This window comes from Rickettsia endosymbiont of Gonocerus acuteangulatus (genome assembly GCF_964026435.1).
In the GTDB taxonomy this organism is placed as follows: domain Bacteria; phylum Pseudomonadota; class Alphaproteobacteria; order Rickettsiales; family Rickettsiaceae; genus Rickettsia.
Genome location: NZ_OZ032147.1, coordinates 1,888,415 through 1,944,942, shown reverse-complemented (window position 1 = coordinate 1,944,942; position 56,528 = coordinate 1,888,415). Strand labels below are relative to the sequence as shown.

The window sequence follows — 56,528 nt, the reverse complement described above, 5'->3', positions numbered from 1 at the left end:
TATAATTTACATATTGCAAGAGCAGATAATAGTTATCACAAAAAGGTTAAATTACTCCTATCGTTTGATTTATTAATTCTTGATGAGCTCGGGTTTAAGCAATTGCCAAAACATTCAGTAGAAGACTTTTTTAATATTATTGCTAAACGATATGAAAATAAATCTACCATTATTACCACAAACAAGGATTTTGAAAAATGGAATGAAATATTTGCTGATGAAGTATTAACTCATGCAATTATTGATCGAGTGGTACATCATGCTCATATACTAAACATAAAAAGGTAAAAGTTATCGTATTAATAACTATAAATCTGGAGGTAATATGGCATAAAAATTTTTAAATATAGTGGTTCCTTTTTCGTGCAATTTACTGGTCCCTTTTTAATCTCTTTTGGGTATATTCCCCGCCGCTTGCGGCGTAATATGGCGGAATGAGCAAATATATACATAAAAGTCATAATGTTACGGTACTGCTGTATCACATGGTATTTCCAGCAAAATATCGCCGAGCAGTGTTTGACGTATCAGTTGATCAAGTATTACGAGAAATATGTTTAGAGATAGAAAAGAGATATCAAATAAAATTTTTAGAAATAGGGGTTGATGAAGATCATGTCCATTTTTTGGTACAATCTGTACCAACCTATAGCGTAACAAAAATAGTAACAACAATTAAAAGTGTTACAGCTCGTCAAATATTTAGACAGTGTCCACAGGTAAAGAAACAATTATGGGGTGGAGAATTTTGGACTGATGGATATTTTACGAGTACGGTAGGTAAGCATGGAAATGAGAATATGATAGGAAAATACGTAAAAAACCAAGGCAAGGAATATCAGAAACTGCATGAGGATCATCAGCTAGCTTTCTTCTAAAATACCCCGCTGCTTGCGGCGGGGATTACTTTTATTTGACAATGACAATAGTTAGCCAAAAGAATTATAGTTTAACCTACTACGCTGAATATGCAAAGAAATGTAGTCATGATGTTATTAATAGATTTTTAAGGAATGAAAAATATACACCTTCTTTGTTATGGGAACACATCAAGAATGATGTTATTTTTTCATCTAATGGATATACAATATTTGATGATACGGTTTTAAATAAAAGGAATACGAAGCAAATAGAAATTGCAAGATTGCAGTACAGTGGAGCTACAGGTAGAGTTACTAAAGGTATAGGAGTAGTGAGTCTGGTATATTATAACCCTGATATTAATAAGTTTTGGGTAATAGATTATCGAATTTTTGCACCTGATCATGATGGAGCAACAAAACTAGAACACCTATTAAACATGTTAAATAATGCTGTTTATAGCAAGAAGATTCCTTTTCAAACAGTACTTTTTGACACATGGTATTCTACACACAAAATTATGCAACATGTTGACTCTCTGGGGAAATATTATTATGCCCCTATTAAAGCCAATAGAAACGTTAGTAAAACGCACGATTCTAAACCTTATAAAGCTGTAAAAGAGTTGACATTTTCAGATGAAGAGATCAGGCATGGAGTAGAGATTCATATAAAAGGCTTTGCTAAAAATAAGCATGTTAATTTGTTTAAATTTACTGTTCCTACCAACAGAGTTGAGTATGTTGTTACCAATAACAAAACTCACAAATCTTCTAAAGCTGCACAAGATGAGTGTGGCTTTCGATGGGTAATTGAGAGCATGCACAGAGAAATTAAGCAACTTACTGGGATAGAACGTTGTCAATGCAGGAAACAGCGTATTCAACGTAATCATATTAGTTGTGCATTTTTAGTTTGGGCATTTCTCAAAAGGACTGCAAATACAATCGGTAAAACGGTTTACCAAATAAAGTTAGGGCTTTTAGATGACTATATGCAACAACAGCTGCGTTCTCCATCTTTACGATATTTAGAACCAAACATAGCGTAAGTTTTGTATTATTAATTGCCGCAGTTTGAAGTGCACTAAACAATTTTTCGGCGATGAAGGCCAACGTGCAACTTGCATCTTAGAAAGCTCAAGTAATTCCTTTAAAAATTCCGGTTTGCTTAAAACATCTTTAAAACTAGGCTTACCCTCAGCTCCAAGATATTTAGAAATTGGAGAATTCGGTGTAAATTTATCGACATTATTACGTACTAGATCAAGAAGCTTCAGGAAAAAGCTATTAAACATTTCCAAAGCCGGCGGAGGTGCCCAATCTAATTCTTGTTTAATTTGCTTTTCCGGAATATCGTTTACGTCTTTTTGATAAAAATTGCTTTTCTTATCACTTGCTTTAAGTTTGCGATAAGTTGTTTTTCTTACACATATTTCAGGGTTACTTAGCAAAAACTTTGGATCAATTCCAAGTTCGTTAATTATAAACTTAGCAATATAATTAACTCTGTCTAAATTAAACTTTTTTTGCTGGTTAGTTTTATCAAAAGAATCTTTTAATGCATTTACTATTAACTCAGTACTGTTATCTTTAAACTCAACTAAATCCTTAAAATTATCTTCAGAAAATCCTTCCCGCACAATTTTCCCGAGAACATATGCTCCTGTAGATATGACCATTGAATTATCTATAAGATTCATATCCTCATCAAGCGTTAGTGCAATGATCGGAGTTAGTGCCGGATTTTTACGATTTTTGTAACTATCCGAAAATTGAGGGCTCGCATTAAATAATTCATTAATTTTTTCTTCAATAGCAATTTCAGCTTCAGTCCAGTTTAAATAACCAAGATATAAATGCCAATGAACAAATATATCATAACCTGGTACGGCAGCTCGTAGTTCCTCTTTGTTAAACTTTTCAAACGGTGCATCCTGTAATAAAAAAAGAGCTTCTTTTTTACTTATTTCTTTATAAAATTCCTTTTGAGTTGCAGCATGTTTTTGTACATAAGTGAAATAACTATTTAAAGTTTCGTTTTTAGGAGGAGTTGAAAGCTCGATAATCTTCCATACGTCTAGAACATCTTTAACTTGCTTATCTGTCTGGTTATACATCAAAACTTACGCTATGTTTGGTTCTAAATATCGTAAAGATGGAGAACGCAGCTGTTGTTGCATATAGTCATCTAAAAGCCCTAACTTTATTTGGTAAACCGTTTTACCGATTGTATTTGCAGTCCTTTTGAGAAATGCCCAAACTAAAAATGCCCAACTAATATGATTACGTTGAATACGCTGTTTCCTGCATTGACAACGTTCTATCCCAGTAAGTTGCTTAATTTCTCTGTGCATGCTCTCAATTACCCATCGAAAGCCACACTCATCTTGTGCAGCTTTAGAAGATTTGTGAGTTTTGTTATTGGTAACAACATACTCAACTCTGTTGGTAGAAACAGTAAATTTAAACAAATTAACATGCTTATTTTTAGCAAAGCCTTTTATATGAATCTCTACTCCATGCCTGATCTCTTCATCTGAAAATGTCAACTCTTTTACAGCTTTATAAGGTTTAGAATCGTGCGTTTTACTAACGTTTCTATTGGCTTTAATAGGGGCATAATAATATTTCCCCAGAGAGTCAACATGTTGCATAATTTTGTGTGTAGAATACCATGTGTCAAAAAAAGTACTGTTTGAAAAGGAATCCTTGCTATAAACAGCATTATTTAACATGTTTAATAGGTGTTCTAGTTTTGTTGCTCCATCATGATCAGGTGCAAAAATTCGATAATCTATTACCCAAAACTTATTAATATCAGGGTTATAATATACCAGACTCACTACTCCTATACCTTTAGTAACTCTACCTGTAGCTCCACTGTACTGCGATCTTGCAATTTCTATTTGCTTCGTATTCCTTTTATTTAAAACCGTATCATCAAATATTGTATATCCATTAGATGAAAAAATAACATCATTCTTGATGTGTTCCCATAACAAAGAAGGTGTATATTTTTCATTCCTTAAAAATCTATTAATAACATCATGACTACATTTCTTTGCATGTTCAGCGTAGTAGGTTAAACTATAATTCTTTTGGCTAACTATTAAAAATTGACAATAATCTGTCCTATTAATTGGTATTGCTTGCAACTTTATCCTCTTTGACATGTTTAATTATTTTTACAATAATTTATCACTTTTTTACTCATAGCGTAAGTTTTGACATAAAGAAAATTTTGAATCTCTTTTGGGTATATTCCCCGCCGCTTGCGGCGTAATATGGCGGAATGAGCAAATATATACATAAAAGTCATAATGTTACGGTACTGCTGTATCACATGGTATTTCCAGCAAAATATCGCCGAGCAGTGTTTGACGTATCAGTTGATCAAGTATTACGAGAAATATGTTTAGAGATAGAAAAGAGATATCAAATAAAATTTTTAGAAATAGGGGTTGATGAAGATCATGTCCATTTTTTGGTACAATCTGTACCAACCTATAGCGTAACAAAAATAGTAACAACAATTAAAAGTGTTACAGCTCGTCAAATATTTAGACAGTGTCCACAGGTAAAGAAACAATTATGGGGTGGAGAATTTTGGACTGATGGATATTTTACGAGTACGGTAGGTAAGCATGGAAATGAGAATATGATAGGAAAATACGTAAAAAACCAAGGCAAGGAATATCAGAAACTGCATGAGGATCATCAGCTAGCTTTCTTCTAAAATACCCCGCTGCTTGCGGCGGGGATTACTTTTATTCGTTTCAACGCACATAGCCATACCCATACCGCCGCCGATACATAAGGTAACTAAGCCCTTTTTAGCCTTATTTCTTCTCAGGCTATGTATTAAAGTAACAAGAACACGTCCGCCGCTAGCACCGATTGGGTGACCGATTGCTATTGCTCCGCCATTCACATTAACCTTGTTCATATCCCATTTCATTTCACGATTAACGTAAATACTTTGGGCGGCAAAAGCTTCATTAACCTCGATAAGATCTAAATCATTAACACTCCAGCCGGCTTTGCTTAAAGCTTTTTGAGAGGCAGGAACGGGAGCAGCAGTCCCCATAATGCTTGGGTCAACACCGGCAGAAACATATGAGACAATACGAGCAAGCGGTGTTAGATTATGCTTTTTTAAAGCCTCTTCGGATACTACCATAAGACATGCAGCACCATCATTAATTGATGAAGCATTACCGGCAGTAACTGTACCGTTTTTATCGAAAGCAGGGCGTAATTTACCTAAAATCTCAAGGCTGGTATCAGGTCTTACTGTCTCATCATGATCAAACAAACTAGTAGTTTTCTTGATTGTTACTTCAATCGGTAAAATCTCATCTTTAAATATTCCCGCTTTCTGGGCTTTCGCTGCTTTTTGATGTGAACTTAAAGCAAATTCATCTTGCTGCTCTCTAGTAATATTAAACTGCTTTGAAATATTCTCGGCAGTAATACCCATAAACACACCTGAGAATACATCAGTTAATCCATCATATTGCATTAGATCAACCATTTTAATATCACCGAATTTAGCTCCTGCTCTTATATAGCTTCCATGCATACCGAGCGACATATTTTCCTGCCCACCTGCTATCACAATATCGTTATCACCAGTCATAATTGAGGCTGCTGCAAGTGCTACTGTTTTAAGACCTGAACCGCAAACCTTATTAATTGTATAGCCTGGTACTTCTTTAGGAATACCTGCATGAATTAGAGTTTGCCTCGCTGGATTTTGTCCGCTACCACCTGTGATCACCTGTCCAAGTATCACCTCATTTATTAAAGCCGGATCAATTTTACTATTCTGCAGAATAGCTTTTATTAAGTGTGTCGCAATCATTGGTGCAGGAGTAGTACTAAGACTACCCATAAACGAACCAAAAGCCGTTCTTTTTGCATGAGTGATGTAAACCGGTTTTATCATGATATATACTCCTTAAAAATAATATTTGTTACGTATGTGGTATATGTTTATAATCTACTATATAACCTTAAAATGTAAATTTTATAATTATGTCTACAGACATTTTAACTATTTTATCACGCGATCTTAGTGGTTCACTTTCAGATTATAGCAAAAATACTACTCTTTCTTTTCAAGAGGCTAGAGAACAGACGTGGAAAGAAAATGCAACACAGTCCTTTACAAAAAGTCTTTATCGCACAACTATAAAAACGCATTCTATGTCATTCCCGCGTAGGCGGGAATCCAGGAAAAAAGCCTAAATATAGCAATTTTTAAAATTAAAAGCTCGATTGCTCTCGCTTTGTACTGGATTCCCGCCTACGCGGGAATGACATCGATTTAAATAACTCTGTCAGCTTATCATTTATTAAATAGCTAATATGTCCACCTGGTACTTCTATAAGAGTAGAGTTTTTAAACAATTTTTGCAAAGATAAAATAGAAGATTCAGGCACTATTTGATCATTTTTTGCAGCTACGATATATACAGGACAGCTAATTACGTTTGGGTCAATGACTATACCGTCTATTTTCCATTTTAAATTCATAAACATATTTTCGCCTAATATATTCTGCATAATCTGATTATAAGTGTCGCTCGGTATATCGTGACCTGACATTAGCCAGTTCTCGATTCTGAAAGCTAGTTCTTGCTCTTTTTCGGAAGTTAAGGAAAAAAATTTATCCAGTTTAATCTGAAAATAATCAGGAAATAGCAGAAAGAATAAAATTTGTATATGGATTTTAGGAATTAAGGGCAAATTTTCTACATAAGCATCTAGCTTCAAATATTGATGCAACATTTTTACATAAAAGAAGTGAGAAAAATCCCAAGGGCAGGTTAGTAAAGTTAAAGTTTTTATAGATTTAGGCATGATTACGTTTGCAGCTATTGCAAGATTGCCACCAATACAATGTCCTATTAGATTAATGTTTTTAGCATTTAAATTATTTACTACTTCAACTATTTTATGTACATAATCATCTAATAAATAGTTTGGTTCTTTAACCTCTAACCAATCTATTAAGTAGACTTCACCTTGTTCTCTTAAATTCTCTATAAAGCTTTTATTGCGGCTTAAGAAAAATATTTCCGGTGAATTGAAAATAGAAGGGATGATCAGGAATGTTTTAATGTCATCCACATTTTCTCTTATGTCATTCCTGCGGAAGCAGGAATCCATATTATTTTTTCTGGATTCCCCCCTACGCGGGAATGACATACAGCAATAACACAATACCCTATAATACTTCGTTTCTGCTACTACTTCCCCCAGCTCTAAATATTTATTACCTAAATTATGATTTTTTGCGTAACTATTATATAGGTCAAAATATTTCTGATATTTATCGTTATTCTGCATCCTAACTTTCTTATATTATATTAATCTTTCTTGACATTGGACCAAAAATATTATATAAACTTTCGCATCTTCAGAATGTAACAAAACAGTATATAGCCTCTAAATTTTTTAGAGAAAATATCTTTTCATAAAATCTCGAAGTGCTTAAGTTTTTTTTTTGTCCCTAGGGCTTTATAATGCTAAGTACCTCATCATCGCGACCGTTTAAAAGCAAATTTAGAGCCGCTTTTTGGCCTATTCATAACTACGAACTCGGAAAATTTATTCCGATGAGTGCCTTAATGTTTTGCATTTTATTCAATCAAAATATTTTACGCATATTAAAAGATAGTATCTTAATTTCTGAAATTAGTGCAGAGATAGCTGGTTTTGCTAAAGTTTATTGTGTTACACCTGCAGCTGCTTTATTTGTAATTATTTATGCTAAAATGATTAATCATTTTACTTTTGAGAAGATTTTTTATTATTTAACTGCATTTTTTATCGGCTTTTTTGTTTTATTTGCTTTTGTTATTTATCCTAATATTCATATTTTTCATGTACATCCGGACCATCTAGCTGATTGGATGGAACGCTACCCGCATTTTAAATGGTATATATCATTAATAGGCAATTGGGGTTATATAGTATATTACAGCCTTGCCGAGCTTTGGCCTAATATTTTCTATGTATTATTATTCTGGCAATTCGCCAATGAGCTTACCACTACTGAAGAAGCTAAGAGATTCTATACGCTTTTTTCGTTATTCGGTAATTCATCTTTAATATTGGTCGGTTTCTTAATGATGAATTTATCATCTGAAGAAACTATTGTGAAGCATTTTATAAATATTTCTGACAGCAAAATCACTTTAGTACAAATATCAACTATTCTAGTTACAATCGTTGCTGTTATATGTTGTCTACTAATTCGTTTTATTAGCAGAAATGTTTTTACCAATCCATTATTTTACGCTAAGGCAAAAAGTGGGCGATCAACTTCGGAGCGTATGGGGATTATTAAGAGCTTTAAATATATTGCAAAATCTAAATATTTATGGCTACTTTTAATCTGCTCGGCAGCATTTGGTTTTGCTATTAATTTAGTTGAAGCCGTATGGAAAGCAAAAATTAAAGAACTATATCCGACCGTTAATACTTATGCTAAATTCAATAGTCTGTACATACTTTGGACTGGCGTTGCAATTATGGTTATGACTATTATCGGTAATAACGTAATGCGTATGCATAACTGGTTTGTTGCGGCTGTAATCTCGCCTGTGATAATAATGGTTACCGGCGTCTTATTTTTTGTCCTTATTGTATTTGATCAAAAAATCCTCTCATTATTTGATAGGACAATTTTAATGTCACCTCTTGCACTCGCAGTATCTATCGGCGGAATCCAGAATATTTTAGCCAAAGGAACAAAATATTCTATATGGGATACGTCAAGAGAAATGCTATATATTCCTCTTGATCAAGAGTTAAAAACAAAAGGTAAAGCTGCTGTTGACGTGATAAGTGCAAAAGTTGGTAAATCATCAAGCGGGCTTGTACAATCCATTATATTTACCATAATCCCAACCGCAACTTTTACCTCCATCTCACCTGTTCTAATGGTGGTGTTTACTTTCGTATGTCTTGCTTGGATTTATGCAGTGAGAAAGATATATTTCGAATATCAAAAAATTGCGTAGACTCGATGAACTTGAAAAATTGGCATCGTCGTTTTATAAGAGCTGCGGTACTCACATATTAAGTATATGCTCTGTTCCTTGCCTTATAAACTCCTTGCTCTTTTCCAAGTTGATCTTCATCTACTAACTCTTTATTACTTCTTGCTTTTGATCCTCACGCATTAAGTATACGCAGCTAGTCAAAAGCTTCAACAAAACTTACGCTATGTTTGGTTCTAAATATCGTAAAGATGGAGAACGCAGCTGTTGTTGCATATAGTCATCTAAAAGCCCTAACTTTATTTGGTAAACCGTTTTACCGATTGTATTTGCAGTCCTTTTGAGAAATGCCCAAACTAAAAATGCCCAACTAATATGATTACGTTGAATACGCTGTTTCCTGCATTGACAACGTTCTATCCCAGTAAGTTGCTTAATTTCTCTGTGCATGCTCTCAATTACCCATCGAAAGCCACACTCATCTTGTGCAGCTTTAGAAGATTTGTGAGTTTTGTTATTGGTAATAACATACTCAACTCTGTTGGTAGAAACAGTAAATTTAAACAAATTAACATGCTTATTTTTAGCAAAGCCTTTTATATGAATCTCTACTCCATGCCTGATCTCTTCATCTGAAAATGTCAACTCTTTTACAGCTTTATAAGGTTTAGAATCGTGTGTTTTACTAACGTTTCTATTGGCTTCTAATAGGGAAATAATAATATTTCCCCAGAGAGTCAACATGTTGCATAATTTTGTGTGTAGAATACCATGTGTCAAAAAGTACTGTTTGAAAAGGAATCTTCTTGCTATAAACAGCATTATTTAACATGTTTAATAGGTGTTCTAGTTTTGTTGCTCCATCATGATCAGGTGCAAAAATTCGATAATCTATTACCCAAAACTTATTAATATCAGGGTTATAATATACCAGACTCACTACTCCTATACCTTTAGTAACTCTACCTGTAGCTCCACTGTACTGCGATCTTGCAATTTCTATTTGCTTCGTATTCCTTTTATTTAAAACCGTATCATCAAATATTGTATATCCATTAGATGAAAAAATAACATCATTCTTGATGTGTTCCCATAACAAAGAAGGTGTATATTTTTCATTCCTTAAAAATCTATTAATAACATCATGACTACATTTCTTTGCATGTTCAGCGTAGTAGGTTAAACTATAATTCTTTTGGCTAACTATTAAAAATTGACAATAATCTGTCCTATTAATTGGTATTGCTTGCAACTTTATCCTCTTTGACATGTTTAATCTCTTTTGGGTATATTCCCCGCCGCTTGCGGCGTAATATGGCGGAATGAGCAAATATATACATAAAAGTCATAATGTTACGGTACTGCTGTATCACATGGTATTTCCAGCAAAATATCGCCGAGCAGTGTTTGACGTATCAGTTGATCAAGTATTACGAGAAATATGTTTAGAGATAGAAAAGAGATATCAAATAAAATTTTTAGAAATAGGGGTTGATGAAGATCATGTCCATTTTTTGGTACAATCTGTACCAACCTATAGCGTAACAAAAATAGTAACAACAATTAAAAGTGTTACAGCTCGTCAAATATTTAGACAGTGTCCACAGGTAAAGAAACAATTATGGGGTGGAGAATTTTGGACTGATGGATATTTTACGAGTACGGTAGGTAAGCATGGAAATGAGAATATGATAGGAAAATACGTAAAAAACCAAGGCAAGGAATATCAGAAACTGCATGAGGATCATCAGCTAGCTTTCTTCTAAAATACCCCGCTGCTTGCGGCGGGGATTACTTTTATTATAAAACCCCCAATGAAATTTGGGCAGAAAATTTATAGGTTTTGTTCTACTTAGTCCTTGAATTTTCATTATAACTGTCCGGTACTATAGTGCTATTGATGCGGTAGATAACAATTATAAAGTTTTATTCTTTTTCCGCATTCTTTCTAGCAGATGGGGACAGCATGACACTTAGTTCTTTTAACGCCTTATCTTCTACATAATTCGGAGCGTTCATTAATAGATCTTCAGCTTGCTGATTTAATGGGAAAGCGATTATTTCTCTTATATTAGTATCTTCCGCAAGTAACATAACGATTCGGTCTATACCTGGAGCTATGCCGCCATGCGGTGGTGCACCAAATTTAAACGCTCTAATCATACCACCAAATCGTTTATCCACTTCCTCTTCGTTATAGCCCGCTATAGCAAACGCCTTATACATTATCTCAGGCTTATGATTTCTAACAGCACCGCTAGAAAGCTCTATGCCATTACAAACAATATCATACTGATATGCGGTAAGCTCTAGCAACTCTTCGGTTGTTTTTGCGTTCTCAAGAGCTTCTAACCCACCCTGAGGCATAGAAAACGGATTATGGCTAAAATCAATTTTACCGGTTTCTTTGTTTAGCTCATAGAATGGAAAATCGGTAATCCAGCAGAATTTAAAGCAATCCTTTTTAAGTAAATCTAACTCATCGGCAAGCTTAATCCTTACCTTACCGGCAAGTTTTGCAGCTTTATCTTTTTTATCGCTGGCGAAAAATACCGCATCGCCATTACTAATATTAGCAGTAGCTTTTAAATCTTCTAATTGCTGAGTGCTTAAGAATTTTGCAACCGGTCCTTTTGCTTCACCGCTTTCGCTAAACTGAATATAACCAAGTCCTCCAGCCCCCTCTGATATGGTAAATTCTATCATTTTATCAAAGAAACTACGAGGTTGTGATGCTGCATAAGGTGCTGGAATTGCCCGCACAATGCTACCTTTTTTTATATTTTCTCTAAAAATAGTAAAGTCGGAATCTCTAAAAATTTCCGTTACATCGGCAATAATAATAGGGTTACGTAAGTCAGGCTTATCAGAGCCGTATTTTAACATAGACTCATTATATGGAATGCGGATAAAAGGTGCTTCTGATACTTTCTTATCTGTAAATTTTGTAAATAGTTCATACATTACAGGCTCGATTGTGGTGAATATATCTTCTTGCGTAACAAACGACATTTCGATATCTAGCTGATAAAACTCGCCTGGTGACCTATCTGCTCTTGCGTCTTCATCACGAAAACACGGAGCAATTTGGAAATAACGATCAAATCCTGATACCATCAATAGCTGCTTAAATTGTTGCGGTGCTTGCGGTAATGCATAGAATTTGCCCGGATGTAATCTACTTGGGACTAAGAAATCCCTAGCTCCTTCAGGCGAGCTAGCAGTTAGAATAGGTGTTTGAAATTCGGTAAAACCTCTTGCAGTCATTAAATGACGAATATAAGAAATAATTTGTGAACGAAGCATTATATTATTATGCAACTTCTCACGTCTAAGATCTAAAAAGCGATGTTTAAGCCTTGAGTCTTCAGGTGCGTCTTTTTCCGTATTAATCACAAATGGCAGAGTATCAGCAGCTGATTCAATAATAAACTCACCGGCTAAAACTTCTATATGACCAGTAGGAAGCGTATTATTAATAGTCTCTTCTGATCTTGCTACTACTTTCCCAACTACTGTAACAACTGACTCATAACGTAAACGGCTAGCATCGTCCATAAGCTGCGGATTTTGGTCGGTAAACACGATTTGTGTTATGCCATAATGATCACGTAAATCTACAAAAACTAGATTGCCATGATCTCTTCTTCTATGTACCCAACCAGATAATTTTACTTCAGTCCCAACATCGGAAATTTTTAATTCGTTACAATTATGAGTTCTATATTTATGCATTTTATTTTTGTTTTTTAAATCAACTCACTATAATCAAAATAGCTAAATCCTGCAATAAAATTATCTAGGATGCAAAAGTAATATTTAGGAATTTTAAGAAATTTTTTAGTTCCTGACGAGCAACTATATGTGAGCTATTAAATGCTCGGTCATAATTTGCGACTTTTAAATCAAGTAGAGTTAAGCCTTGCAGAAATAACTCTCTATATATCACACGTTCACTAAAACCATCAGCGAGTTTAAAATTAATTCTTTTAGCAAGCTTGTTCAATACGTTACTAACACGTCTTTTATTTAGAGCATCAAGGTTACTTAAGCGATTACGCAAAATTATCCAATCTATGCTTCCTCTATCACGACTAGCACGCTGCATTTTCTGTTCCCATATCATTTGGCTATAGATTGATGGGCTGATAATTTCATCTTTATTATCAACTTTTGCTATTACATCTAAATCTAAAAAGCTATCATTTATCGGCGTAATAATGGTATCAGCATAAGAATGAGCAAGCCTTGATAAGGCAGTATGGCTACCTGGCGTATCGATTACTATATAATCAGCATCCATATTATCCTTTAATATCTGCTCAAAACTATTTGCCTGCTCTTCTTCAGAACTTTCTTTGACATGGAAATGCTTTGGTACTAATATCGGTTTGTCAGGATTTTGCTCATTATATAAATCTCGATTTTTTAGGTAATTAGTTAAAGAGCTTTGGCGAGAATCAGTATCAATACTTACAACTGAATATTTTTGATAAAGTAGTGCCACTATTAAATGGATAGAGCAGGTTGTTTTACCTGCTCCACCTTTTTCATTACCTATAACAAATATATAAGGCTTATTCATTGTATTCATAATATATTTTTCTAAAAGACGAAGTTTTATTTGGAAAAGAGCAAGGCGTCTTGAAGCTGATAACCGGAGCGTATTTAACATACGTGAGGATTATCAGCAAAAGACAACGCAGCCAATTTTTCAAATAAAATAAGTATTTATAAATTTCTCAAGTAGCCTTACACCATAACCTACTGCCCCTTTCGGACCAAGTGATGAGGGTTTACTGCTATTTGCAACACCTGCTATATCTAAATGAGCCCATTCTACACCTTCTTGAATGAAGCGTTTGATAAAATGAGCAGCGGTAGAACTTCCAGCAGCTCCTGGCACATTACCGATATTTGCCATATCAGCTATGTCAGAGTTAATCATTGCGTCATAGTCTTCATGAAGCGGCATTCTCCATAATTTTTCATTTACTTCTTCACCGGCTTTTATTAGTTTATCAGCAAGCTCATCGTTATTAGAAAAACAACCAGCATATGTAGGACCTAAAGACACGACTATTGCACCGGTTAACGTCGCAACGTCAATCACGCATTTAGGTTTGAATTTCTCTTGTGCATACCAAACAGCATCAGCAAGAACTAAACGCCCCTCTGCATCGGTATTTAAAACTTCAGCAGTTTGCCCTGACATAGTAGTTACAACATCCCCAGGACGTTGTGCATTACCTGACGGCATATTTTCAACAAGCCCTACAACACCTACGATATTTACCGGCAATTCTTGACTAGCAACCGCAATCATAGTACCAACTACTGCGGCAGAACCACACATGTCATATCTCATTAAATGCATATTATTTGATGGCTTTAGAGATATACCGCCCGTATCAAAAATAACTCCTTTTCCGACTAGGGCAATATAAGGAGCATTTTTGCTTGCACCTTGATATTCCATTACAACTAGCTTTGATTCATTTTGTGAACCTTGACCAACTCCAAGAAGAGCTCCCATGCCGAGATTTTTCATTTCTCTTTCACCAAGAATAGAAACATCGACATTTAATTCTTCTAGTTTTTCTGCTATTCTTTCAGCATATATTTGTGGAGTTTTAATATTTGATGGTTCATTACTAATATCTCTTGTGAAAAAGACCCCTTCAGCAATTAATTTTTTAACTTCAAACAACTTTGCTGCTTCTGCATTATTATCTGTAGAAATTTCAAATGATTCTACAACAAACTTATCCGCTTCTTTTAAAGTAGTTCTATATTTATCAAATCTGTAGGAAGCAAGTAACGCACCACTAGCAATTAAAGATGCAACAAGTGATGATGTAAAATTGTTAATTCTATTTTTAATTTTTAATCCAATAGTAGTGATTTTAGCATTAGTAACATTTTGTAAGATTTTACCGCCTAATTCTTCAATCTTAACTTCGGTTAGTTTTTCTTCACTTCCAAGCCCTGCTAATACTAAATATTTTACTTCCCCTGATTTAACAACAGAAGGAATAATTTTGATTTGCCCATATTTACCGGTAAATTGTAATTTATTGGCAATAGTCTTAGAGATCAAACCATGATGTTGTTGGTCAAGACTTATTAGATCACTATCAAGCTTTAATTTATCATCAATAAACACTATTAATGCTTGAGTGTTTAATGATTCTTCCTCAGTAAAATTTACATGTAGCATATTTGTTTTTCCTTATTAACAGTTTCCTAGATAATTCTATTTATCTTATGAAACTTTGGCAAGTATTATAATTATCATTATTAAGTTTATAACAAAAACTAATTAACATAATTTAATGTTTTTTATATTTTTCGCCTCGTAATAATTAAAACTATGTAATTTAATGATTCAGAAGTACCTACCTCTAACTCATTGAAAATAGATATAAAGAAATAAAAGAATCTCATAATATTTATGATCTTACACCTCATCCAACAAGATATAATATTCTTAAATACATATTAAAATTCATTTCTTTACCATTTATAATAGCTATTCAAGCTATAAAATTTGTTACATTAGGTACTGTTTCACTCAAATATTTAAACATTGGTAATACTCTTTTAAAAAAATAAATAAAAGCATTGAAAAGAAAATAAAAGAAGGTTCATGTAAAGGAACTGATGACAATATCCTGAAAATTGTTGAATATGTATTAAAAAAATATGAAAAAAGCCTGAATTAATAGAGCAGCCTAAATTTTCATTATTCAGCAACTTTGTAGAAAAAGTTGAGCTAGTTAATACTGAAACAGTCAAAATAGAAGATAACAGCTCGGTATCTTTACCATGTAGTCAACCACCTATTACTGTAGAACCTGAAGAAGTTAAAGTTACTACTGGCTCTGATGATATCATAGAAATTTCAGAAGAACCGGCTGTTGCTATTCCAAATAACACTATAAACCCGCTAGTAAATCTAATGATGCTGAAAGCTGTGTATGATGGAATACATCGAGCACAGCAAGAAATGGCTGAATTTTATCAAGAGCAGTGGGCTATAGAAAAAAGCATGAAAATTGAAAATGCCCCTATTTCATATTACATAGAGCCACAACAATATTATGGCAAAACTTACGCTATGTTTGGTTCTAAATATCGTAAAGATGGAGAACGCAGCTGTTGTTGCATATAGTCATCTAAAAGCCCTAACTTTATTTGGTAAACCGTTTTACCGATTGTATTTGCAGTCCTTTTGAGAAATGCCCAAACTAAAAATGCCCAACTAATATGATTACGTTGAAGACGCTGTTTCCTGCATTGACAACGTTCTATCCCAGTAAGTTGCTTAATTTCTCTGTGCATGCTCTCAATTATAGCATAAATCATTAAGATACTGACAATTTAATAGTATTAAAAACAGCATCATAAAATGTTTCAAAATCTCCTACAACTTTCCTAATTTCATTTTTTATCTTAAACCAGTAATGCTCTATAGGATTTAAATCAGGAGAGTAAGTTGGTAAATACAATATGGTACAACCAACGGATTCAATGAACTCTTTAACTTTAGAATTTTTATGAAAATTAATGTTATCCATAATAACGGTTTGCCCAGGTTGTAATTCTGTAATTAATACATCCCTAATATAAGTTTTAAAGACCTCTGTATTACAATTACCTTCAAATATTACAGGAGCAATAAGATTACCATTACAAAGACCAGCTATCATACTTATTCTAAATTTATGTTGATACACCTTTTCTCCATAACACCTTTGTCCTATAATGCTCCATCCATACTCTTTGCAAGCATTATCCTCTATTCCAGATTCATCAAGATATACTAATTTGTCTTTTGTGATGGTTTGTATCTTTGCTATAAATTCATTTCTTAATTTAATATCTCTTTTCGGATGAAAATGAGTTTTGTTTATAGCTATAGCCAAGTTTTCTGATTTGTCTTAAAATAGTTACAGATGCAATATTACCCCATTGCTTTGCTAACTCCTTTGATGTTTTATTCATATTAGCTTTAAAAAATTCTTTAAAAGATTCTGAATCTTTTATCTTATGACTATGTCCTTTCTGATAACCAGTTGCTGCTTCTAAAGTACCTTGCTTATCTTTTAATTTTTTCCATTTATATATAGTATCACGACTTACATTAAATAATTTACAAAACTTACGCTATGAGTAAAAAAGTGATAAATTATTGTAAAAATAATTAAACATGTCAAAGAGGATAAAGTTGCAAGCAATACCAATTAATAGGACAGATTATTGTCAATTTTTAATAGTTAGCCAAAAGAATTATAGTTTAACCTACTACGCTGAACATGCAAAGAAATGTAGTCATGATGTTATTAATAGATTTTTAAGGAATGAAAAATATACACCTTCTTTGTTATGGGAACACATCAAGAATGATGTTATTTTTTCATCTAATGGATATACAATATTTGATGATACGGTTTTAAATAAAAGGAATACGAAGCAAATAGAAGTTGCAAGATCGCAGTACAGTGGAGCTACAGGTAGAGTTACTAAAGGTATAGGAGTAGTGAGTCTGGTATATTATAACCCTGATATTAATAAGTTTTGGGTAATAGATTATCGAATTTTTGCACCTGATCATGATGGAGCAACAAAACTAGAACACCTATTAAACATGTTAAATAATGCTGTTTATAGCAAGAAGATTCCTTTTCAAACAGTACTTTTTGACACATGGTATTCTACACACAAAATTATGCAACATGTTGACTCTCTGGGGAAATATTATTATGCCCCTATTAAAGCCAATAGAAACGTTAGTAAAACGCACGATTCTAAACCTTATAAAGCTGTAAAAGAGTTGACATTTTCAGATGAAGAGATCAGGCATGGAGTAGAGATTCATATAAAAGGCTTTGCTAAAAATAAGCATGTTAATTTGTTTAAATTTACTGTTTCTACCAACAGAGTTGAGTATGTTGTTACCAATAACAAAACTCAAAAATCTTCTAAAGCTGCACAAGATGAGTGTGGCTTTCGATGGGTATAGCATAAGTCATTAAAGTACTGACAGAGCGAGAGTATCATGTTATAGTAAGCAAATATTAACAAGCATGTAAAGAGATATGGCACGAGCATATGCAATAGAACTAAGACTAAGAGTTATAAAAGCTGTAGAAGCAGGGATACGAATAAGTAAGGTAAGTAAACAAAACTTACGCTATGTTTGGTTCTAAATATCGTAAAGATGGAGAACGCAGCTGTTGTTGCATATAGTCATCTAAAAGCCCTAACTTTATTTGGTAAACCGTTTTACCGATTGTATTTGCAGTCCTTTTGAGAAATGCCCAAACTAAAAATGCCCAACTAATATGATTACGTTGAATACGCTGTTTCCTGCATTGACAACGTTCTATCCCAGTAAGTTGCTTAATTTCTCTGTGCATGCTCTCAATTACCCATCGAAAGCCACACTCATCTTGTGCAGCTTTAGAAGATTTGTGAGTTTTGTTATTGGTAACAACATACTCAACTCTGTTGGTAGAAACAGTAAATTTAAACAAATTAACATGCTTATTTTTAGCAAAGCCTTTTATATGAATCTCTACTCCATGCCTGATCTCTTCATCTGAAAATGTCAACTCTTTTACAGCTTTATAAGGTTTAGAATCGTGCGTTTTACTAATGTTTCTATTGGCTTTAATAGGGGCATAATAATTTCCCCAGAGAGTCAACATGTTGCATAATTTTGTGTGTAGAATACCATGTGTCAAAAAGTACTGTTTGAAAAGGAATCTTCTTGCTATAAACAGCATTATTTAACATGTTTAATAGGTGTTCTAGTTTTGTTGCTCCATCATGATCAGGTGCAAAAATTCGATAATCTATTACCCAAAACTTATTAATATCAGGGTTATAATATACCAGACTCACTACTCCTATACCTTTAGTAACTCTACCTGTAGCTCCACTGTACTGCGATCTTGCAATTTCTATTTGCTTCGTATTCCTTTTATTTAAAACCGTATCATCAAATATTGTATATCCATTAGATGAAAAAATAACATCATTCTTGATGTGTTCCCATAACAAAGAAGGTGTATATTTTTCATTCCTTAAAAATCTATTAATAACATCATGACTACATTTCTTTGCATGTTCAGCGTAGTAGGTTAAACTATAATTCTTTTGGCTAACTATTAAAAATTGACAATAATCTGTCCTATTAATTGGTATTGCTTGCAACTTTATCCTCTTTGAAATGTTTAATTATTTTTACAATAATTTATCACTTTTTTACTCATAGCGTAAGTTTTGTCATATAAAAGGCTTTGCTAAAAATAAGCATGTTAATTTGTTTAAATTTACTGTTTCTACCAACAGAGTTGAGTATGTTGTTACCAATAACAAAACTCACAAATCTTCTAAAGCTGCACAAGATGAGTGTGGCTTTCGATGGGTAATTGAGAGCATGCACAGAGAAATTAAGCAACTTACTGGGATAGAACGTTGTCAATGCAGGAAACAGCGTATTCAACGTAATCATATTAGTTGGGCATTTTTAGTTTGGGCATTTCTCAAAAGGACTGCAAATACAATCGGTAAAACGGTTTACCAAATAAAGTTAGGGCTTTTAGATGACTATATGCAACAACAGCTGCGTTCTCCATCTTTACGATATTTAGAACCAAACATAGCGTAAGTTTTGATTAATTTTCATAAAAATTCTAAAGTTAAAGAGTTCATTGAATCCGTTGGTTGTACCATATTGTATTTACCAACTTACTCTCCTGATTTAAATCCTATAGAGCATTACTGGTTTAAGATAAAAAATGAAATTAGGAAAGTTGTAGAAGATTTTGAAACATTTTATGATGCTGTTTTTAATACTATTAAATTGTCAGTATCTTAATGATTTATGCTATACTGATACACAAAGCTGTATTTTTGTCTAGTTTTAACTTTCCGGCTATAGCATCCGGCGACCATTTCTTGCGAATCATAGCATTTTTAATATAATCTAACAACATAGGGTTCTTTTCTATTTTTAATAACTCTTGCTGATACATCCTGTTTTCATATTTTTCCTGAGCAACACAAGGCATATACTTATCTTTTACCTTATTTCTTTTTAGCTCCATACTAATAGTGCTTTTCCTCGTAAGATGTTGTGCTATCTTATTAATACTGACTCCTAGGTCATACATTCTTTTTATCTCATATCTCTCTTCTCGAGATAAGTGTCTATATTTTCTGTTCATCATTACCTATTTAAAATCTTATTATTTTAAATAGGTTCTGTTCTACTTACTTATAGTATTTTCAGTTGATTTAATCTTTTTTGAGTGATTTTATCATGATTAATATTATAGCCTTTAATCAGATATTCTTTAAGTAGGTTAGTAGCCCATTTTCTAAAAGCTATACCTCTCTTAGAATTTACCCTATATCCTACTGATATAATGGCATCTAGATTATAATATTCTACTTGGTAAGTCTTTCTATCGGCGGCAGTTGTTGCAAAAAATGCAATAGCTGCTTTTTCTTCTAACTCTTCTTCTTTAAATATATTTTTCAAATGCCTTGAAATTACAGATTTATCTCGTGTAAATAGTGTTGCTATTTGATTTAAAGATAGCCAAACTGTTTCATCTACTATTTTAACTTCAACATTAACTTCCCCGTTCTCGTCTTGGTAAATTACTAACTGACTTTCTGCTGCTTTATTTATACTCATACTAGATTCTATAAACATTTCTCATTAATTTAATTTTAGTTCTTTGCAGCTAGCAGTTATAAGATTTTTTTGAAACAATTACAACCTTTACTTTAAATTTTTTTAAAAATATAAATCTTAAGTAGAAACGTTTATAGAACTTGAGCATTCCTTACGATTGTAAGCCATTCTGCTTCATCAATAATTTTAATTCCTAGCTCTTTGGCTTTTTTAAGTTTACTGCCTGCATCTTCACCCGCTATCACTAAATCCGTGTTTGAGGATACGCTAGCTGCAACTTTTGCTCCAAGTTTCTCGGCAGTTGCTTTTGCTTCAGCTCGTGACAAAGTTGGCATGCTGCCAGTAAATACTACTATTTTACCTGTTAAGCTACTTTGCTCTCTAGTCTCTTTATAATCTTCAATATTTAATACTTCACTTAAATTTTTGATAAGCTCAATATTTTCCTTAACATCAAAAAAATCAATGATATCTACTAACATTTTGTTGCCGATACCGTCAAGATTGTTTAATTTTTGATAAATTTCAGGATCATTTTCTTTTAATAGCTCCATCTGAGTTATAAAATTATCATAGCTGCCAAATTCTCTAGCAAGCAACTTAGCATTCTGCTCGCCTATATGCCTGATACCTAAGGCATATATAAACCTAGGCAAACTAACATTTTTTGATTTCTCAATATTATTGAAAAGATTTTCCACGGATTTTTTACCCCACCCGTCCATATTTTCAAGTTTGGTTAAGTTAGCTTCGTTTTTTTCTTTTAAAAAGAATATATCATAAGGGTTACTAATTAAACCTTTATCGATTAAAAACTCGACTTGCTTACGCCCAAGTCCTTCAATATCCATAGCGTTTTTTGATACAAAATGACGTATACGCTCATAATTCTGAGCAGGGCAGTTAAGACCATTATCGCAACGTATTATAATATCTTCAGGAACATAATATAATTTAGAATTGCAAGAAGGGCAAAATAAAGGTGGATCAAATGTTGTGGCATCAGCAGAACGTTTAGCAAGATCAACTCCGGTAATTTGTGGGATTACATCACCTGCACGTTGCAAAATTACATAATCGCCAACCCGTACGTCTTTTCGTGCTATCTCTTGATAGTTATGTAATGTTGCTCTGCTAACTATGACTCCACCTATTTCTATAGGCTCAAGCTCTGCTACTGGTGTTAATGTACCGGTTCTACCTACTTGCACTGTAATAGAAAGTAGTTCGGTTTGCCCTATTATAGCAGGGAACTTGTGAGCGGTAGCAAACCTTGGGGATCTAGCAATAAAGCCCATCCTATCTTGTAAGGCGAAATCATTTAACTTATATACTACCCCATCAATTTCATAAGGTAAATTTTCCTTGTTAGTTTTTAAATATTCGTAAAAGCTAAATATCTCTTCTTCGGAGTTTGCAAGTTTACCTATTTCATTAACGTTAAAGCCAAATTCTTTAAATTTTGCAAGTAGCTGATCTTGAGAGTTTGCTAGTTCCTCTTTTGCTGAACCTATAGCATAAACAAAATATTTGAGCGGTCTTTTAGCGGTAATAGTAGGATCAAGCTGACGAAGTGAGCCGGCAGCAGCATTACGAGGATTAGCAAATTTATCTTTGCCCTGCTGTTCTTGCTCTTGGTTTAAACTTGTAAAGTCATTTTTTTCAATATAGATTTCCCCCCGTACTTCTAAAAGTTCTGGAGCATTATTAATTTTATGAGGGAAATCTTTTATTGTTTTGATATTTGCTGTTATATCCTCGCCTATATAGCCATCACCTCTTGTTGCACCGGTTGTAAGAATGCCGTTTTTATAGGTAGCAGCAAATGATAAACCATCTATTTTAGGCTCGCAGAAGATAGGAGAGAATTTATCAAGACGTAAAAAGTTTTTAATACGATCTATAAAATCTCTAACATCTTCTTCATCAAATACGTTACTAAGCGATAGCATCGGCGTATTATGAGTAATCTTAGCAAATTTATTTTTGACTTTAGCACCTACTTTTTTGCTAGGGCTATTTTCTAAGATGAGATGAGGAAATTTTTGCTCTAATTTTAGATTGATGTTAAATAGCTGATCATACTCGGCATCTGAAACTAATGGCTTATCTTCTATATAATAAGCATGGTTATATTGTGCTATTTTATCAGCTAGCTCTTGTAATAATTTTTTTGCTTCTTCTTCGTTTATATTTTCTATATTTTGCATTAGTAATTTTTAAGTTTTTTTTAAGTCAGTAAATTCAGCAATTTCTTTGATAGATAAATTTTTTTATCTATACTTACCGCTTTATCGTACTCTCTTTTTCTTCAGCTTTTTTAACGGCACTAGCTTAAATTTCAAGCCACTTTACAGTGATCTTATAACCTCAAATACAATTTATTTATTAGACTCCGTTATTTCTGATTTTAACTCTTCAATTTCTTTTGTAGATAAATCCGTTACTTTTAAAATTATGTTTGAGTCTATACCCTCAATTAGCATTTTTTTTGCCACTTCTATACTTCTTTCCGCTTTACCTTCTTCTTTAGCTTTTTTAAGCGTATTAGCTTCGATCATAAGCCATTTTAAACGGTCTTCATAAGTGTTCCGCTCTTCCTCGTTAAAATTCATAACCTCAAGTACAGTCAAGGCTTTCTTTAAAACTTTATTATCCAATTCTTTTGGCAGCTTATCTTTGTTTAATAAATCATGGCGAGTTAAAAAAACTAGCCATATATCAAGAGAATCTTTAACCTTTTTTACTATATCTGTTAGCTCTTCTTTAGCATTAGTAAATTTATTTAGTTCTATTGTATGTAACTCTATATCTTCAAAATATACTAAGCCGGTTACTCTATCTCTTAACTCAAAGGCACTATGATAGTTTGCAGTATTCGGAATACTAGTAAAATTTAGTATATGAATACCTATTGTTTTATTTAATTTTGAATAGTCATCACCGGTTTTTAATTGTTCTGCATATAATTTAGACCAATAATATAAGGCTCTTTTATCATAGTCAGCTTCATCGGTCACTTGTATTTCGATATTGAACATTTTACCGGCTTCACTTTTAGCCTTTACATCGAGAATAGATAATTTATCTGCTGCAAAATTTTTCGGATTATATGGATTAAGTAGCGTTACTTCTTTTACTTGATCTTTTTCACTAACTATTGAATTAATAAGTGATATCAATAAATCCTTATTCTCTTCTACCCCAAAGATTTTTTTAAATGCTAAATCTACTCTTGGATTAATGTTTGACATATTACTACTTTATTTTACTAAGAATATTATACTACATTTTTCTAAGCAATCCAATTAAGAAACCGCTAACAGTAATGAATACTCCAAGCCAGATAAAGCTCATAATCGGTTTATAGTATATTTTAGCATGAATTATGTCGCCATCTATATTGCTTAAGACAGCATAAAGATCATATAGTAAATAAGAATATATATCGCTTTCTTGTGATAAGCCTTTCTCAACTATATAAAGCCTATTTTCCGGCTTTAATATAGTTATATTATGATTGTTATCCTCAAGCCAAAATTCAGCGATTTGCCTATAGTAATTTTTGCCTTGAGCAAATTTAACATTTTGTAATGTTACTTTAAACTCATCAAATTTTGTGGTTGTCCCGATGCTGCCAGTAAAGTCCATTTCACTTTGCAATAATGCATTCATAGTAATACTAAAAGCGATCAGTGCAAAGCCAAAATGCCCAAGAATCATGCTGGCGGTTGAGGCTTTTAAAGATTGTCTAAAATAATTGGTTTTGACTATAAAATATAAAATGTTATGTAACATTAAGAAGATAGAGGCGATCGCAGTTAAAACAGATATGATCCTAAAATTTACTTTCAGTGATATTAAATATGTTATTACTAAGGATAACATTAGGATAAAAATATGTTTTTTAATTGAGCTTTTAGTAGTAAATAACCCGATAGTGAAAAGAATAGGTATAACGAAAATAAGAAAATTATTAATAAAGAATCTTTCATCTATAATAACAGCTTTATCGTCAAATAAGGAATAAACTAAAGGATAAAGTGTGGCGGATATTAATACGACAAGGCTTAGAAGGAAAAGAGTGTCGCCAAGGGTTATACCTTTTTCTTTTATGTCATTCCCGCGAAAGCGGGAATCTAGTAAATAATTTATAAAAGAAAAACTGGATTCCCGCTTTCGCGGGAATGACATAGTACGGATATACACCCCCAAAGAGCCAACTCCCATAATCAAAAATATTACTAGTAAATATATACCTCGCTCAGGTGAGAACGCAAAAGAATGGATCGAAGTAATAAAGCCGGATCGAACTAAAAAAGTACTGAATATTACTAATAAAAAAGTAACAATTGACAAAATCGACGTCCAGTTTTGCATATTTCCGGTTCTTGTCATGACTATTATAGAATGGTGCAGCATGATTCCGGATAGCCATGGAAATAGAGAAATATTTTCAACAGGATCGAAGAACCAAAATCCTCCCCAAACGAGTTCTCTATACGCCCACCATGAACCGAGAGCTATGCCGATTGTGGTAAATAAAATACCGATGTTAGAAAATGTTTTAAGAAGCTGTATGTCATTCCCGTGAAAGCAAGAATCCAGTAAATAATTTATAGAAAAAATGGATTCCCGCTTTCGCGGGAATGACATAGAGGAGCGGGATAACATAGAGGCACAAACAATAGTAAATGGCACTACGTAGCTGACATAACCTAAATAAAGTAGAGGAGGGTGGATGCTTAGAGCGATATCCTGTAGCATCGGATTTAGCCCTAGCCCTTCTTTAGGGATAAAGGAAAATGTATTAAACGGATTAGAAGTAAAATAAATAAAGCTGTTAAAAAGTAACTGGATAACTGACAGAATTATAATAGGTAATTTTTTATCTTCTTGGTTTTTAATTAGGAAGATATAACAGCAACTAACGATTTGTAATAAAGTAAACCATAACAGCATTGAACCTTCATGGCTTGACCAACTACCAGCTATTTTATATATTAGGGGCGTTAAAGTGCTAGAGTTTAAAAAAACATTTTGTAGCGAAAAATCAGAAACAATAAAAGCATAGACTAGTGTACAGAAAGCAAGCAGGGTGCATAGGATAGCGGTGTAGAAAGTGAGTATGTCATTCCTGCGAAAGCGAGAATCTAGTTTTTTAATTGTCATCCCGCGGCTTGACTGCAGGATCCATTTAAAAATATTGTTAGGTTTTAAGTTGTTTTTCTGGATACCGTGGACAAGCCACGGTATGACACAAGACAAGCCGCTTAAGCACATAACAGCAATGAGGAAAAAATTACCGATTTCACTCACTGTCTGATATTTCCTCTATGGTAGGTAATATAATAATTCTTAGGCTATCGATTTTATTAGCGGTTTTCTTTAAAATTATTATTTTGAAGTTAAATAACTCAATTACTTCCCCTCGATTTGGAATTCTAGCAATTTTATGGATTATTAACCCTGCTATAGTATTTGCATCATCATCCGGTAAATTCCAATCAAGTTCTCTATTAACATCTCTGATAGTCGTAGTACCTTTTATAACATATTCAGTATCAGATTTTTTAATAATTTCATCACTATGCCTATCATGTTCATCGGTAATAGGTCCAACTATTTCCTCTATAACATCTTCAAGAGTAATGATGCCTTGCAAATCCCCATATTCATCGACAACGCAAGCAAAATGGTTATTACGCTCTCTGAAAGCATTTAGCTGATCTACAACTAATGCATTTTCGGGAATAAACCATGGAGGAGTCAGAAGCTCATTAATATTAATCTTCTTTTGATCGTTATTATGCTCATAAAGTGATTTTAGCAAATCTTTTAAGTTCAAAATACCGATTATATTATCTCGATTATCTTTCCATAAAGGTATACGAGTATGAGAGCTGGATAATAAGGTTTTAATTATTACCTCGCTAGGTAGATCAATATTAATAGCTATAATATTACTCCTATGAGTCATAATTTCCGATACCGTCATATTACGTATATCTAAAATTCCGCCAAGCATATTACGATCGGTTTTATATACGCCGCCCTCTTGATGGTAATGTTCAATTACGCCTCTAACTTCTTCGGTACCGGATATTTGAGGATTTAAATTAATACGGAATATAAAGCAGAATATTCTTGTAATGTAATCAAGAGCAATATTAATAGGCTTAAAAAGCTTTAGAAAAATTACAATTGTTGAAGCCATTTTAAGGGCTAATTGCTCAGCTTTGGCAACAGCTATGGCTTTAGGTACTACTTCAGCAAAAACAATAATTATAAAAGCCATGACGGCAGAAGCAACCAAAGGACCATTATCACCAAGAAAGCTGATAAATAAAGTAGTCGCAATAGTAGTACAAACAGTGTTGATTAAACTATTACCGATTAGCAAAGTTCCAATTACTTTCTCTTTTTTCTTCAAAACCTGTAAAACAGTCTTAGCACGTTTGTCGCCAGCAACCTTAAGTTTATGAATCTTCCCAGGGGAAGAAGCAGTAATAGCAGTTTCGGTAGCAGCAAATAATGCAGATAAGGCGATCATTATTATAATAATGATCACAAATATAGTGGTCATTTGATGTTAAATTATAAAATTAACTATATATACTCGTTTAATTTGAAAAATTGGCTTCATTGCTTCTCGCTTTTGATCCTCACGTATTAAGTATACGCAGCTAGTCAAAAGACTCCAAGACGCCTTGCTCTTTTCCAAATTAAACTTCGTCTACTACTCTTCATTTATTAGTAGTATATAATTAATTATATTATGAATTAAGCATTTCTACTAGTTCTTTTTCAAATTAAAAATCATATATCAACTAGCGAATCAAAATAATTTTACAATTTAAATTTAGCTTAGCCCAAGCTTTATCTGCTGTGTAGATAGGATAATCCTTTAATAACGCTAAAGTAAGGCAAGCTCTATCACCAAGAAATAAGCCTAATCGTTTAGTATCACTTATTAGTTCACCACTTAAAAAAGCTTGTTCTTCGTCGAAGGGTAAAATATTCGGAATAAGGTTTTGTATAAGTTGATATATTTGCTATTTTGTTAAATTTTTTCTTCCAATTAAAATATGGTGAAATTTCAAAAGCTAGTGATACTTTTTAATTAGCGTCCATATGTACGAATATTACTTGTTTTTTGGCTAGCAACAAGATCTTGAAATTTACTAGGTTGTTTATTCATTAACATATCTGCATGTTGATTTCGAAGTTCTTGTCCTTTATTTGCGGCTTCTGCAGTTGTAAGAATTGGTTTATTATTAGCCAATTTAATCTCTTTTGGGTATATTCCCCGCCGCTTGCGGCGTAATATGGCGGAATGAGCAAATATATACATAAAAGTCATAATGTTACGGTACTGCTGTATCACATGGTATTTCCAGCAAAATATCGCCGAGCAGTGTTTGACGTATCAGTTGATCAAGTATTACGAGAAATATGTTTAGAGATAGAAAAGAGATATCAAATAAAATTTTTAGAAATAGGGGTTGATGAAGATCATGTCCATTTTTTGGTACAATCTGTACCAACCTATAGCGTAACAAAAATAGTAACAACAATTAAAAGTGTTACAGCTCGTCAAATATTTAGACAGTGTCCACAGGTAAAGAAACAATTATGGGGTGGAGAATTTTGGACTGATGGATATTTTACGAGTACGGTAGGTAAGCATGGAAATGAGAATATGATAGGAAAATACGTAAAAAACCAAGGCAAGGAATATCAGAAACTGCATGAGGATCATCAGCTAGCTTTCTTCTAAAATACCCCGCTGCTTGCGGCGGGGATTACTTTTATTAGCACTGTCACATATGAAAACTCCGCAATCATATTTATTTCGCTGTTGTCGAGTTTTTAGGTCATCTATTTTTGCATTAGGACAAAACTTACGCTATGAGTAAAAAAGTGATAAATTATTGTAAAAATAATTAAACATGTCAAAGAGGATAAAGTTGCAAGCAATACCAATTAATAGGACAGATTATTGTCAATTTTTAATAGTTAGCCAAAAGAATTATAGTTTAACCTACTACGCTGAACATGCAAAGAAATGTAGTCATGATGTTATTAATAGATTTTTAAGGAATGAAAAATATACACCTTCTTTGTTATGTGTCATTGTCAATTAAAAAGGGACCAGTAAATTGCACGAAAAAGGAACCACTATATTTAAAAATTTTTATGCCATATTACCTCCAGATTTATAGTTATTAATACGATAACTTTTACCTTTTATGTTTAGTATATGAGCATGATGTACCACTCGATCAATAATTGCATGAGTTAATACTTCATCAGCAAATATTTCATTCCATTTTTCAAAATCCTTGTTTGTGGTAATAATGGTAGATTTATTTTCATATCGTTTAGCAATAATATTAAAAAAGTCTTCTACTGAATGTTTTGGCAATTGCTTAAACCCGAGCTCATCAAGAATTAATAAATCAAACGATAGGAGTAATTTAACCTTTTTGTGATAACTATTATCTGCTCTTGCAATATGTAAATTATAAAGCATATCCGATACCGTAGTAAAATATACAGAGTATTCTCGTGTTAAAGCTTTTAATGCTAGCCCAATGGCAAGATGAGTTTTCCCAGTTCCTGAATCACCTATGAATATTACATTTCCCTTAGTATTAATATAATCACAAGTTGATAAATCACTTATTACTTTGGCATCAACACTTGGTTGGAAATTAAAATCAAAGTCTTCTAAATTTTTAGTTACCGGCAATTTAGCAGCACTTTTACGGCGACGGTAATTATTATCCTTACGGTTAGATTTTTCATCTTCACATAATAGTGATAGAAATTCTTTAAATCCTAGTTTATTATTTTGAGCATAAATAATCCTTTCATTTAAACTATTGACTATACCTGATAATCTAAAGCTTCGTAGGTCATTAAATAAGTTCTGCATTATTACCTCCAAACTCTGGTAATGGTAAGTTTACTGCATTACTATTTAAAATATTCTTAATTTTAGAGTAAGAACTTATACCATAATGTAGTGCTCTATGACAGGCTTTATCTATTAAGTCATCATTGTAAACCTTACGTAAAGAAATGATACCTCGTGCACAACGTTGCCAATCATTCACTCTTGTTTGTTGTAATGATTCTAATAATAAACTGCAATTATTCCCTATCTGCTGCATTTGTTGTTGATAATGTTCACTATATTCTATAAAACCTGGGCATAGACGTTTGTATTTAGCATAATGAGACGGATTAGTGGTAAATATCCCCTTGCCCTCTGTTCTAACGTGTCTTGCTATTAAATCATTTTGTATAGAAAATATTTGAACAAGTTTTGGGGACAATTGTACCATTACCTCACTGTATATATATTTTGCTGGTACAGAGTAATAATTATTATCTATGGTAATATGACAATCTTTTGCTACTTTTCGATTATGCCAAGATGACAAATCAAAAGTTTCTAATGGTAAAGGAATCAAACTACTTCTTTCCTCTTGCTCAAACAGTTCTCTAGGTATTCTCTTAGTAGTACCATGTATTCGGCTATTGGCCTTATTTAACCAATTTGCAAGACCATTTGTTAATTCTTCATATCTATCAAATTTACGACCAGCAAAAAAATTATTTTTAACGTATTTTATTCCCGACTCAACTTTGCCTTTTTCTTGCGGTTGATACACTCGACAAGGAGAAAGTAAAATTCCATAATGATCGGCTAAGCACTTATATTCCTTCTGATATACTGGCTCATAAAAATTGGCATCTACTACTCCAGCTTTAAGATTATCAAGTTTTATTACTTTTGGACTACCAGCAAAATAATTAAATGCATTGATATGACATTGAATCCATGTTTGACAACTTTGATCAAACACTACTTCATAATAATCAAGGCGACTATAGCTTAAACGCATATTAAATACATATGCTTTAACTCTACGCCCTTTAGAATTATACTGTAAGCCTATGTCACCAAAATCTACTTGTGCTTCCTCTCCTGCTAAAGTATGAAAACGAATGCAACTGTTATCCTTAATTTTATATTTTTTGATATAACGGGTCAAAGAAGTATAACTGCTTGTATAACCTTGATTTTTTAACTCCTCAAAAATTCTTATGTAACTCAGATTTTTTTCTAATAACTCAATTATTTTTTCGTGCCAAAAATCCAAAACTGAAGATCGTTCATAGATTGCTGGGGATTCTGTACCAGCCTCTACATAGCGGTTTATTATTTTTCGTACTGTTTTGCGGTCTGTTCTTGTTAGTTTGGCAATATTCCTTTGACTATTGCCTTGTTTATAAAGGGTGATAATTGTTGTATACATATTTATTCTTATCATTGTATCACTAGATATTTACTTGCTTAATTATCTAGTGAATATTGCACATTAACCTTATTAGGTCACACCAACTTCTCTGGTCCCTTTTTCGTGCAATTTACTGGTCCCTTTTATTTTAGCAATGACATTCAGGGAAATACAGGCTGACCATCCCTCTTTTTCTTAAACTATCGTTATATTGTGACCAATTGGTTATTTTATATCTCGGCTTATCTATTTTTCTTGGCAAACCTGTTTTTGTTCTTTCTTTGTATGGCATTTTTAATTTATAACTTATCTATTCCAGAATATTATATGGTATTCTCTACATACTACCCTTCCTTTTTTATTACCCTTCCGAACAAAGCCTGAAAAAACATAAAAACCAAATGTACCTAATAAAAATCTTCATAGCCTTAGCTGTAATCACTGGCATAATATATCTATATTTATTTTACTCTTCGTTTGAACCATCTCAGATTTATATTAACAAAACTTACGCTATGTTTGATATAATGCCCATGAATTAAGGGATATTATGAAGTGCTTCACTATAAAACATTGCTGTGTAATAAGAGTTTTTAGCATATTTGCTATAACATAGCGTAAGTTTTGTTAATACAAAAGTTAGCGATAAAAATAATTCTCAAGCCATCAAATTCGCTCTTAAGGATCAAAAAGGAAAAGCTTTTAGTAGTAAAGATTTAAGAGGACATTTAAGCCTAATTTACTTTGGCGTTACTTACTCGTTAGATGATGAGAATGCATTAAAAAAATAGAGGATATTATAAAGATTTTACAAAAAGAACATATAGTAGTACAGACAGTATTTATTACTCTAGATCCAATAAATGATACAAGCGAAGTACTTAAAAAATATCTTGAAAATATAGATAATAATTTCATAGGTTTAACCGGTACAATAGATGATATTACGCAGGTTGCTAATGAATTCAAAGTATTTTATGAGCCAAAAACATTTGATACAGAAACCGATAAATATGAACTAAAACACTCTAATTTTATATATTTAATTAGTAGCGATGGAAAGTTTCTCAAACATTATTGCTTAGGCTTACCTAAGAATGATAGATAAAGGTTTTCGTCATTGCGATGAGGCGTTGCCTGCATGGATTAACTTTTGTCATCCCGTGGACAAGCAACTAGATGACACCTAAACTCATAACCCCACCAAGCTTTTTGTAAAATCGTGTCGGTTAAATATTTTCAAATCTTCTATCTGTTCGCCTATACCAATAAAATATATCGGTAAATTAAATTTCTGCACCACCCCAACAATCACGCCAGCTTTAGCACTTCCGTCAAGCTTGGTTACAATAAGACCGGTTAAATTAGTAGCATCGTTAAAATGCTCCACTTGGTTATAAGTATTTTGTCCAGTAATAGCATCTATCACTAAAACGCTATGAGTAGGGAGGTCCTCGTCTACTTTCTTGATAACTTTCACAATCTTAGTAAGCTCATCCATCAAGTTCTTTTTATTGTGAAGTCTGCCTGCCGTATCGATAAAAAGTACATCAATATTTTGCTTAATTGACTCTTCCATCGCTCTATAAGCAACGCTTGCGGGATCTGCTGCCTCTTCGCCGGTAATAAGCAAAGCTTTTGCTCTGGTCACCCAACTATCTAACTGATTTACGGCGGCGGCTCTGAACGTATCGCATGCGGCAACTGCTACTTTTTTATCCTGCATTCCATACATTGCAGCAAGCTTACCGATAGTTGTTGTTTTACCTGCACCATTAACACCGCATACTAAAACCACGTTTAATTTATTCTCATTTAAAGTAAAAGGAATTTCTGATTTTAATAATTGTTGTTCAATAAGATTTGCAAGAGTTTCTTTTATTTCGGTAGTTTCAACTTCTTTATCAAATTTGAGCGATTTAAACTCTTCGATAATTTTAGTTGCTACCAAACTCCCCATATCAGTCGAAATTAATAGCTCTTCCAATTCCTCTAATGTTTCTGCATCTAGTTTTTTCTTATAAAATATCTTATCAATACCGGCTGATATTTTACCTGAGGTCTTAGATAAACCTTGCTTTAATTTGCTAAATATTGAAATCATTTTTTGTTTATTAGTATTATGTCATACTGTGTGTTCATGATTATTATATCGTATTCTCGTGTGTTGGATTATTGCCTAACGTATCTAAGCAATACGGCTTTATATTTTCTTCAGGCACAATAGGTGGAGGCATACAACCCTTTGGTAGAGGTACAATATAACTCCATTCATCTGATTCTGACTCACAAGCAAGAGCGGTATTGGTTTCTAGAATCTTTACTTCTATACCTGCACTCCTAGAGCTACCAATTGATGGAGTGTAGCAATTTAGACCTCTTGTATTTACGTCACTATCAATATTACTTAGAGAACTATATTCGCTTACAGATACGATATTATTAGGATATATCGAGGGAGAAGGTTCACTGATGTTATTGTTTAATGCCGCTATGATGTTATCAACAACTAATAAGGCACTGTTACTCTCAGTAACATTTAATGGAATGTATACATTAGTTAAAGGATCATATCCACCGGCATTGGACCCTTTTTGAATTATAGGTATGTCATTTGGAATAAACGGACTTACTACATTCATAATTGGTAACATTTGCATCTCTCTTTTTATTTGCTAATCCTTGCTGTACAAATCCTTTCAGTGATTTCTTTTAATTTTTCTATTCGCTCAATAAGATAAAGCAGCTGTTCTTTCGTAATCTTATAATTTTTATTATATCGTGCATCAACATAAGCTTTTTTTAATAACTCAAAACATTCTTTTTGTTCAGGCGTTGCTATAGGAAAACTTGTAATAACTCACTATCATAATTTTTCGCCATGCCGCCTAATTCTTCTATATCATGCAACTTAGGTTTATAATTAGAAAAAACTAATAAAATTGCACTGTATAAACTTTCGGGAGCTTGATGAAGCAAAAAAACACTGATATTAAAAATTTCTTCTTCCAAAACATTTTTAGAAGTTTTTAAAAAATATTTACCACTCTTAAACCACTCTTCAAAATAATCTTGAGCTATTTCTTTTATCTCACTCCAAGGTAAATCTTTAGCCTCGCTTAAAATATACTCACCACTATCGTATAAAAGTATCCCTTCTTTTTTAAAATCGGTATAGAAATAACGTCCTTTTTCTAATTGTCTATTTATTTCTTCTATTGACTCAAGAATTATAGATATACGTGAATCATAAGGAATAATTTGATCTTTTATTACACCTTTTCTTTTTAATTTTGTATATATTCTATCTTTTAGGTTTAAAGTAGCATGACCTTTATACTTACTTTTTTAAAGATTATTAAAATATCCGTATCGCTATGATATCCGTTAGGTAGATCACGCACCCAGTCGCCTCGTGCAAAAGAGCCGTACAGGATAATCATGGCAATTTTATCTTGAGCAAGCTCTAAAATTTGCTGCACTATAAAATCAAGCCTACCCCTAATATGTAAAGAGCGTTCAGGTAATGCAGTTTTCATTTAATACCTATCCTTATCATCATACACCCCCCAAAGATCCTTTTTAGAAACCCAGCCAGTGTAATTTTTGCAGGTAATTTGGCAAAATTGTTCTTTGCATTTTTTTAAAGTGCAGCGAACTTTAGGCATTAATTTTGCTATTACTCTACTCTCTATATTTGCATATTTAAGTAATTTGATCTCTTGATCAGCAATAATAATTACTGATCTTCTACCTGATAAGACGCTTGAATGTATCCAACCACTTTCGCCATGAATATCACGCACTTGTCGCCACTGTTCATATTCGGCAATTATTTCTACTGGTTCACCTTTTTTAACAAAAACCCACTCTATTGCTGCTTTAGTTGTCGGACCACTTCGTGCATTAACTTCATTAGATTTTATTGAAACAAATCTTGGAATGGGTAACTTTTTATTATCGGCGTTAATTGTAGTTGATAGTATTATTGCAATTAAAGCAATGAGAATCTTAATCATTATACTCTACTTCTGATAAACTATCCTCTTTTTTTGCTACTATATAATTACCAAGCCTAAATTGTACTTTTATTCTATTAATTTCTTGCTCACTAATACCTATGAATTTTAAAACAGTACCACCAATTTGAAGACCTGTTTCATAACTTTCAGGGATAATAGTTGTTGCCCCTAAATCATAGAACTCTCTAGAATTTTTAAGGCTTTTTAACTTCACGATAACTTGCATATCAGGATAGTTAGCGGTAATTGTTTTAAGCGATTTCTTTATAGTTACTTGATTATTCATAGTAAGTATGATAGCAAGAGCCCTATCTGTACCAAGGGCTTTTAGAGTATCTGCCTGTGATACATCACCTTTAAAAACTGGAAAACCATCTGTTAACCCTCCCTTAACTCTATCTTCGTCTAAATCTAATATTACATAACTTGTCCCTTCCGCTTCTAGAACCCTTGCGACCATTTTACCAATATTACCAAGTCCCGCAATGATAATATGATTTGTTAAATCTCTTGCACCAAGCTCTATAATTTGGGTTGGGGTTTTGCCAAGACCTTTATCGACTTTTTCAGCAATTTTTCGTCCTAATGCTGCAAGCAGCGGGGTAAGTGCCATAGTAAATGTAACAACAAGCAATAGTATGTTAGCACTACTTTCTTCTAAAACACCACTTTCTTTACCTAAGCTAAATAATATGAAAGTGAATTCCCCGCCCTGCGATAATAAAAGCCCTGAATAAAAAGCAACACCTTTATTAAACCCAAATAAAATACAAAAAGCTGTTATTATCAAGGTTTTAATACCTATTAAAGCAATAGATAAAGTAAGGATATGAGATAGTTTTTCATACATTTCAAGTGCGTCGATATTCATACCTACAGTCATGAAGAATAGCCCTAAGAATAAACTTTTGAAAGGGTAAATGCTTTCTTCTGCTTGTAGTCTAAATTCAGTTTCAGCAACTAATACTCCAGCAACGAATGCTCCAAGTGCTAGCGATAAGCCAAAAGTTTCAGTAGCCCAAGCAGCAGAAAGCACTATTAACAAAGTCATTGAAATAGGTAACTCATTAGTACTATTACTTTCGGAAGATATGAATGAAAATATTGGACGAAGTAAAACACGACCAGCAACAAATATAGTGAGCAAAGCAGCAATGGCTTTTAAAAACGCAATACCAAGTGCTGTCGCAAGAGAAGCCTGACTATTACCGCTAAGCAGTGGCACTATTACAAGTAATGGTACTACAGCCAAATCTTGGAGCAGCAGAATTGCTAAAGAAATTCTACCGATTTGTGTTGATTGGCTACGATTTTCCTCAATGACCTGCATAACAAGGGCTGTAGATGAAAGTGCAAGTCCGCCTCCAGTAATGATAGCAGCACTACTATTGCCGTCTATAAGCACCATCGCACCGGCAATTACTATGGCGGTTGTTAGAACTTGTAAAGTACCAAGCCCAAAAACGTATCGCCTCATAGCTTTTAATCGCTCGAAAGATAGCTCAAGCCCTATCGCAAATAATAGAAATACTACACCAAGTTCGCCAAGTAACTTAGTCTGGTCATAAGTTACAATTTTTAGACCATGATCACCAATTGCAGCCCCAGCAATCAAATAGCCAAGTACTGGGCTTAACTTAAAACGCTTAAGTACAGATACGATAAAGACTGCGGTACCAAGTAAAATTATAACATTAATAAGTATGTGATCGTTCATTTAAAAATATTTATTTTTTCCAAATTTCTTCAAGTTTAAAATGTGTTCTTGCTTCAGGATAAAAGATATTAACCAAAATAGTACCTGCGTCTATTAGTACCCACTCTGATTTACCAAGCCCTTCTATATTAGTGCTTATACCGGCTTTATTTTTTAACTCTAATGCCACATATTCAGCTATTGCTCCAACATTCTTAGTTGACCTACCGTTAGCAAATATAATATAATCAGCTATCTTATTTTTACCACTCAAGTCAATTACATCGATATCTTCTGCTTTCTTTTCATTTAGACATTCTAAAATAAATAATTTTAGTTCTTCGCTTTCTTTTTTCATATTACTGTAATATATTATTTTAGTATTAATTATATTCGCAAGAATCATTATTATCAATAGAACTCTATAGATAATATATTAATTAATAACGTATATATTATATATTAATTAATAAAATAATGGCAATATCTGCAGAAGAATTAGAAAAAATACTCAAAAAATCTTTTCCAAATGGTGTAATTAAAATTACCGATTTAGTAGGTGATCAAGACCATTATGCATTAGAATTATCAGATATACAGTTTAAAGGACTTACTTTAATTAATCAACATAAACTAGTAAAAAATGCTCTATCTGAGGTATTAAATAAAAAACTTCATGCAATTACGATAAAAACCATTGTAATTTAGTAATAAGTCAAGTCAGATAAATTTACCTAACTTTCTACGTTAATTGCTCTAATTCTTGTTTTATTTCTTTAACTATTAAATGATGAGACCCAGATTTATCATCTATAATGTTAAGGATTTTTAATAATTGTTTTTTATCTGTCAATCTTAGATTTTTTTTAAATTTCAAGGCATTCTTGATCATTTATAATTTCATAAATTATTGCCTTAAAACATTCAAGATTGTAACATAAATCTTTTACTTACTTAGAATAGTTGTTACATACATATCATTAGGATAAGCTTCTATATCATAAATTAAGTGTAGAAGTCAAGATTTGATCTTACAGACACTATAAATTTTGCACCTGATTGTCAGTTAAGTTTTGACTGTCAGATATATAATCAAGATACAAGATTTCATTATTCTTTTCAACAGCTAATTTCTTACTATCCTTAAAAGTTTGCATAGGAGTTTTTCCATAACAATATTTACCAGAATGAGGTCTTTCATTATTGAAATACTCTAGCCAGATATCAAGATCTAATTGTAGGTCATCAAGATCTGTATAAATCTTTTTCCGCATTGCTGTATCAAAGAATTCTTGTTTCATAGTTTTATTAAAACGCTCACACATGCCGTTTGTTTGTGAAGAATATGCTTTAGTAGTAGTATGCTCTATACCTTCGATACTTAGAAATAATTCAAAAGCATGATGCTCTATATTCCCCTTATATTCTGACCGGCTTTGTTCGGAAGGGTAATAAAAAAGGAAGGGTAGTATGTAGAGAATACCATATAATATTCTGGAATAGATAAGTTATAAATTAAAAATGCCATACAAAGAAAGAACAAAAACAGGTTTGCCAAGAAAAATAGATAAGCCGAGATATAACAAAACTTACGCTATGTTTGGTTCTAAATATCGTAAAGATGGAGAACGCAGCTGTTGTTGCATATAGTCATCTAAAAGCCCTAACTTTATTTGGTAAACCGTTTTACCGATTGTATTTGCAGTCCTTTTGAGAAATGCCCAAACTAAAAATGCCCAACTAATATGATTACGTTGAATACGCTGTTTCCTGCATTGACAACGTTCTATCCCAGTAAGTTGCTTAATTTCTCTGTGCATGCTCTCAATTACCCATCGAAAGCCACACTCATCTTGTGCAGCTTTAGAAGATTTGTGAGTTTTGTTATTGGTAACAACATACTCAACTCTGTTGGTAGAAACAGTAAATTTAAACAAATTAACATGCTTATTTTTAGCAAAGCCCTTTATATGAATCTCTACTCCATGCCTGATCTCTTCATCTGAAAATGTCAACTCTTTTACAGCTTTATAAGGTTTAGAATCGTGTGTTTTACTAACGTTTCTATTGGCTTTAATAGGGGCATAATAATATTTCCCCAGAGAGTCAACATGTTGCATAATTTTGTGTGTAGAATACCATGTGTCAAAAAGTACTGTTTGAAAAGGAATCTTCTTGCTATAAACAGCATTATTTAACATGTTTAATAGGTGTTCTAGTTTTGTTGCTCCATCATGATCAGGTGCAAAAATTCGATAATCTATTACCCAAAACTTATTAATATCAGGGTTATAATATACCAGACTCACTACTCCTATACCTTTAGTAACTCTACCTGTAGCTCCACTGTACTGCGATCTTGCAATTTCTATTTGCTTCGTATTCCTTTTATTTGAAACCGTATCATCAAATATTGTATATCCATTAGATGAAAAAATAACATCATTCTTGATGTGTTCCCATAACAAAGAAGGTGTATATTTTTCATTCCTTAAAAATCTATTAATAACATCATGACTACATTTCTTTGCATGTTCAACGTAGTAGGTTAAACTATAATTCTTTTGGCTAACTATTAAAAATTGACAATAATCTGTCCTATTAATTGGTATTGCTTGCAACTTTATCCTCTTTGACATGTTTAATTATTTTTACAATAATTTATCACTTTTTTACTCATAGCGTAAGTTTTGTACTTTAAAAAACTGATTAATGGGGAGTGATTAGTTCTGCCCGCATGGATCGAGAGTCGTCTGAGCTATGCGAATGAAATGAGCGTGGCAATCCAGAAAAAATAATAAAAAATGCTATAAATTAGCATTTTTCATACTTCCTTACTTCGTAATTTCCTCGCAATGACGTTTTAAACGAAAATCACACTCCGTGTCGCTCAACAATTAGACCTTTTATCTCAGAAATAGCCTTAGCAGGATTTAGACCTTTCGGACAGGTTTTAGTACAATTCATGATCGTATGACATCTATAGAGCTTGAACAGATCTTCTAACGCCTCTAGACGCTCACCTGTATGATCATCCCGTGAGTCGGCAATCCATCTATATGCCTGAAGTAAAATTGCAGGACCTAAATATTTATCCCCATTCCACCAATAGCTAGGGCAAGAAGTAGAACAGCATGCACATAATATACATTCATATAATCCGTCAAACTTCTCTCGATCTTTAATCGACTGCAATCTTTCAGCGTTGGATGGAGCAGGACTATCGGTTTTAAGCCATGGCTCTATAGATTCATATTGTGCATAAAATTGCGACATATCAGGTACTAGATCTTTCACCACTTTCATATGAGGAAGTGGATAGATTTTAATATCGCCTGAAATTTCTTCTATAGGCTTAATACATGCTAAAGTATTTGTGCCATCAATATTCATTGCACAACTACCACAAATTCCCTCACGACAAGAACGTCTAAAAGTCATAGTAGAATCAATTTCGTTTTTGATTTTAATTAAAGCGTCCAAGACCATTGGACCGGTTTTGCTTAAATCTATTTCAAAACTATCAATAGTAGGATTCTCATCAAGCTCAGGATCATATCTATAAATTTTTATTTTTCTAAGATTAGATACATCACCTTTTGCTTTATGTTCCTTACCTTTTTTTACAACTGAATTTGGCGGTAACCTTAACTCTGCCATTTAAGTACTCTTTTAAAATTTAACGAAATAATTAGTTAATTCATAATCTTTCATACCATCAACAAAATCTTTAATCTTTAATTGAATGTTATTACCGGGGTGCTTAATTGAATCTTTAGGAATTGTTTTGCTTAAAGAACCATTACCACCTTTTCTCTGAATTACGATATAATTACCTATAATAATATTACCTTTATTTGTAAAAATACAAAACTTACGCTATGTTTGATATAATGCCCATGAATTAAGGGATATTATGAAGTGCTTCACTATAAAACATTGCTGTGTAATAAGAGTTTTTAGCATATTTGCTATAACATAGCGTAAGTTTTGAATAATATCATAATTTAAAGATTTGAGAATATCTTTCATTGCATATATACGCATTAAATTTTCTTCTCTCTGGTATAAAACTAACAACTCTCTAATCTTCATTTGAAAATGACCATTTAACTATTTCTTTAGCAATAGGCTGGAAAATTGATAATATTTTTTCTTGTTCTTCTAATGGAATTAGATTTGATTTAACATTTTTTGATTTATTGATTATTTGGTTCTGTAAATAATCTAGGCAATCTAAATTAAATACTTTACAAAAATTACTTATTGATGCTCTTGTAAGCTGATTATACGCAAATGCTTTTTTATACGCTTTAATACTTACATCTATATTATGACCACAACTAAAACCTATTTTAACATCAGATTTTTCTGCGTACATGCCGATTAATAGCGTGTAAAAAACTACCTTTTATTCCAAAAATATCTCTAACTTTATCAATTATGTCAGAATGATTAACAATACTATTCTTAAAAGCAGTTCAGCATCTTTGCCTATATATGCATTTCTATTACTCACTAATTGAGTCATAAATATTTGCTACTATTTGTGGAATTACTGCATTACCTAGTTGTCTATAGCCCTTTAAACCATCTGCAACATAATGATCTTTAGGAAAACCCATTAAAGATTTACATTCATTAATTGATAATCTTCTTACTCTACCATTTATATAATATAGACTTGTTCTAGCACCAACACCGCCCCCAAAAGCTGATAAAGTAATAGAATGACCGAAAGGACTATAAATCCTCTCACCTTGACCACCTTTATTAACTTGTCCTATTCTAATTGGTTTTAACTGCTTCTCAACAGAATTAGCATTTAAAACAATATCACTTCTATCAAATATATAAATTCTTATCAATATCTTTCTCTAAAATATCATTGAGAAAAACATTTTCATATGATTCTTTTGGTTTTATATATTTTAGATTATATTCACTACTAAAGTCTTTTCGTAAGCAAACAAAATAAACCCTTTTTCGAGCTTGCGGCACGCCAAATAGAGAAGCATTTAATATATGTCTATATACCTTATAACCAATTTCTTCTAATTTTTGATCTATGATTTTAATTACATTTCTGTTATCAATATTCAGAATGTTTTTTACATTCTCGAGCAATAATATATAAGGTTTATGATATTGTGCTATTCTTATTATTTCATAAAATAGTTTGCCGTTATTATCTTCTATACCACCTCTTTTACCTGAAATACTAAAAGATTGACAAGGGAAGCCAGCACATAAGATATCATGTTTAGGAATTTTATTTGCCGGTATCTCAGTAATGTCACCATGTGGTTTATCACCAAAATTTCTTTTATATGCCTCTTGTACATCCTTATCTATGTCAGATGAAAAAACACACTCAAGATTCTTGCTTTCAAGAGCCTTTCTAAAACCACCAATACCGCAAAATAAATCTATAAACTTATACATTTGAATTCCCAAAACTACATTTATTAGCTTTTATCTTCCTTTTTAGCTTTAATTGGTTTTGCTTTCTTAAGGTCTTTTTCTTCGGCTATTTTTATGGTAGATGATGCCGCACCAAAAGGAAAGTTATTTTCTTCTTCAGAGTCTAGCTGTCTGCTGCTAAGTAAATTTTTGATTTGCTGACCTGATAATGTTTCATATTCTATTAAGGCTTTAGCAAGTATATGAAGTTGATCTAGGTGCTTAGTTAAAATGTCTTTTGCTAAATCATAGCCGGTAGTAACAATTTTCTTTACTTCTTCATCTATTAACTCTGAAGTACTTTCCGATCTATCACTAGAACTATTTCTATTAGTATACATATCTTCACTAGCACTTCCGTGATATACAGGACCGACCTTATCGCTAAGCCCCCAATCGGTAACCATTGCCTTTGCCATTCTGGTTGCCATCTTTATATCTGATGATGCCCCTGAAGTTACCTTTTCTTTACCAAATATAATTTCTTCAGCTACTCTACCAGCCATGGCTACCGCAATATCTGCCTCCATCTTATCACGTGGCATTGAAAAACGATCATTTTCTGGTAATCTCATAACCATACCAAGAGCCCTACCACGTGGAATAATCGTAGCTTTATGAATAGGATCAGAAGCGGGACAGTATAAACCAACTAAAGCATGCCCTCCCTCATGATATGCAGTTAATTTTTTCTGCTCGTCAGACATAATCATTGAGCGACGCTCAACCCCCATCATGACCTTATCTTTTGCTTCTTCCAAATCATGCATTTCTACTTCTTTTTTATTACGCCTTGCAGCAATAAGAGCAGCTTCATTAACTAAATTAGCAAGTTCAGCACCAGAAAATCCTGGTGTTCCTCTGGCAATAATTCTTGGTACGATTTTAGTGCTGTATTTTACTTTCTTTAAATGCACTTGTAGTATTTTTTCTCGTCCATCAATATCAGGATTTGAGACAGTAATTTGCCTATCGAACCTACCTGGTCTTAATAAAGCGTTATCAAGTACGTCAGGGCGGTTGGTAGCTGCAATAATCACAACTCCTTCGTTTGCTTCAAACCCGTCCATCTCAACTAACATCTGATTCAGGGTTTGCTCACGCTCATCATTGCCGCCGCCCATACCAATACCTCTATGGCGACCTACAGCATCGATCTCATCAATAAAGATAATACAAGGGGCATTACGCTTGCCCTGCTCAAACATATCACGCACACGGCTAGCACCAACGCCTACAAACATCTCAACGAAATCAGAACCAGAGATGCTAAAAAATGGTACGTTAGCCTCGCCGGCAATTGCCTTAGCAAGTAGCGTCTTACCTGTTCCTGGTGGACCTATAAGCAAACAACCTTTCGGTATTTTACCGCCAAGCTTTTGGAACTTGCTAGGGTCTCTTAAAAAATCTACTATTTCGGTTAATTCGTCTTTTGCTTCGTCAATACCAGCTACATCTTTGAAAGTTATTTTTGGACCCTTATCCGACAAAAGTTTGGCTTTAGATTTACCAAACCCCATAGCTTTACCGCCGCCATGCATTTGTCGCATAAAGAAAACCCAAACACCGATTAATAAAAGCATCGGAAACCAAGAAATTAAGAAGCTTAAAAAGGTGTTCATTCTTGTTTCAGGCGGAACGACTTCTATATTAACGTCATTATTATTTAGACGATTTACTAAATCAGGATAATCAGGAGCGTAAGTACTAAAACTAGAACCATCATTTGAAGTTCCTTCTATTATTCTTCCTTGAATTTTAACCGAGTTAACAGTTTTCTCATCGACTTTTGTTAAAAATTCTGAGAAAGATATATTATTTTTACTGCTAAATAACCCGTCAGACTGAAAAACATTGAAAAGCAGTATTACAAAAACAAAAATTACTGCCCAAACTATAATATTTTTACCTTGATTATTCATTGATACAAAACCTAACAAAAATCATTAATTATAAACAAAAACATTTTTACCAGTTTAATTAACTGACTCAGTAAAAATGTGTAAAACGAGATGTAAAATCCGGAGCAAAAGAGACGTTAAAACTCTTTATGTCGTTATCATAGTACGATATATGTGGTATTGCTACAACTTTTTCAAGTATTTTAATAATAGGTAAGGTAAATAAAATCGCATTGTGGTTTCCACAAGATAGGTTTTTTAAAACTTCTAGATCTAGTTCTTTCTTGATTATTTTATAATCTTCTAGCGATAAATATGTTGCTACACAATTTTCTATGTCATGATTTTTTGTAATACGGAAACGATTATCCCAAACAACCTGCTTATCTAATAATAACTTACTTTCTGGTAGCTTTTTACCAAACTCCCGATATATTAATAATTCATTTTGCATACGCTTAATTACGCAACCATGCAAAGTATTTTTAAAATCCAAACTTTGCGTAATTAATTTTAAAATAGGCTCTACCGAATAGAAACGAGCCGAGCGTTGCTGTCCGCTAATTATTATCAATAAAAAGTTAATTAGCTGCACTCGTACTTCTTGTGAAAATCCGCTAAATTTAATTAAATCAAGAAAAGCAAAGCCATATTCAGATATCTTTACCGATACGGCTATTGCGGATATTAATTCCGGTTTAAACTTATTTTCTACTAATTCATTAACTTTAATCTGCTCAGTAATTATATCATCTTTAATATAATCTTCCTCTTTAGCTAATTTCAGCCGAATAGTATTACGTCTATATTTAGTCGATAAATTTGATTGATCTTCAAACCATTTAATATTATTTGTAACTAAATAGTTTACTAATTCGCTTTTAGGAATATTAAACAGAGGTCTAATTATTTGCGTATTATTATGCCAGTTTACGCTGCTGCTGCTAAGTCCGAATACGCCGCTTTTACGCTCTAATCTAAGGCAAAAATTTTCTATATAATCATCTTCATGGTGAGCGGTTAATAGAACTAATATATCAAGCTTCTGGCACAATGAAGTCATTAAATCATAACGTCCTTTTCTTGCTCGCTCCTGTAAATTAGAAAAATTATTTTGATGATCGAAAAAAAGGCTATAAAACTTAAAACCTAAATCGTTAGCAGTATTTTGGATATACTCAATTTCCTGCTTTGATTGCTCTCTTAAATTATGGTCAACCGATAAAACAAACAGCTCTATATTATTTTTTTTAGCCCAGATACTTGCAAGGTAAAGCAGTGCTACGGAATCACTACCGCCAGAAACCGCAATAGCTATTTTAGATAAGCCAAAACCCCCTATTAAATTATTGATGTTGTGTTCAAATTTTTCGTATAGCATAAAATCACTTACTATATGGGATTGTTAACATGAGTATATACTTTTTGAACACCAAGAAAGGCTAGCAGAAGTAATAAAAGAAAACAACATATTTATTGGAATAGATTTGATGTAAATGTTTTTCAATTAAATTGTATTATTTGGCACTTTATAGCTTTTATATTATCAAAACTTACGCTATGTTTGGTTCTAAATATCGTAAAGATGGAGAACGCAGCTGTTGTTGCATATAGTCATCTAAAAGCCCTAACTTTATTTGGTAACCCGTTTTACCGATTGTATTTGCAGTCCTTTTGAGAAATGCCCAAACTAAAAATGCACAACTATATGCAACGACAGTTTTCTTTGCCGGTTATGGTGGTAGTGTATTGCTCATCCCAATCTCCTTGTTATCTATTGTATTACTTCAGTTTTAAATTGTTTGAATGTTGTCATCCCTCATTCTTATTAGGATTTAAATCATAATTAAGCATTATAAATAACTCATTTAGAGCATCTTTAGAAGAATAATTCTTATTGCCTTCGTAATGTGTTGTAGCAACTAATTCCTTTATCACTGCTCTTATTGATAACCATACAATTAAATTATCATGTTTTTGCCTATTATAATGTATTGATATCCTTTCAAATTCAGGATAATTAGCTATATCTTCTTCTTCAACATATGGCATGAACATTGCTAATGATTCATTCACCATTGCTTTATCTGGAGAGCTGGCTAATATTTCTTTTCCTACTGCATCATTTAGATTTATCACATGATTAATATGAAAATTCAAGTGAAAATGCAAGGACTAAGTAGAACAAAACCTATAAATTTTCTGCCCAAATTTCATTGGGGGTTTTATAACCAAAAATCTTTCTTGGCATGTTATTTAAAATCTCAGCAACATTGTCAAGACCTCTTTGTGTAACGGTAGTAATATCTGTATTTTTAGGTAAAATTCTATGAATCATAGAATTCATTTTTTCCACTAATGCTTTTTGTCTAGGGCGGTATGGATCACAAAAGAAAGTTTGAAACCCAGATAGTCTATAGGCAACATGCCCCACAAACTCTTTGCCATTATCCATAGTAATAGTCTTTCTCACACTATTTGGAAGAGTTTTTATCTTTCTTAAAAAACCATTGGTAACTGTTGTAGCTCTCTTGGAGTTATTCAGCACTAAAATAATCTTTTGACTCTTTTTATCCACCAGTGCACCAATATTCATACTTTGATTACCTTTATGAAATGTAAGATCTGCCTCAAAATGCCCTACTTCTACCTTTTTCGTAGCTATTGCATCACGCTGATGTATTGAGATCCTTTGTGGTATAATGATCCTTTGACGCCTCTTCCCTCTTTCTTGCCTTTTATATCTTTTAGAAGGTAAATAGCTATATAACTTTAATTTAGCTGCTACTGCAGAAGTGTAAACAAATCTATATATACTTTCTGTACTGATACACAAAGCTGTATTTTTGTCTAGTTTTAACTTTCCGGCTATATAGCTTAATGCGATAAGGTAGTGACTTATAGTATGAGTTGGATTATACTAAATGAAAAACTTATGGCAAAGGCATATTCATACGATTTAAGAATACGAGTAATAAAAAGTTTAACAGATGGTAAAACAATAAAAGAGACTTCAGAGATATACTCTATTAGTAGGAAGACTATAATAGAGTGGAAAAAATTAAAGAAACAAACTGGGGATGTCAAAGCAAAAAGTGGTTATCATACAGGACATCGTAGAATAATAAGAGACATAGAGGGATTTAAAAAATTTATAGAATTAAATTTTGATAAAACCACCATGGAGCTAGCTAATAACTGGAGTCAAAAAGTATCTGCAAGTACGATATCAAGATTGCTTAATAAATTAGGTTATAGTTATAAAAAAAACTTTTCTTCATCCCAAAAGGGATATTGGTCTAAGGAATGAGTTTATATTGAAACTAAAAACTATAGATAAACAAGATTTAGTATTTATCGATGAGTCTGGGATAGAAGATAATAGCTGTAGAGAACACGGGTGGAGCATTATCGGTCAAAGATGTTATGGTGAAAAGGTCTATCAACATAAATCACGGATTAGTATGATTGCTGGGCTGTGTGTCAAAGATATTATTGCCCCAATAATATTTGATGGGACATGTAATAAGGACATTTTTGAAACTTATGTACAAGAGATATTGATCAAGGAATTAAAGGCTGGTCAGATAGTAGTAATGGATAATATTAATTTTCATAAAAGTACAAAAGTGAAAACGTTAATTGAATCTGTTGGTTGCAGTATTTTATTTTTACCAACTTACTCTCCTGACTTAAATCCTATTGAGCATTACTGGTTTAAAATCAAGAATGAAATAAGAAAAACTATTTCTAATTTTGAGCACTTTTTTGATGCTGTTTACTATGCTCTTAAAAATCACTACCTTATCGCATTAAGCTATAGCATCCGGCGACTATTTCTTGCGAATCATAGCATTTTTAATATAACAAAACTTACGCTATGAGTAAAAAAGTGATAAATTATTGTAAAAATAATTAAACATGTCAAAGAGGATAAAGTTGCAAGCAATACCAATTAATAGGACAGATTATTGTCAATTTTTAATAGTTAGCCAAAAGAATTATAGTTTAACCTACTACGCTGAACATGCAAAGAAATGTAGTCATGATGTTATTAATAGATTTTTAAGGAATGAAAAATATACACCTTCTTTGTTATGGGAACACATCAAGAATGATGTTATTTTTTCATCTAATGGATATACAATATTTGATGATACGGTTTTAAATAAAAGGAATACGAAGCAAATAGAAATTGCAAGATCGCAGTACAGTGGAGCTACAGGTAGAGTTACTAAAGGTATAGGAGTAGTGAGTCTGGTATATTATAACCCTGATATTAATAAGTTTTGGGTAATAGATTATCGAATTTTTGCACCTGATCATGATGGAGCAACAAAACTAGAACACCTATTAAACATGTTAAATAATGCTGTTTATAGCAAGAAGATTCCTTTTCAAACAGTACTTTTTGACACATGGTATTCTACACACAAAATTATGCAACATGTTGACTCTCTGGGGAAATATTATTATGCCCCTATTAAAGCCAATAGAAACGTTAGTAAAACACACGATTCTAAACCTTATAAAGCTGTAAAAGAGTTGACATTTTCAGATGAAGAGATCAGGCATGGAGTAGAGATTCATATAAAAGGCTTTGCTAAAAATAAGCATGTTAATTTGTTTAAATTTACTGTTTCTACCAACAGAGTTGAGTATGTTGTTACCAATAACAAAACTCACAAATCTTCTAAAGCTGCACAAGATGAGTGTGGCTTTCGATGGGTAATTGAGAGCATGCACAGAGAAATTAAGCAACTTACTGGGATAGAACGTTGTCAATGCAGGAAACAGCGTATTCAACGTAATCATATTAGTTGGGCATTTTTAGTTTGGGCATTTCTCAAAAGGACTGCAAATACAATCGGTAAAACGGTTTACCAAATAAAGTTAGGGCTTTTAGATGACTATATGCAACAACAGCTGCGTTCTCCATCTTTACGATATTTAGAACCAAACATAGCGTAAGTTTTGTAATTATTAAAGGAAATTATTTATGCATGGAAAAAAAAGTAATCCCCGCCGCAAGCAGCGGGGTATTTTAGAAGAAAGCTAGCTGATGATCCTCATGCAGTTTCTGATATTCCTTGCCTTGGTTTTTTACGTATTTTCCTATCATATTCTCATTTCCATGCTTACCTACCGTACTCGTAAAATATCCATCAGTCCAAAATTCTCCACCCCATAATTGTTTCTTTACCTGTGGACACTGTCTAAATATTTGACGAGCTGTAACACTTTTAATTGTTGTTACTATTTTTGTTACGCTATAGGTTGGTACAGATTGTACCAAAAAATGGACATGATCTTCATCAACCCCTATTTCTAAAAATTTTATTTGATATCTCTTTTCTATCTCTAAACATATTTCTCGTAATACTTGATCAACTGATACGTCAAACACTGCTCGGCGATATTTTGCTGGAAATACCATGTGAAGCAGTACCGTAACATTATGACTTTTATGTATATATTTGCTCATTCCGCCATATTACGCCGCAAGCGGCGGGGAATATACCCAAAAGAGATTAAATTTTGATAGTCATAACACAGATATTTTTAATTTAAATTTACAAGGTTTAATTACTCAATTAAAAAATATAAAAAAAAGTAGAATTTGCTAAAACTAGCAAAGCAAATAATAGTTATATTGATATTATAAGATATGTAATTGATCAAGCTATAACAGATAGCCACGACCCTGAAAATGAAGAAATAACAGCATTACTTCCTATCGCTATTAAAACAATTAAAAAGTTAGCTGACTCCCCTGAAGGAGTGAAAGAACTAAAACGTTTAGAGGCAACTGATTTAGATATCGCTTTTATTAAAGGTGATTTTGAAAGTGTAAAAAACCTGACCAGCAATAACATAGAAACAAAGGTTTATAATTTAGCAAACAAACTTAGATTCATGAAATTTGCTATTAATCAAGATAATTTTAAGTATAACTTAACTCTTAAAATTAATGAAAAAGATATACCTCTTCATGCATTATTTAGTAATATATTTACCGAAATTACTAGTATAGATAAAAATAACTTAGCTTTTATTATACAAGATGATGGGGGAAAAACTTGGAATTATAATAGTTGTAATTATGAATATAATAATTTACGCCCTTTATTTGATCAATTAATAACATATGGCACCGGTTCTAAATATCTTTTTTCAGACCAAATATCTGAAACACTTCAAAAAGAAGCAAAAAATATTAGAGACCAAAAACTAGATTTTGTTTTTGTAATGATTCATTCTCATGACTCAAAAGAAGAAGGAAAATTACAAAAAGTAATATCAGAATTTCCAGATGATTTAGCAAAGGAAACTGTATATCTTATTAGAAGTTGCTATTCAGGTCAATATCATAAAGCTTGGGAAGAAAGCAGCAAAAATGCTATTTTATTCACCACTGCTAGCGAAAACAAATCTTCTTTAGTTACAAGTTTTAATTGTGAAAAATTTAGCGAATTTTTTGCAAATCAACAAGTAGATACTAAAACACTTGTAGAATTTCTTTCTAATTATGATGGCTCTACGCCTCACATTAGTGGAAATTATAAAGGCAAGTTTATTCAGTATATGCCGGTAAAAGATTTTCATGAGCAATTAATCTCAAATAACCTTGAAGCCCCAATATTAGAAACCAACATAAATGATGATATTATGGGCTTAGGCGAAACTATATTTGATCACGTAGAATTATACTCATAATTTTATTTATAAGATATATAGTAACTTTTAAGTTACTATTATCTTATTTTATTACCATCTACCTAAAAGCGGATTTGTAATATTTTTAGCAAATTTTCTTTTTATGTAAACACCTATTAAAAATGTTAATATAGTGGTTGGAACATAGCGGATAATCGTTGGTAAATATTTGATCAAGGTTTTATTAGGAATTAAATCCGAAAATTGATCGCTTACGCTATCTACTAAACTTCTACTTTTATCCCTTAACATATTTATTGTACGATATCTATTTTTATATTTTAGATAACATCTGATAGCTTCAATAATAATAGAAATTATTATAGATGCTATACCAATATTCATAAGAGAACAAAATTTTACCGCATCCGCAACATAAAGATAATTAGCAGCAATTATTAAAGCTAAACCTAGAACATTAAAAAAATACACAAACGGCTTGCCGTAAGATTTTTTTTCCTGCTCCATGCTACCTTTTAATAACTCAAATATTAGAGATTTTAACATTGAACTACCTATTTCATAAGAATAGCGAGTAATACACCTGCACCAAAAGCATAGGCGAGATTCCGCAAAGGGTGGTCACGTGTCGACTCACATAAATCAGCTACATTAGCTTTACCTTTTTCTATTCCTTTATGTTTGTAATGATCCATAACAGATGATAAATTATCTAGCTGCTCGTCTAGGATGTCGCCAGATTTACCTTTTAAATTATGTAACCTTGAAACTAGGCTCTCTATATCTTTTTTGATTCCTTCGATATCTTCTTTAGCAGAACCAACTTTTAAGTCTTTCATAATTTACTCCTTTATTAATTTATGTTTTATTAAGCAAATTATTTTGCTTATAGTTAGATAATACACCTCTAAAATCATCTTTACAATAGCTTAATTACATTATTTTTATTTAACCAAATTGCTTTTTCCATTCTTTTTTCATAGCTTTATATTTCTCATTTTCTTCCGCTTCTTGCCATTTTTTAAAAAATATTTCAGCACTTATGGCTTTTTCAGGATCCCCTGTTCCTTTCTCTAACTGCTCATAATCATGCTCAGCATCGTATTTTTTACCCCCCTTATAATTAGTGTAACGTCTGCTTCTGGTAAAACCCATTTGTAAATATTTACGAGCCATATCTGCCCCAACAAAATCATTATCATTTAAATACTCCAAAAACATATCATATATTTTTTCACTACTTTCTTTAGCAACTCCAGGGGTTTTAAATTTCCAGAAAGGTAATATTTCATTTTTATAAGGCTAACAAATAAGCACCCCTTGCTCACCTTTTCCTACTCTATATTTTTCAGGCTATTTGCTATAATCAATATCGTTTTTCCATTCATAATTTTTGTTATCAAAATTTAGATAGCTTGGCTTTTGCATAAATTATCTTTATTATTTTAGTTAATAATTCTAGTTTTGGTTTAAATGTTAGCAGATAACATATAGCATAAATCATTAAGATACTGACAATTTAATAGTATTAAAAACAGCATCATAAAATGTTTCAAAATCTTCTACAACTTTCCTAATTTCATTTTTTATCTTAAACCAGTAATGCTCTATAGGATTTAAATCAGGAGAGTAAGTTGGTAAATACAATATGGTACAACCAACGGATTCAATGAACTCTTTAACTTTAGAATTTTTATGAAAATTAATGTTATCCATAATAACGGTTTGCCCAGGTTGTAATTCTGTAATTAATACATCCCTAATATAAGTTTTAAAGACCTCTGTATTACAATTACCTTCAAATATTACAGGAGCAATAAGATTACCATTACAAAGACCAGCTATCATACTTATTCTAAATTTATGTTGATACACCTTTTCTCCATAACACCTTTGTCCTATAATGCTCCATCCATACTCTTTGCAAGCATTATCCTCTATTCCAGATTCATCAAGATATACTAATTTGTCTTTTGTGATGGTTTGTATCTTTGCTATAAATTCATTTCTTAATTTAATATCTCTTTTCAGATGAAAATGAGTTTTGTTTATAGCTATAGCCAAGTTTTCTGATTTGTCTTAAAATAGTTACAGATGCAATATTACCCCATTGCTTTGCTAACTCCTTTGATGTTTTATTCATATTAGCTTTAAAAAATTCTTTAAAAGATTCTGAATCTTTTATCTTATGACTATGTCCTTTCTGATAACCAGTTGCTGCTTCTAAAGTACCTTGCTTATCTTTTAATTTTTTCCATTTATATATAGTATCACGACTTACATTAAATAATTTACTTACCTTACTTATTCGTATCCCTGCTTCTACAGCTTTTATAACTCTTAGTCTTAGTTCTATTGCATATGCTCGTGCCATATCTCTTTACATGCTTGTTAATATTTGCTTACTATAACATGATACTCTCGCTCTGTCAGTACCTTAATGACTTATGCTATAAACTATGAAAGTAAGTTAATACACCAATTATTACAATACATCCCTACTCTACCAGGAATATATTTAATGTATAATTCTGATAAGGAAATTATTTATATAGGTAAAGCTAAAAATTTAAAAAAACGTTTAAACTATTATAGTAAAAATAATTTGCGTGGCAGAATAGCTAGAATGGTGCATCAAGTTTATTTAGTTGAATATAAAGTTACTACTTCAGAAAGCGAAGCATTTTTGATGGAGACGCAATTAATTAAGCAACATCAACCACGTTTTAATATATTACTTAGACGAGATAAATCAGCTAGCTATATAAAGCTACGATCAGATCATGATTTTCCTACGTTAGTAAAATGTTATCTAGATAATTCAACAGGAAATAAATTGTTTGGACCATTCACATCTGGACATCAAATAGACTTAATCATTGCAGAATTACAAAAAATTTTTAAGCTACGAACTTACAGCGATAGCGATTTTGCCCTTAGAAAGCGTCCATGTTTAGAATATGAAATTGGCAAATGCTTTGCTCCTTGCACAGGTAATATTTCTAAAGAAGATTATGCCGAGTTGATAGAGCAGATTAACGATTTTTTATCAAGCAATATAGAAAAATTACTAGGAAAATTAGCACTCAAAATGCAGGTTCTAAGCGATGATTCTCATTTTGAAAAAGCAGCTTTGATTAGAGATAGAATTAATCTCAAAACTTACGCTATGAGTAAAAAAGTGATAAATTATTGTAAAAATAATTAAACATGTCAAAGAGGATAAAGTTGCAAGCAATACCAATTAATAGGACAGATTATTGTCAATTTTTAATAGTTAGCCAAAAGAATTATAGTTTAACCTACTACGCTGAACATGCAAAGAAATGTAGTCATGATGTTATTAATAGATTTTTAAGGAATGAAAAATATACACCTTCTTTGTTATGGGAACACATCAAGAATGATGTTATTTTTTCATCTAATGGATATACAATATTTGATGATACGGTTTTAAATAAAAGGAATACGAAGCAAATAGAAATTGCAAGATCGCAGTACAGTGGAGCTACAGGTAGAGTTACTAAAGGTATAGGAGTAGTGAGTCTGGTATATTATAACCCTGATATTAATAAGTTTTGGGTAATAGATTATCGAATTTTTGCACCTGATCATGATGGAGCAACAAAACTAGAACACCTATTAAACATGTTAAATAATGCTGTTTATAGCAAGGATTCCTTTTCAAACAGTACTTTTTGACACATGGTATTCTACACACAAAATTATGCAACATGTTGACTCTCTGGGGAAATATTATTATGCCCCTATTAAAGCCAATAGAAACGTTAGTAAAACGCACGATTCTAAACCTTATAAAGCTGTAAAAGAGTTGACATTTTCAGATGAAGAGATCAGGCATGGAGTAGAGATTCATATAAAAGGCTTTGCTAAAAATAAGCATGTTAATTTGTTTAAATTTACTGTTTCTACCAACAGAGTTGAGTATGTTGTTACCAATAACAAAACTCAAAAATCTTCTAAAGCTGTACAAGATGAGTGTGGCTTTCGATGGGTAATTGAGAGCATGCACAGAGAAATTAAGCAACTTACTGGGATAGAACGTTGTCAATGCAGGAAACAGCGTATTCAACGTAATCATATTAGTTGTGCATTTTTAGTTTGGGCATTTCTCAAAAGGACTGCAAATACAATCGGTAAAACGGTTTACCAAATAAAGTTAGGGCTTTTAGATGACTATATGCAACAACAGCTGCGTTCTCCATCTTTACGATATTTAGAACCAAACATAGCGTAAGTTTTGATCTTATAAAATTATCTAAATTACGCATCGGAAAACAATATGAAGGGATAATAGATGCTGATGTGCTTATTATTACTGAAGAAAATGATAGATTTTATATTAAGGCTATACTCTACAGAGGAGGACAGAAATGGGGGGAGCAAAACTATTCCCCCATTTATAGCAGAACAAGTACTAAATTAGAAGTTTTAGAGTCTTTTATAGGTCAGTTTTATCAAACAAGAAAACCTACTAAAGAAATAATAATTAACGTACCGATATAAAATTCTGAATCAATTATTAGTTCTCTTAAAAAACTATATAATATAAAAACTAAATTTATAATTCCAAAAAGAGGAAGCAAAGCCCAGATATTGAGGGATTTACTTACTACCGAATGAAGAAACAATTTTGTTAATTAAAGATTCGATATTAATAGCCGATTGAGTATATTTTATTTCCTCATTAGGCGTTAAATCATCATTATCGTTTCCTGGTACGATTGCAATATATTTACCTCCAAGTAGACCACTAGTAACTACTTGAGCTTTTGAGTCTTTAGGTATTTTAACATTCTCATTGACATTTAAATATACAGTAGCAAAATAGCTGGTTGGATCTAAAAAAATCTTTTTAACATTACCGATTTTTATACCTGAAATCATCACGTCACTTCCAACTGATATCCCTTCAGCACTTTGAAAACTAGCAGTGAGCTGATAGCCTTTGGCGTTAGTCATAGAACTGCCAGTTTTATAAGCAAAAATTAAGAATAGGAAAGCAATAATTAATACTGCAAAACCAATAATTGTTTCAATAATATTTTGTTTCATTGTTTTTTATACCAAATAGTTAATTTATGGTTGCCATCTGCTATATCTAGCATTTGACGATTTAGATGATTTTTGGCTTATTTTGTTACTTTCTTGCCAAGAAAAAAGCTTAATATTTCTTGGTATTTCATTTACTAAATGATGCAACCATGCATGCCAACTTGGCGAAATTTTTGTTGGTTCATTAGCATTTTTATAGATAACAAATCTTTTAGGACGTCCTAAATAGTCAAGCTTCTTACTTTCGTAATATTGGTTTAGTAACTCATCTTCTCCTACTTTTTTATGAAAAAAAGTAATAAAAAACTTATTTATCCACGACATTTTAAAATTTCTATAGCAGTTTGTCTTCCTTGTACTGCAAGTTTATCAGCAGCAATATTACCGCTATTACTTGCATGTCCTTTTACCCATTTCCAAATGATAGTATGTTTGCTTAATTCTTCGTACAAATTTTGCCATAAATCAGCATTTTTAACAGGTTCATTGTTGCTTTTACACCAGTTGTTTTTTATCCAATTATGGATCCAAACGGTAATACCTTGTTGTAAATACTTACTATCAGTATAAATTTCCACATGACAAGGTTTTTTTAGAATTTTTAGTGCTTCAAGAGCTGCTGTAATTTCCATACGGTTATTAGTAGTCTCAAGCTCATGTCCAAATATTTCCTTATTAACCTCATTAAATTGAAGTAACGCTCCCCACCCTCCTGGACCTGGATTGCCAGAACATGCACCATCGGTATATATAACTACTTTCGATATATCTTCTTTCAATATTTTAACTAG

Annotated in this window: 66 protein-coding genes and 6 pseudogenes (2 of these 72 running past the window's edge); 22 read left to right on the top strand and 50 right to left on the bottom strand. The window is 32.4% G+C overall.

Features of this window, described 5'->3' with window-relative positions; all coding sequences use genetic code 11:
• The 3 genes from istB (AAGD55_RS12060) to AAGD55_RS12050 form a co-directional block, all read left to right on the top strand.
• Positions 1 to 288, top strand: the final stretch of a protein-coding gene (gene istB, locus AAGD55_RS12060) for an IS21-like element helper ATPase IstB (protein ID WP_341791629.1). 411 nt of this gene lie to the left of the window's left edge; the window shows 288 of its 699 coding nt (coding positions 412–699); its start codon lies beyond the left edge, outside the window; it ends in the stop codon at positions 286 to 288.
• Positions 289 to 434: 146 nt separating this feature from the next.
• Positions 435 to 878: an IS200/IS605 family transposase gene (gene tnpA, locus AAGD55_RS12055; protein ID WP_341790826.1), complete on the top strand. Its 444-nt coding sequence runs from the start codon at positions 435 to 437 to the stop codon at positions 876 to 878.
• Positions 879 to 919: 41 nt separating this feature from the next.
• Positions 920 to 1,912 (top strand): transposase, encoded by a 993-nt coding sequence (locus AAGD55_RS12050; protein WP_341792604.1) that lies wholly within the window; start codon positions 920 to 922, stop codon positions 1,910 to 1,912.
• On the opposite strand, the gene AAGD55_RS12045 is transcribed toward AAGD55_RS12050, so the two are convergent.
• Complete coding sequence (locus tag AAGD55_RS12045; protein WP_341791628.1) at positions 1,892 to 2,983, bottom strand: hypothetical protein; 1,092 nt, start codon at positions 2,981 to 2,983, stop codon at positions 1,892 to 1,894. The two genes, AAGD55_RS12050 and AAGD55_RS12045, sit on opposite strands and share 21 nt — an antisense overlap.
• 3 nt (positions 2,984 to 2,986) lie before the next feature.
• Positions 2,987 to 4,036: a transposase gene (locus AAGD55_RS12040; protein WP_341791627.1), complete on the bottom strand. Its 1,050-nt coding sequence runs from the start codon at positions 4,034 to 4,036 to the stop codon at positions 2,987 to 2,989.
• 119 nt (positions 4,037 to 4,155) lie between these two features.
• Here AAGD55_RS12040 and tnpA (AAGD55_RS12035) point away from each other — a divergent pair, with 119 nt between their 5' ends.
• Complete coding sequence (tnpA, locus tag AAGD55_RS12035) at positions 4,156 to 4,599, top strand: IS200/IS605 family transposase (RefSeq protein WP_341790826.1); 444 nt, start codon at positions 4,156 to 4,158, stop codon at positions 4,597 to 4,599.
• Here tnpA (AAGD55_RS12035) and AAGD55_RS12030 read toward each other — a convergent pair.
• Together AAGD55_RS12030 and AAGD55_RS12025 are read right to left on the bottom strand one after the other, a co-directional pair.
• Entirely contained in the window at positions 4,585 to 5,811 is a 1,227-nt protein-coding gene (locus AAGD55_RS12030) for an acetyl-CoA C-acetyltransferase (protein ID WP_341791626.1), read from the bottom strand. The genes tnpA (AAGD55_RS12035) and AAGD55_RS12030 overlap by 15 nt on opposite strands.
• Before the next feature lie 320 nt (positions 5,812 to 6,131).
• Positions 6,132 to 7,217: an alpha/beta fold hydrolase gene (locus tag AAGD55_RS12025; protein ID WP_341791625.1), complete on the bottom strand. Its 1,086-nt coding sequence runs from the start codon at positions 7,215 to 7,217 to the stop codon at positions 6,132 to 6,134.
• A 176-nt stretch (positions 7,218 to 7,393) separates the two neighbouring features.
• On the opposite strand from AAGD55_RS12025, the gene tlc5 reads away from it, so the two are divergent.
• The gene (gene tlc5 / locus AAGD55_RS12020; protein WP_341791624.1) at positions 7,394 to 8,896 is read left to right on the top strand and encodes a GTP/GDP exchange transporter Tlc5; all 1,503 of its coding nucleotides are present in this window, start codon (positions 7,394 to 7,396) and stop codon (positions 8,894 to 8,896) included.
• Between the two features lie 198 nt (positions 8,897 to 9,094).
• On the opposite strand, the gene AAGD55_RS12015 is transcribed toward tlc5, so the two are convergent.
• Positions 9,095 to 9,619, bottom strand: a complete 525-nt coding sequence (locus tag AAGD55_RS12015) for a hypothetical protein (protein WP_341791623.1) — start codon at positions 9,617 to 9,619, stop codon at positions 9,095 to 9,097.
• On the bottom strand, positions 9,570 to 10,205 hold the full coding sequence (locus AAGD55_RS12010; protein WP_341791622.1) for a transposase: 636 nt from the start codon (positions 10,203 to 10,205) through the stop codon (positions 9,570 to 9,572). Before AAGD55_RS12010 ends, AAGD55_RS12015 begins: the two co-directional genes overlap by 50 nt.
• On the opposite strand from AAGD55_RS12010, the gene tnpA (AAGD55_RS12005) reads away from it, so the two are divergent.
• Positions 10,198 to 10,641 carry an IS200/IS605 family transposase gene (gene tnpA / locus AAGD55_RS12005; RefSeq protein WP_341790826.1) on the top strand — a complete coding sequence of 148 codons (444 nt, stop codon included), beginning with the start codon at positions 10,198 to 10,200 and terminating at the stop codon, positions 10,639 to 10,641. The genes AAGD55_RS12010 and tnpA (AAGD55_RS12005) overlap by 8 nt on opposite strands.
• Positions 10,642 to 10,801: 160 nt before the next feature.
• Here tnpA (AAGD55_RS12005) and aspS read toward each other — a convergent pair whose 3' ends face one another.
• The 3 genes from aspS to AAGD55_RS11990 all read right to left on the bottom strand — a co-directional run bounded on the left by aspS (position 10,802) and on the right by AAGD55_RS11990 (position 15,095).
• Positions 10,802 to 12,610, bottom strand: coding sequence for an aspartate--tRNA ligase (aspS, locus tag AAGD55_RS12000; RefSeq protein WP_341791621.1), 1,809 nt, complete (start codon positions 12,608 to 12,610; stop codon positions 10,802 to 10,804).
• Between the two features lie 64 nt (positions 12,611 to 12,674).
• On the bottom strand, positions 12,675 to 13,469 hold the full coding sequence (locus tag AAGD55_RS11995) for a division plane positioning ATPase MipZ (protein ID WP_341792603.1): 795 nt from the start codon (positions 13,467 to 13,469) through the stop codon (positions 12,675 to 12,677).
• A gap of 120 nt (positions 13,470 to 13,589) precedes the next feature.
• A complete protein-coding gene (locus tag AAGD55_RS11990) occupies positions 13,590 to 15,095 on the bottom strand; it encodes a leucyl aminopeptidase (protein WP_341791620.1) in 1,506 nt (501 codons plus the stop codon).
• 744 nt (positions 15,096 to 15,839) lie between these two features.
• Between AAGD55_RS11990 and AAGD55_RS11985 the strand changes: the two genes are divergently transcribed.
• Positions 15,840 to 16,049 carry a hypothetical protein gene (locus AAGD55_RS11985; protein ID WP_341791619.1) on the top strand — a complete coding sequence of 70 codons (210 nt, stop codon included), beginning with the start codon at positions 15,840 to 15,842 and terminating at the stop codon, positions 16,047 to 16,049.
• Here AAGD55_RS11985 and AAGD55_RS11980 read toward each other — a convergent pair.
• Both AAGD55_RS11980 and AAGD55_RS11975 read right to left on the bottom strand, forming a co-directional pair.
• A complete protein-coding gene (locus AAGD55_RS11980; RefSeq protein WP_341791618.1) occupies positions 15,989 to 16,243 on the bottom strand; it encodes a hypothetical protein in 255 nt (84 codons plus the stop codon). The two genes, AAGD55_RS11985 and AAGD55_RS11980, sit on opposite strands and share 61 nt — an antisense overlap.
• Positions 16,243 to 17,041 (bottom strand): annotated as a pseudogene (locus AAGD55_RS11975) (IS630 family transposase); the annotation flags it as partial. The gene AAGD55_RS11980 and the pseudogene AAGD55_RS11975, both read right to left, overlap by 1 nt.
• A gap of 46 nt (positions 17,042 to 17,087) precedes the next feature.
• Here AAGD55_RS11975 and AAGD55_RS11970 point away from each other — a divergent pair.
• Positions 17,088 to 17,900 (top strand): transposase, encoded by an 813-nt coding sequence (locus tag AAGD55_RS11970; RefSeq protein ID WP_341791617.1) that lies wholly within the window; start codon positions 17,088 to 17,090, stop codon positions 17,898 to 17,900.
• A 166-nt stretch (positions 17,901 to 18,066) separates the two neighbouring features.
• Here the strand turns inward: AAGD55_RS11970 and AAGD55_RS11965 are convergent, their stop codons facing one another.
• Together AAGD55_RS11965 and AAGD55_RS11960 are read right to left on the bottom strand one after the other, a co-directional pair.
• Entirely contained in the window at positions 18,067 to 18,624 is a 558-nt protein-coding gene (locus AAGD55_RS11965) for a transposase (RefSeq protein WP_341791616.1), read from the bottom strand.
• Positions 18,551 to 19,096: a transposase gene (locus tag AAGD55_RS11960; RefSeq protein ID WP_341791615.1), complete on the bottom strand. Its 546-nt coding sequence runs from the start codon at positions 19,094 to 19,096 to the stop codon at positions 18,551 to 18,553. The genes AAGD55_RS11965 and AAGD55_RS11960 overlap by 74 nt, the downstream gene beginning before the upstream one ends.
• 109 nt (positions 19,097 to 19,205) lie before the next feature.
• Between AAGD55_RS11960 and AAGD55_RS11955 the strand changes: the two genes are divergently transcribed.
• Positions 19,206 to 19,553 carry a hypothetical protein gene (locus AAGD55_RS11955; protein ID WP_341791614.1) on the top strand — a complete coding sequence of 116 codons (348 nt, stop codon included), beginning with the start codon at positions 19,206 to 19,208 and terminating at the stop codon, positions 19,551 to 19,553.
• A 6-nt stretch (positions 19,554 to 19,559) separates the two neighbouring features.
• Positions 19,560 to 19,763, top strand: a pseudogene (locus AAGD55_RS11950) (transposase); the annotation flags it as partial.
• 4 nt (positions 19,764 to 19,767) lie between these two features.
• Here the strand turns inward: AAGD55_RS11950 and AAGD55_RS11945 are convergent.
• The 7 genes from AAGD55_RS11945 to AAGD55_RS11910 form a co-directional block, all read right to left on the bottom strand.
• A complete protein-coding gene (locus AAGD55_RS11945; RefSeq protein ID WP_341791613.1) occupies positions 19,768 to 20,115 on the bottom strand; it encodes a helix-turn-helix domain-containing protein in 348 nt (115 codons plus the stop codon).
• A gap of 47 nt (positions 20,116 to 20,162) precedes the next feature.
• On the bottom strand, positions 20,163 to 20,606 hold the full coding sequence (rhuM, locus tag AAGD55_RS11940) for a RhuM family protein (protein WP_341791612.1): 444 nt from the start codon (positions 20,604 to 20,606) through the stop codon (positions 20,163 to 20,165).
• Between the two features lie 113 nt (positions 20,607 to 20,719).
• The gene (ligA, locus tag AAGD55_RS11935; RefSeq protein ID WP_341791611.1) at positions 20,720 to 22,798 is read right to left on the bottom strand and encodes an NAD-dependent DNA ligase LigA; all 2,079 of its coding nucleotides are present in this window, start codon (positions 22,796 to 22,798) and stop codon (positions 20,720 to 20,722) included.
• A gap of 171 nt (positions 22,799 to 22,969) precedes the next feature.
• Positions 22,970 to 23,842 (bottom strand): Rpn family recombination-promoting nuclease/putative transposase, encoded by an 873-nt coding sequence (locus tag AAGD55_RS11930; RefSeq protein WP_341791610.1) that lies wholly within the window; start codon positions 23,840 to 23,842, stop codon positions 22,970 to 22,972.
• A gap of 31 nt (positions 23,843 to 23,873) precedes the next feature.
• Positions 23,874 to 25,907 (bottom strand): heme lyase CcmF/NrfE family subunit, encoded by a 2,034-nt coding sequence (locus AAGD55_RS11925; RefSeq protein ID WP_341791609.1) that lies wholly within the window; start codon positions 25,905 to 25,907, stop codon positions 23,874 to 23,876.
• Positions 25,900 to 27,174 (bottom strand): HlyC/CorC family transporter, encoded by a 1,275-nt coding sequence (locus AAGD55_RS11920; protein WP_341791608.1) that lies wholly within the window; start codon positions 27,172 to 27,174, stop codon positions 25,900 to 25,902. Before AAGD55_RS11920 ends, AAGD55_RS11925 begins: the two co-directional genes overlap by 8 nt.
• Positions 27,175 to 27,788: 614 nt before the next feature.
• Positions 27,789 to 27,932 carry a hypothetical protein gene (locus AAGD55_RS11910; protein ID WP_341791607.1) on the bottom strand — a complete coding sequence of 48 codons (144 nt, stop codon included), beginning with the start codon at positions 27,930 to 27,932 and terminating at the stop codon, positions 27,789 to 27,791.
• Here AAGD55_RS11910 and tnpA (AAGD55_RS11905) point away from each other — a divergent pair.
• On the top strand, positions 27,925 to 28,368 hold the full coding sequence (gene tnpA / locus AAGD55_RS11905; protein ID WP_341790826.1) for an IS200/IS605 family transposase: 444 nt from the start codon (positions 27,925 to 27,927) through the stop codon (positions 28,366 to 28,368). The two genes, AAGD55_RS11910 and tnpA (AAGD55_RS11905), sit on opposite strands and share 8 nt — an antisense overlap.
• A 12-nt stretch (positions 28,369 to 28,380) precedes the next feature.
• On the opposite strand, the pseudogene AAGD55_RS12480 reads toward tnpA (AAGD55_RS11905), so the two are convergent.
• Positions 28,381 to 28,485 (bottom strand): annotated as a pseudogene (locus tag AAGD55_RS12480) (hypothetical protein); the annotation flags it as partial.
• A 55-nt stretch (positions 28,486 to 28,540) separates the two neighbouring features.
• On the opposite strand from AAGD55_RS12480, the gene AAGD55_RS11900 reads away from it, so the two are divergent.
• Positions 28,541 to 28,735 (top strand): hypothetical protein, encoded by a 195-nt coding sequence (locus AAGD55_RS11900; protein ID WP_341791606.1) that lies wholly within the window; start codon positions 28,541 to 28,543, stop codon positions 28,733 to 28,735.
• A 50-nt stretch (positions 28,736 to 28,785) separates the two neighbouring features.
• On the opposite strand, the gene istB (AAGD55_RS11895) is transcribed toward AAGD55_RS11900, so the two are convergent.
• The 3 genes from istB (AAGD55_RS11895) to AAGD55_RS11885 form a co-directional block, all read right to left on the bottom strand.
• The gene (istB, locus tag AAGD55_RS11895; RefSeq protein WP_341790851.1) at positions 28,786 to 29,529 is read right to left on the bottom strand and encodes an IS21-like element helper ATPase IstB; all 744 of its coding nucleotides are present in this window, start codon (positions 29,527 to 29,529) and stop codon (positions 28,786 to 28,788) included.
• Positions 29,513 to 30,919 carry an IS21 family transposase gene (gene istA / locus AAGD55_RS11890; RefSeq protein ID WP_341790850.1) on the bottom strand — a complete coding sequence of 469 codons (1,407 nt, stop codon included), beginning with the start codon at positions 30,917 to 30,919 and terminating at the stop codon, positions 29,513 to 29,515. The genes istB (AAGD55_RS11895) and istA overlap by 17 nt, the downstream gene beginning before the upstream one ends.
• Before the next feature lie 130 nt (positions 30,920 to 31,049).
• A complete protein-coding gene (locus AAGD55_RS11885; RefSeq protein WP_341791605.1) occupies positions 31,050 to 31,193 on the bottom strand; it encodes a hypothetical protein in 144 nt (47 codons plus the stop codon).
• Between the two features lie 88 nt (positions 31,194 to 31,281).
• Here AAGD55_RS11885 and AAGD55_RS12475 point away from each other — a divergent pair.
• Positions 31,282 to 32,009: pseudogene (locus tag AAGD55_RS12475) on the top strand (SCO family protein).
• 84 nt (positions 32,010 to 32,093) lie between these two features.
• Here AAGD55_RS12475 and ftsY read toward each other — a convergent pair.
• From ftsY to rsfS, 7 genes are all read right to left on the bottom strand, one after another.
• On the bottom strand, positions 32,094 to 33,005 hold the full coding sequence (ftsY, locus tag AAGD55_RS11870) for a signal recognition particle-docking protein FtsY (RefSeq protein ID WP_341791604.1): 912 nt from the start codon (positions 33,003 to 33,005) through the stop codon (positions 32,094 to 32,096).
• Between the two features lie 43 nt (positions 33,006 to 33,048).
• Positions 33,049 to 33,561 (bottom strand): hypothetical protein, encoded by a 513-nt coding sequence (locus AAGD55_RS11865; protein ID WP_341791603.1) that lies wholly within the window; start codon positions 33,559 to 33,561, stop codon positions 33,049 to 33,051.
• A gap of 178 nt (positions 33,562 to 33,739) precedes the next feature.
• Positions 33,740 to 33,913 (bottom strand): hypothetical protein, encoded by a 174-nt coding sequence (locus AAGD55_RS11860; protein WP_341791602.1) that lies wholly within the window; start codon positions 33,911 to 33,913, stop codon positions 33,740 to 33,742.
• A gap of 305 nt (positions 33,914 to 34,218) precedes the next feature.
• A complete protein-coding gene (locus tag AAGD55_RS11855) occupies positions 34,219 to 34,440 on the bottom strand; it encodes a nucleotidyltransferase domain-containing protein (protein WP_341791601.1) in 222 nt (73 codons plus the stop codon).
• The gene (locus tag AAGD55_RS11850; RefSeq protein WP_341791600.1) at positions 34,441 to 34,920 is read right to left on the bottom strand and encodes an SH3 domain-containing protein; all 480 of its coding nucleotides are present in this window, start codon (positions 34,918 to 34,920) and stop codon (positions 34,441 to 34,443) included.
• Complete coding sequence (locus tag AAGD55_RS11845) at positions 34,913 to 36,640, bottom strand: monovalent cation:proton antiporter-2 (CPA2) family protein (protein WP_341791599.1); 1,728 nt, start codon at positions 36,638 to 36,640, stop codon at positions 34,913 to 34,915. Before AAGD55_RS11845 ends, AAGD55_RS11850 begins: the two co-directional genes overlap by 8 nt.
• 10 nt (positions 36,641 to 36,650) lie before the next feature.
• The gene (gene rsfS / locus AAGD55_RS11840; protein WP_011476714.1) at positions 36,651 to 36,977 is read right to left on the bottom strand and encodes a ribosome silencing factor; all 327 of its coding nucleotides are present in this window, start codon (positions 36,975 to 36,977) and stop codon (positions 36,651 to 36,653) included.
• Between the two features lie 119 nt (positions 36,978 to 37,096).
• Here rsfS and AAGD55_RS11835 point away from each other — a divergent pair, with 119 nt between their 5' ends.
• Positions 37,097 to 37,327 (top strand): BolA/IbaG family iron-sulfur metabolism protein, encoded by a 231-nt coding sequence (locus AAGD55_RS11835; protein WP_341791598.1) that lies wholly within the window; start codon positions 37,097 to 37,099, stop codon positions 37,325 to 37,327.
• A gap of 332 nt (positions 37,328 to 37,659) precedes the next feature.
• Here AAGD55_RS11835 and AAGD55_RS11830 read toward each other — a convergent pair.
• The 10 genes and pseudogenes from AAGD55_RS11830 to AAGD55_RS11785 form a co-directional block, all read right to left on the bottom strand.
• A pseudogene (locus tag AAGD55_RS11830) lies at positions 37,660 to 38,049 on the bottom strand (integrase core domain-containing protein); the annotation flags it as partial.
• A gap of 159 nt (positions 38,050 to 38,208) precedes the next feature.
• Entirely contained in the window at positions 38,209 to 39,258 is a 1,050-nt protein-coding gene (locus AAGD55_RS11825) for a transposase (RefSeq protein ID WP_341791597.1), read from the bottom strand.
• Between the two features lie 235 nt (positions 39,259 to 39,493).
• Complete coding sequence (locus AAGD55_RS11820) at positions 39,494 to 40,279, bottom strand: succinate dehydrogenase iron-sulfur subunit (protein ID WP_341791596.1); 786 nt, start codon at positions 40,277 to 40,279, stop codon at positions 39,494 to 39,496.
• 424 nt (positions 40,280 to 40,703) lie between these two features.
• The gene (locus AAGD55_RS11815) at positions 40,704 to 41,000 is read right to left on the bottom strand and encodes a hypothetical protein (RefSeq protein ID WP_341791595.1); all 297 of its coding nucleotides are present in this window, start codon (positions 40,998 to 41,000) and stop codon (positions 40,704 to 40,706) included.
• A 130-nt stretch (positions 41,001 to 41,130) separates the two neighbouring features.
• Complete coding sequence (locus AAGD55_RS11810; protein WP_341791594.1) at positions 41,131 to 41,487, bottom strand: DNA cytosine methyltransferase; 357 nt, start codon at positions 41,485 to 41,487, stop codon at positions 41,131 to 41,133.
• The gene (locus tag AAGD55_RS11805; protein WP_341791593.1) at positions 41,465 to 42,064 is read right to left on the bottom strand and encodes a DNA cytosine methyltransferase; all 600 of its coding nucleotides are present in this window, start codon (positions 42,062 to 42,064) and stop codon (positions 41,465 to 41,467) included. The genes AAGD55_RS11810 and AAGD55_RS11805 overlap by 23 nt, the downstream gene beginning before the upstream one ends.
• Before the next feature lie 23 nt (positions 42,065 to 42,087).
• Complete coding sequence (gene ftsH / locus AAGD55_RS11800; protein WP_341792602.1) at positions 42,088 to 44,004, bottom strand: ATP-dependent zinc metalloprotease FtsH; 1,917 nt, start codon at positions 44,002 to 44,004, stop codon at positions 42,088 to 42,090.
• 67 nt (positions 44,005 to 44,071) lie between these two features.
• Positions 44,072 to 45,364 (bottom strand): tRNA lysidine(34) synthetase TilS, encoded by a 1,293-nt coding sequence (gene tilS / locus AAGD55_RS11795; RefSeq protein WP_341791592.1) that lies wholly within the window; start codon positions 45,362 to 45,364, stop codon positions 44,072 to 44,074.
• Positions 45,365 to 45,795: 431 nt separating this feature from the next.
• Positions 45,796 to 46,143: a hypothetical protein gene (locus AAGD55_RS11790; RefSeq protein WP_341791591.1), complete on the bottom strand. Its 348-nt coding sequence runs from the start codon at positions 46,141 to 46,143 to the stop codon at positions 45,796 to 45,798.
• 31 nt (positions 46,144 to 46,174) lie between these two features.
• Positions 46,175 to 46,819: an IS30 family transposase gene (locus AAGD55_RS11785; protein ID WP_341791590.1), complete on the bottom strand. Its 645-nt coding sequence runs from the start codon at positions 46,817 to 46,819 to the stop codon at positions 46,175 to 46,177.
• Between the two features lie 99 nt (positions 46,820 to 46,918).
• On the opposite strand from AAGD55_RS11785, the pseudogene AAGD55_RS11780 reads away from it, so the two are divergent.
• Together AAGD55_RS11780 and AAGD55_RS11775 are read left to right on the top strand one after the other, a co-directional pair.
• Positions 46,919 to 47,777: pseudogene (locus AAGD55_RS11780) on the top strand (IS630 family transposase); the annotation flags it as partial.
• Positions 47,778 to 47,904: 127 nt separating this feature from the next.
• A complete protein-coding gene (locus tag AAGD55_RS11775) occupies positions 47,905 to 48,954 on the top strand; it encodes a transposase (protein ID WP_341790834.1) in 1,050 nt (349 codons plus the stop codon).
• A 73-nt stretch (positions 48,955 to 49,027) separates the two neighbouring features.
• Here the strand turns inward: AAGD55_RS11775 and tnpA (AAGD55_RS11770) are convergent, their stop codons facing one another.
• Complete coding sequence (tnpA, locus tag AAGD55_RS11770) at positions 49,028 to 49,468, bottom strand: IS200/IS605 family transposase (protein WP_341791589.1); 441 nt, start codon at positions 49,466 to 49,468, stop codon at positions 49,028 to 49,030.
• Between tnpA (AAGD55_RS11770) and AAGD55_RS11765 the strand changes: the two genes are divergently transcribed.
• Positions 49,461 to 49,610 carry a hypothetical protein gene (locus AAGD55_RS11765; RefSeq protein WP_341791588.1) on the top strand — a complete coding sequence of 50 codons (150 nt, stop codon included), beginning with the start codon at positions 49,461 to 49,463 and terminating at the stop codon, positions 49,608 to 49,610. The two genes, tnpA (AAGD55_RS11770) and AAGD55_RS11765, sit on opposite strands and share 8 nt — an antisense overlap.
• 154 nt (positions 49,611 to 49,764) lie before the next feature.
• Positions 49,765 to 50,700, top strand: coding sequence for a hypothetical protein (locus AAGD55_RS11760; protein WP_341791587.1), 936 nt, complete (start codon positions 49,765 to 49,767; stop codon positions 50,698 to 50,700).
• Between the two features lie 51 nt (positions 50,701 to 50,751).
• On the opposite strand, the gene AAGD55_RS11755 is transcribed toward AAGD55_RS11760, so the two are convergent.
• The 4 genes from AAGD55_RS11755 to AAGD55_RS11740 all read right to left on the bottom strand — a co-directional run bounded on the left by AAGD55_RS11755 (position 50,752) and on the right by AAGD55_RS11740 (position 53,035).
• Positions 50,752 to 51,207 carry a hypothetical protein gene (locus AAGD55_RS11755; RefSeq protein WP_341791586.1) on the bottom strand — a complete coding sequence of 152 codons (456 nt, stop codon included), beginning with the start codon at positions 51,205 to 51,207 and terminating at the stop codon, positions 50,752 to 50,754.
• Positions 51,208 to 51,215: 8 nt separating this feature from the next.
• Positions 51,216 to 51,500: a hypothetical protein gene (locus tag AAGD55_RS11750; protein ID WP_011477061.1), complete on the bottom strand. Its 285-nt coding sequence runs from the start codon at positions 51,498 to 51,500 to the stop codon at positions 51,216 to 51,218.
• Between the two features lie 109 nt (positions 51,501 to 51,609).
• Entirely contained in the window at positions 51,610 to 51,948 is a 339-nt protein-coding gene (locus AAGD55_RS11745) for a DUF4385 family protein (protein ID WP_341792601.1), read from the bottom strand.
• A 216-nt stretch (positions 51,949 to 52,164) separates the two neighbouring features.
• A protein-coding gene (locus AAGD55_RS11740; protein WP_341791585.1) for an IS630 family transposase occupies positions 52,165 to 53,035 on the bottom strand; the annotation gives its coding sequence in 2 pieces (ribosomal slippage) (positions 52,165 to 52,707 and positions 52,709 to 53,035; 870 coding nt in all).
• Positions 53,036 to 53,101: 66 nt separating this feature from the next.
• On the opposite strand from AAGD55_RS11740, the gene AAGD55_RS11735 reads away from it, so the two are divergent.
• The 4 genes from AAGD55_RS11735 to AAGD55_RS11720 all read left to right on the top strand — a co-directional run bounded on the left by AAGD55_RS11735 (position 53,102) and on the right by AAGD55_RS11720 (position 55,188).
• Positions 53,102 to 53,869, top strand: a complete 768-nt coding sequence (locus AAGD55_RS11735) for a GIY-YIG nuclease family protein (RefSeq protein ID WP_341791584.1) — start codon at positions 53,102 to 53,104, stop codon at positions 53,867 to 53,869.
• Between the two features lie 2 nt (positions 53,870 to 53,871).
• The gene (locus tag AAGD55_RS11730; protein ID WP_341791583.1) at positions 53,872 to 54,363 is read left to right on the top strand and encodes a hypothetical protein; all 492 of its coding nucleotides are present in this window, start codon (positions 53,872 to 53,874) and stop codon (positions 54,361 to 54,363) included.
• Entirely contained in the window at positions 54,320 to 54,919 is a 600-nt protein-coding gene (locus tag AAGD55_RS11725) for a transposase (protein ID WP_341791582.1), read from the top strand. Before AAGD55_RS11730 ends, AAGD55_RS11725 begins: the two co-directional genes overlap by 44 nt.
• Before the next feature lie 68 nt (positions 54,920 to 54,987).
• On the top strand, positions 54,988 to 55,188 hold the full coding sequence (locus tag AAGD55_RS11720; RefSeq protein WP_341791581.1) for a hypothetical protein: 201 nt from the start codon (positions 54,988 to 54,990) through the stop codon (positions 55,186 to 55,188).
• 99 nt (positions 55,189 to 55,287) lie between these two features.
• On the opposite strand, the gene mlaD is transcribed toward AAGD55_RS11720, so the two are convergent.
• The 4 genes in view from mlaD to AAGD55_RS11700 are tightly spaced (at most 24 nt apart) and all read right to left on the bottom strand, a layout consistent with a single transcriptional unit that may run on beyond the window.
• A complete protein-coding gene (gene mlaD, locus AAGD55_RS11715; protein ID WP_341788892.1) occupies positions 55,288 to 55,737 on the bottom strand; it encodes an outer membrane lipid asymmetry maintenance protein MlaD in 450 nt (149 codons plus the stop codon).
• A gap of 24 nt (positions 55,738 to 55,761) precedes the next feature.
• The gene (locus AAGD55_RS11710; protein WP_341791580.1) at positions 55,762 to 56,061 is read right to left on the bottom strand and encodes an NADH-ubiquinone oxidoreductase subunit NDUFA12 family protein; all 300 of its coding nucleotides are present in this window, start codon (positions 56,059 to 56,061) and stop codon (positions 55,762 to 55,764) included.
• On the bottom strand, positions 56,049 to 56,516 hold the full coding sequence (gene rnhA, locus AAGD55_RS11705; protein ID WP_011477056.1) for a ribonuclease HI: 468 nt from the start codon (positions 56,514 to 56,516) through the stop codon (positions 56,049 to 56,051). Before rnhA ends, AAGD55_RS11710 begins: the two co-directional genes overlap by 13 nt.
• Positions 56,517 to 56,520: 4 nt before the next feature.
• On the bottom strand, positions 56,521 to 56,528 hold the 3' portion of the coding sequence (locus AAGD55_RS11700) for a ClpXP protease specificity-enhancing factor SspB (RefSeq protein ID WP_068041421.1). Its footprint extends 502 nt past the window's final position; the window shows 8 of its 510 coding nt (coding positions 503–510); the start codon falls outside the window, past its right edge; its stop codon occupies positions 56,521 to 56,523.

Bases quoted from the DNA above. Each gene is read 5' to 3' on its own strand.
- AAGD55_RS11930 (WP_341791610.1), bottom strand. From the start codon at position 23,842: ATGTCAAACATTAATCCAAGAGTAGATTTAGCATTTAAAAAAATCTTT.
- AAGD55_RS11775 (WP_341790834.1), top strand. From the start codon at position 47,905: ATGTCAAAGAGGATAAAGTTGCAAGCAATACCAATTAATAGGACAGAT.
- tnpA (WP_341790826.1), top strand. From the start codon at position 4,156: ATGAGCAAATATATACATAAAAGTCATAATGTTACGGTACTGCTGTAT.
- AAGD55_RS11920 (WP_341791608.1), bottom strand. From the start codon at position 27,174: ATGACCACTATATTTGTGATCATTATTATAATAATGATCGCCTTATCT.
- tnpA (WP_341790826.1), top strand. From the start codon at position 435: ATGAGCAAATATATACATAAAAGTCATAATGTTACGGTACTGCTGTAT.
- istB (WP_341790851.1), bottom strand. From the start codon at position 29,529: ATGCAGAACTTATTTAATGACCTACGAAGCTTTAGATTATCAGGTATA.
- istA (WP_341790850.1), bottom strand. From the start codon at position 30,919: ATGTATACAACAATTATCACCCTTTATAAACAAGGCAATAGTCAAAGG.
- AAGD55_RS11750 (WP_011477061.1), bottom strand. From the start codon at position 51,500: ATGAAAGACTTAAAAGTTGGTTCTGCTAAAGAAGATATCGAAGGAATC.
- AAGD55_RS11990 (WP_341791620.1), bottom strand. From the start codon at position 15,095: ATGCTACATGTAAATTTTACTGAGGAAGAATCATTAAACACTCAAGCA.
- tilS (WP_341791592.1), bottom strand. From the start codon at position 45,364: ATGCTATACGAAAAATTTGAACACAACATCAATAATTTAATAGGGGGT.
- ftsH (WP_341792602.1), bottom strand. From the start codon at position 44,004: ATGAATAATCAAGGTAAAAATATTATAGTTTGGGCAGTAATTTTTGTT.
- AAGD55_RS12025 (WP_341791625.1), bottom strand. From the start codon at position 7,217: ATGCAGAATAACGATAAATATCAGAAATATTTTGACCTATATAATAGT.
- AAGD55_RS11980 (WP_341791618.1), bottom strand. From the start codon at position 16,243: ATGATTTATGCTATAATTGAGAGCATGCACAGAGAAATTAAGCAACTT.
- rsfS (WP_011476714.1), bottom strand. From the start codon at position 36,977: ATGAAAAAAGAAAGCGAAGAACTAAAATTATTTATTTTAGAATGTCTA.
- AAGD55_RS11835 (WP_341791598.1), top strand. From the start codon at position 37,097: ATGGCAATATCTGCAGAAGAATTAGAAAAAATACTCAAAAAATCTTTT.
- AAGD55_RS11850 (WP_341791600.1), bottom strand. From the start codon at position 34,920: ATGATTAAGATTCTCATTGCTTTAATTGCAATAATACTATCAACTACA.
- ftsY (WP_341791604.1), bottom strand. From the start codon at position 33,005: ATGATTTCAATATTTAGCAAATTAAAGCAAGGTTTATCTAAGACCTCA.
- AAGD55_RS11710 (WP_341791580.1), bottom strand. From the start codon at position 56,061: ATGTCGTGGATAAATAAGTTTTTTATTACTTTTTTTCATAAAAAAGTA.
- tnpA (WP_341790826.1), top strand. From the start codon at position 10,198: ATGAGCAAATATATACATAAAAGTCATAATGTTACGGTACTGCTGTAT.
- AAGD55_RS12040 (WP_341791627.1), bottom strand. From the start codon at position 4,036: ATGTCAAAGAGGATAAAGTTGCAAGCAATACCAATTAATAGGACAGAT.
- rhuM (WP_341791612.1), bottom strand. From the start codon at position 20,606: ATGTTTATAGAATCTAGTATGAGTATAAATAAAGCAGCAGAAAGTCAG.
- AAGD55_RS11970 (WP_341791617.1), top strand. From the start codon at position 17,088: ATGTCAAAGAGGATAAAGTTGCAAGCAATACCAATTAATAGGACAGAT.
- AAGD55_RS11855 (WP_341791601.1), bottom strand. From the start codon at position 34,440: ATGAAAACTGCATTACCTGAACGCTCTTTACATATTAGGGGTAGGCTT.
- AAGD55_RS11735 (WP_341791584.1), top strand. From the start codon at position 53,102: ATGACTTATGCTATAAACTATGAAAGTAAGTTAATACACCAATTATTA.
- AAGD55_RS11820 (WP_341791596.1), bottom strand. From the start codon at position 40,279: ATGGCAGAGTTAAGGTTACCGCCAAATTCAGTTGTAAAAAAAGGTAAG.
- AAGD55_RS11805 (WP_341791593.1), bottom strand. From the start codon at position 42,064: ATGTATAAGTTTATAGATTTATTTTGCGGTATTGGTGGTTTTAGAAAG.
- AAGD55_RS12050 (WP_341792604.1), top strand. From the start codon at position 920: ATGACAATAGTTAGCCAAAAGAATTATAGTTTAACCTACTACGCTGAA.
- AAGD55_RS11755 (WP_341791586.1), bottom strand. From the start codon at position 51,207: ATGTTAAAATCTCTAATATTTGAGTTATTAAAAGGTAGCATGGAGCAG.
- AAGD55_RS11995 (WP_341792603.1), bottom strand. From the start codon at position 13,469: ATGAATACAATGAATAAGCCTTATATATTTGTTATAGGTAATGAAAAA.
- AAGD55_RS11730 (WP_341791583.1), top strand. From the start codon at position 53,872: ATGTCAAAGAGGATAAAGTTGCAAGCAATACCAATTAATAGGACAGAT.
- AAGD55_RS11985 (WP_341791619.1), top strand. From the start codon at position 15,840: ATGCTGAAAGCTGTGTATGATGGAATACATCGAGCACAGCAAGAAATG.
- tnpA (WP_341790826.1), top strand. From the start codon at position 27,925: ATGAGCAAATATATACATAAAAGTCATAATGTTACGGTACTGCTGTAT.
- tnpA (WP_341791589.1), bottom strand. From the start codon at position 49,468: ATGAGCAAATATATACATAAAAGTCATAATGTTACGGTACTGCTTCAC.
- aspS (WP_341791621.1), bottom strand. From the start codon at position 12,610: ATGCATAAATATAGAACTCATAATTGTAACGAATTAAAAATTTCCGAT.
- AAGD55_RS11725 (WP_341791582.1), top strand. From the start codon at position 54,320: ATGCTGTTTATAGCAAGGATTCCTTTTCAAACAGTACTTTTTGACACA.
- AAGD55_RS11845 (WP_341791599.1), bottom strand. From the start codon at position 36,640: ATGAACGATCACATACTTATTAATGTTATAATTTTACTTGGTACCGCA.
- AAGD55_RS12015 (WP_341791623.1), bottom strand. From the start codon at position 9,619: ATGTTGACTCTCTGGGGAAATATTATTATTTCCCTATTAGAAGCCAAT.
- ligA (WP_341791611.1), bottom strand. From the start codon at position 22,798: ATGCAAAATATAGAAAATATAAACGAAGAAGAAGCAAAAAAATTATTA.
- AAGD55_RS11900 (WP_341791606.1), top strand. From the start codon at position 28,541: ATGTCAAAGAGGATAAAGTTGCAAGCAATACCAATTAATAGGACAGAT.
- AAGD55_RS11885 (WP_341791605.1), bottom strand. From the start codon at position 31,193: ATGCCATACAAAGAAAGAACAAAAACAGGTTTGCCAAGAAAAATAGAT.
- mlaD (WP_341788892.1), bottom strand. From the start codon at position 55,737: ATGAAACAAAATATTATTGAAACAATTATTGGTTTTGCAGTATTAATT.
- AAGD55_RS11865 (WP_341791603.1), bottom strand. From the start codon at position 33,561: ATGCAAATGTTACCAATTATGAATGTAGTAAGTCCGTTTATTCCAAAT.
- AAGD55_RS12030 (WP_341791626.1), bottom strand. From the start codon at position 5,811: ATGATAAAACCGGTTTACATCACTCATGCAAAAAGAACGGCTTTTGGT.
- AAGD55_RS11825 (WP_341791597.1), bottom strand. From the start codon at position 39,258: ATGTCAAAGAGGATAAAGTTGCAAGCAATACCAATTAATAGGACAGAT.
- tlc5 (WP_341791624.1), top strand. From the start codon at position 7,394: ATGCTAAGTACCTCATCATCGCGACCGTTTAAAAGCAAATTTAGAGCC.
- AAGD55_RS11815 (WP_341791595.1), bottom strand. From the start codon at position 41,000: ATGTACGCAGAAAAATCTGATGTTAAAATAGGTTTTAGTTGTGGTCAT.
- AAGD55_RS11945 (WP_341791613.1), bottom strand. From the start codon at position 20,115: ATGATGAACAGAAAATATAGACACTTATCTCGAGAAGAGAGATATGAG.